Genomic DNA, 57,382 nt, shown 5'->3' with positions numbered 1-57,382 from the left:
CCGCATCGCGCGCGCCAGCGTGGACTGGTCGATCCTCGTCGTGATCGGCGCGGGCCTGGGCATTGCGCTCGCCATGGAGAAGAGCGGCGCGGCCGCCCTGATCGCGGGAGCGATCGCGAGCGTCGCTGGCGACATCGGACCTTTCTACGCGCTGGTAGTGATCTACTTCGCGACCCTGCTGTTGGCAGAGCTCCTGCACCACAACGCGGCCGTCGCCCTCACCTTCCCGATCGCCGCCGCCACGGCCGAGCTGCTCGGCGTCGACACGCGCCCCTTCGTGATGGCAGTGATCGTCGGTGGCTGCTGCGCCTTCGCCTCGCCGGTCACCTACCAGACCCACCTCATCGTGTACGGCCCGGGTGGCTACCGCTTCACCGATTTCGTGAAGGTCGGCCTGCCGCTCGACGCGCTCTGCGCGGCGACGGCATTGTTCATGATCCCTCGGGTCTGGCCCTTCTGATTCGTCGGTGGCGGTGCGCCCGGAGCAGGCACCGACCCATCACCACTAGGGCGTGTCCGCTCCCCGGCCGCCGGCCACCGCGCCCGGCGCAGCCAGCGGGGCCCGTCGCGCCCGCCATCCTTCGAACGCCGAGCGCACGTCCTCGAGGGTGAGGTAGAGCGCAGGCACCACGAAGAGGGTCAGCAGGCTGGCGATCGAGAGTCCGAACACGATCGCCGTCGCGAACGGGCCGAACACGAGCGACTTCCCCGAAAGCCCGAGCGACATCGGCAAGAGCCCAGCGATCGTGGTCACGGTCGTCAACAGGATCGGACGGAAGCGTCGCTGGGAGGCAATGCGCACCGCTTCGTCCACATCGACGCCCTGCTCTCGCTGGCGATTCACGAAGTCCATCAGCACCAGCGAATCGTTCACCACGATCCCGGCCAAGCCGACTCCGGCGTACATCACCCAGATCGACAGAGCGCCACCGGTCACGAACAGCCCGATCGTCACCCCGATGAAGGCGAAGCCGATCACGCTCATCACGACCATTGGCTGGAGGTAGGAGCGGAAGAGCGTGGCGAGGATTGCGTAGATCGCGAGCACCGCGACGCCGACCGCGCGCTGCATGTCCTCGACGGTCTGCTTCGTCGCCTCGAACTCGCCGCCGAACACCAGGTTCACGCCAGGGAACCGACTCGGCACGTCGGCGAAGCGCGCTTCGAGACGCGCGTTCACCGCGGTCGATGTCGCGTTCTCACCGTCCACGTCGGCATAGACCACCACGGCGCGGCGCGCGTCGTAGTGGTAGAGCCGCTCGTAGCCGCGCGCGACCTCCACCTGGGCGACGTCGCCGAGCTCCACGCGCTGCCCGCCCGGGGCGCGCATCTCGACGTCGAGCAGGTCGTCCATCGAGCTGCGCTGGGCGCCCTGCAGCATCACGCGGATGTCGATGTCCTCGTCGGCCTTCGGATCTTTGAAGGTCGAGGGCACCAGACCGTCGTTCGCCGCGCGGAGCGCGGTCGCCACCGTGTCGAAGCTCAAACCCTGAAGCGACGCGCGATGCTCGTCGAGCGCCACGCGCAGCTCGAGCGGCCCCTCGGGCACGTTGTCTTCGATGTTGAAGACCCCCTCGATCGACGCCAGCTCGGCCTGGATCTCGCTAGAGATGCGCTTCGCCACCTCGTAGTCGTCGGACTGAATGCGCACGGCGACGGGCTTGCCAATCGGAGGCCCGTTGCGCGGCTCGATGACGAGCAGGTTGTCGATGCGTCCCGGGTTCGCCGCGACGTAGGTGTCGAGGTGGTCGCGGACGCGACCCAGGGCGGCCTTCGGGTCCTCGCGGATCTCGGGCTCGTCGACCAGGCTGACGAAGAGCATTCCGTAGTTCACGCCATTGATGATGTTCTCATCCGCGTTCATCCCGAAGCCGACATAGGAGGTGAACTCGTCGACCTCTCGGGTCAAGCCCGACACCTCGGCTTCGATCTCTCGAATGACCTCGTTGGTCTGCTCCACGCCGTAGTCCGTCGGCGTACGCACCGTGATGAAGAGCTGATCGAAGTCCGAAGGAAAGAGATCGACGGGAACACGCGCCTGGAGACCGCAGGATGCGTAGAAGGCAGCGCAGCAGGTGGCGAGGAAGACGTAGCGGTGGCGCAGCAGGGACTGCTGGCGCCGGACGTAGACGTCGCGCAGCCGATCCATCCACCCTTCCACGGCTTCACGCAGCGCGTGACTCCCGCGCCGGATGCGCGCGCCCCACCCCTCGCCCGAGCGATCCTTCTCCGTGCCGGGATCGCGACTGCCCCAGTCGACGTAGTGCGCGGGCAGCACGATCAGCGCCTCGAAGAGCGACCCCACCAGCACCAGGATCACGGTCTTCGGCAGGATCGAGCCGAACTCACCGCTCGTTCCCTGGATCATCAGCGCGGGCAGGAAGGCAGCCAGCGTCGTCACGACGGTCGCGACCACCGGCCACATCACCTCTTCGGCGCCCTCGATGATCGCGTCATCGATGGGCTTTCCGTTCTCGATGTGCCGGTAGATGTTCTCGACGATGATGATCGCGTGATCGACGAGCATGCCCGTCACCATCACGAAGCCGACCAGCGAGATCAGATTGATCGTGATCCCGAAGAACGGGAAGAGCAGGAACGCCGAGAGGAAGGAGAAGGGAATCCCGATCGTCACGATCAGCGAATTGCGGAAGCCGACGGTGAGCCAGAGAACGAAGACGACGAGCACGACGCCCAGCATCACGTTGTCGATCATCGTGCCCATGCGATCGCGGACGATCCGCGAGGAGTCCCAGGTCACCGGCGCCTCGATGCCTGGGGGCAGGAGCGACTCGTACTCCTCCATGAACGCGCGCACCCGGTCCACCAGTGTCGTGATGTCGTCTTCCGGGTTCTTCGAGATGCCGACGATGATGGTCGGATTGCCATTGTGGCGTCCGTAGATCACCCGTCGCTCGAATCCGTCCTCGATGCGCGCGACGTCCGAGAGCCGGACGTGGTTCCCCGCAGCGTCCTTCTTCACGACCGTCGCAGCGAGCTCCTCCGGCGTGGCGAAGTTCCCGAGCCCGCGCACGGTGATCTCGCGCTCGCCCGTGTCCATCGCGCCACCCGGCACGTTCTGGTTGTTGCGACCGATCTGGGCCGAGATCTCGGCCAGCGTGAGATCCGACTGCATCGCGCGTTCGCGATCGACGTAGACGCGCAGCTCGCGCTCCCGCTCGCCGCGGAGCGTCGCCTTGCGCACGCCGGGGATGCGTTCCACGCGGCGCTCGATGTCGCGCGCGACCTCTCGTAGCGTGAACTCACCGACACCGCCCACGTCCGTCACCGCGATCATGCAGACGTTCTGCACCTCGGAAACCGAGAGCTCGGTGATGATCGTCTCTTCCGCATCCTCGGGGAGATCGGGCACGCGATCGACCGCCGCCCGGAGTTCGTTCAGGGACGATTCGTACTCGGTTTCCTCGAGCGTCTCCTTCCACTCGATCTCGATCGTCGAGAGCCCCGCCTGCGAGAAGCTGCGCAGCTCCTTGATGCCGTCGACATCCTGGATCTCGTCCTCGAGCTTCGTGGTGACGAGGCGCTCGACCTCATCGGCCGAAGCCCCCCGCCACACCGTGCCGACGATGGCGGTGTTGAAGGAGATGTCGGGAAAGAGATCGACGGGGATGCGCGTGGCGGCCTGGTACCCGGCGACGGCCACGATCACGAACAGCAGATTGACGAAGACGACCTGCTTGACCGAGAAGCGCGGCAGACTCACGACGCATCCGTGGTCGCGGACGTGGACTCGGGGGCCGCGACGGTCGCCGCCGCGTCGCTGACGACGCTGCCGTCGCGCAGCAGACGGACGCGGGTCGTCGCCACGCGTTCCCCGGAAGCCAACCCCGACTCGACTTCCAACCAGCGCAGATCGAAGGGCACCTCGCGCACTTCGACCCGCCTGCGCTCGGCGCGCAGCTCACCACTCTCCGGATCCGGCGTCAGCACGAACACGAAACGCAGACCGTATTCCTCGGCCACCGCCTCGCGCGGCACCAGCATGCGCTCGGTCTTGCCACCCAACCCGATGCGGACCCGGGCGACCATGCCCGGCAGGATGCGTCGATCCGGGTTCGGGATCTCGACCTCGACGGGGAAACGCCGACTGGTCGCGTCCGCGGCCGCTGCCACCCGCAGCACCTTCCCTTCGAAGGTCGCGTTCGGAAGCGCTTCCACGGTCACCTGCACGGTCTGGCCCGGTTGTACGTCGACGATCTGACGATCGCTCAGACCGATCGTGACTCGGGCGGCCGACAGATCGAGGAGCTCGCCGAGCACCTGGCCCACCTGGAGGACTTCGCCCCGCTCGGGCTCGAAGTCGCGGAGCACGCCCGCGAAGGGCGCGCGAATCGCCTTCTTCCCGAGCGCATCCTGGGCCTCGGCCAGGTTCGCCCGCGCCTCACGGATCGCGGCTTGTGCGACGCGCGAGCGGTTCGACGCGTCGTCCAACGCGGATTCGCTCGCGACCGAGCGCTCGGCCAGGTTGCGCTGACGCTCGAGACTGGTGCGCGCGAGCCCGAGCTCGCTTCGGGTCCGCGAAATCGCGGCCTGCGCCCGGTCCACGGCCACCTGGGCCAACAAGGGATCGACCTGGATCAGCAGCTGGTCGCCGTCGACGGCGTCGAGGTCTTCGGCCCCGAGCTCGACGACCCGACCCTGGGTCTCGGAGACCAACCGGAGGTGTCGCGCCGCCTCGACGACACCCGAGAACTCGGCTTCGGAAACGACCGCGCGGGGGGACACACGCAGCGTGTCGACGGCGATCGCGGCCAGGGCGGGTCCGGCAGCGCCCACCGCCTGCGGATCGGGCGCGGTGGCCCGCAAGAGGATCCCCGCCACGACCAGCACGGCGAAGATGCCCCACAAACGTCTGACGAGGCGCGGATCCGCGGCGCGGGAACCGGGCGTCTCGCTCGGCGAAGGGGTCATGTGGGAGGAACCTCCGGCGGGCGCGCTGGAGTGGAATCGGGATCAGGAGCGGAACCGGCGATCAAGCCGCCGACCAGGTCATCGAAACAGCGCCGCAGTGCGTCGGGCGTCGCAGCGTCGGGGTCGAAGGCAGAGCGGTAGATGAACCCGGACAACAGCGATCCGATCGCGTGGGCGGTGGTCGCCGCGTCGACGTCCGAGCGAAACCGGCCGGCCGCCTGGCCGTCGACGACGAGCGATGCGAATTCGTCGAAGCGGTCTGCGTGGAACGCTCGCAGGAAGCCGTGCAGTCGCTCGTTCAGCTCCGGATTCGCAGCCACCATGCCCCACGCCTGATAGTGGAGGGTCGCGCGCGGCCCGACCCGCTCGAGCACCCCGACCAGCCCTTCCAGCACTGCCCGCAGACGCGTCTCGGGCTCGGACTCGTCGGGCAGCCGGGCGTCGACATGGCGCACCCCGGTTTCGTAGGAATCGATGAGGGTGGCCAGGAAGAGATCTTCCTTGCTCTGGAAGAACCGGTAGAGCGTTCCCTTCGAGACGCCGGCCTCGCTGGCCACCTCTTCCATCCGGGCGGCCGAGATTCCGCTCCGGGCACCCACGCTCAGCGCCGCGTCGAGGATGCGGCGTCGCTTCGGATCGTCCGTCGGGGAAGCGACGACGGCTGTCATGGAGGGATGGGGACTGGACACAGGGTTCCCGCGGGGCGCGTCAGTACTGACTGGTCAGTTCCGCAAGGCTAGCCCGTGGCTCGCCGGGAGCAAATCGGTGCTTGTGTTGGCGGGTGTGCGATCCGATACAAAAATGTTGCCTTTTCACCACGATAAGGACACTGATTACTCTCAGGAGGATTCCCCGATCGCCCGTGCCGGAGGCAGACACGTGCCCAAACCCCAGAAACTGCTGGACTTTGATGGACCGGTGAGACAATATACCGGGCTGTTCAGCGCCCCCCCGACATCTCATCACACGCCGTCCGGCCGGACATCCGTCCACCCTTTCCTGGCTGCGCGCCAACCGGCCAACGGTTCCGCCCTATGTGCAGATCTCTTGCGTCTCACAGAGATCATCGCAGACGGGGGGCCGCCGGAATGAAACAACTCACAACGAGATCACTCCGGGCGGTATCCGACACTACGGTGCGGAACGGCACCGGCGGGTCGAGGACTTCGCAGTGACAGTGAAGGCGGAAGACCGCAAGAAAAAGAAGAAGGCCGAAGAAGGCACCCAGGCTGCGACCGGGGCTACCCGGGCCGCACCGGCCGAGGATCTGGATCCGGGCCGGGAACGACGCCCGTTGGAGTCGTACTTCCAGGAGATCGGCGGCACCCGCACGCTTCGGCGTGAGGAAGAGGTGCTGCTCGCCAAGGAACTGGAAGCGGCCACTCAGCAGCTGCGGGAAGCGCTGTACGCGATCCCGCTTTGCGCGCGACACGTCGTCGGGCGCTGGGACGAACTGCGCGCGCTCTCGCATACGGGCGCGAAGCTCTCCGAATCCGTCGGCGACGAGGAGACGGGGGAGATCGCTGCGCGCGTCGAGCGCGCGGTGAAGCGCCTGCGCACCCTGCTCGCCAATCGCGACAAGGCGCGCAAGAGCGGCCCCCAGAAAGAGCTCATCAAGATCGACGCACGGATCTCGCGTGACATGAAGTCGGCCCAGCTGTCGCTGGCCGTGCTCGCCGAGATGCGCCAGAAATGCCTCGAGCTCGCGCGCGATCTGCGCCGGGCCCGACGCGGCACGAAGCGCTTCAAGGAGCTCGAGGCCGACGCCGAGATGTCGCGGGATGATCTGCTCAAGAAGGTCGGCGCCGTCGAAGACGCGCACGATCGGATGAGCGACGAGAAGAACCGCTTCATCGAGCACAACCTGAAGCTCGTCGTGGCGATCGCCAAGGACTACCGGAACCTGGGCCTGTCCTTCCCGGACCTGATCCAGGAAGGCAACCTGGGCCTGATCCGCGCCGTCGAGAAGTTCGACCACCGCCGTGGTTTCAAGTTCTCGACCTACGCGGTCTGGTGGATCCGCCAGGCACTCGTGCGCGCGATCCAGAACCACTCGCGGACGATCCGTCTGCCCTCTCACGTGCACGACCGGCTGCAGCGCAGCCAGCGCGTGCGCGCCGAGCTCACGGGCAAGCTGGGTCGCGAGCCCACGCCGGCCGAGCTGGCGCCGGAACTCGGAACGGACGCGAGCTCTCTGGAGGCACTCGACGTGCTCAGCCGCGAGGCGATCTCGCTCGAGTCGTCGGTGGCCGGCACCGAGAAGCGGCTCGAAGACTTCGTCGCGGATCCCACGTCGTCTGCACCGGACAACGGTCTCGACGGCGAGCGCATGCGTTCGGGCGTCGGCTACCTGATCGGTGCGCTGACGTCGCGGGAGCAGCTGATCCTGCGCCTGCGCTACGGCCTGGGCGGCGAGGAAGAGCACACCCTCGAGCAGATCGGTCAGTCGCTCGGTCTGTCGCGCGAGCGCGTGCGTCAGCTCGAGGCACGCGCCCTGAAGAAGCTGCGCGAGACCCTACCCGCGCAGAATCTGCACCCGATCCTCGAGCCCTAGCGCTCGCTGGCCGGAGCCGAAGGCCAGAGTCTCTCGATAGCGGCGTCTCCACCTCGGTGGAGGCGCCGTTTTCGTTCGGCCGCCGCAGGGCACTACGCTCGCGCGTCAGGCCCAGTGCAGCCAAGCGAGGAACGCCGCTCCCGCCACCCACGTGTAGTACGAGAACACGTGGAAGGACTGGCGGCGCAGCATCGCGACGAACAGCCAGATCGCGGCGACGCCGGCGACGCCGGCTGCCGCACTCCCGACCACCAGTGGCCATACCGCCTCGGCGGCCACCTGGGTGAGCTCATCGAACTTCGTGACGGCGGCGCCCAGGATGGCGGGCACGCTCATCAAGAACGAGAACTCGGCGGCCGCCGCGGGGCGAATTCCCAGACCGAGGGACATCGCCACGGTCGACCCGCTCCGCGAGATTCCGGGAACGATCGCAAAGGCCTGGGCGCAGCCGATCCACCAGGCCGACAGCCAACCGGGTTCGGGGTGCTCGGCGCGGGGCAAGGTCCAGCGCGTGGTCCACAGGATCCCGCCCGTCACGAGCAGCGCGATGCCCGCTACGGCAGGGCGGTCGAAGAGCGCCTCGAGGAAATCACCGGCGAGGAGCACCAGGATCACCGCCGGCAACGTCGCGACCGCCAACTTTCCGCCGTACTCGAGCGCCTCGCGACGGCCGCGCAGCGCATCGACGACGAGACCGGCAACGCGACGCCGATAGAAGACGAGCACGGACACCAGGGTGGCGACGTGCACGGCCACCTCGAAGACGACCCCGGTCTCCTCGAGACCCAACAGGGCCTGACCGATCACGAGATGGCCCGAGCTCGAGACCGGGAAGAACTCGGTGAGCCCTTGGATGATGCCCAGCCAGAGCGCCTCGAGCGGCGTCACGTACGCGACCCACCCGGTGCGACGAGATTGCTCGCTCGCGACACCTCTTTCCCCCCGACGGATCGTATCCAAAGGCCTTCGCAGCCGCCCGACAACCGGGCGAATCTGCTAGACCATGCCCGGTTCGCATCGGTCGCGGGGGAATCCACCTTGATCATCGCCTGCCTCGATCTGGAAGGGGTCTTGATCCCCGAGATCTGGATCAACGTCGCCGAGCGCGCCGGCATCGACGCCCTGCGCATCACCACGCGCGACGAGCCCGACTACGACGTGCTGATGCGCAAGCGGCTCCAGATCTGCGAGGAGCACGGTCTGGGCCTGCCCGACATCCAACGCGTGATCGGTGAGCTGTCTCCCCTCGAAGGTGCACCGGCCTTCGTCGACTGGCTTCGCGAGCGCTTCCAGGTCGTCATCCTCTCGGACACCTTCTACGAGTTCGCGGCACCGCTGATGGCCCAGCTCGGCTACCCCACCCTCTTCTGCCACCGCCTGGTGGTCGACGGAACCGGACGGATCACCGACTACCGGCTTCGGCAGCAAGACCAGAAGCGGTGCGCGGTCGAGGCGTTTCACGGCCTCAACTTCAAAGTGATCGCCTCGGGCGATTCGTACAACGACACGTCGATGCTCCAGGCCGCCGACGCAGGAATCCTGTTCCGGCCCCCGGACAACGTGATCGCCGAGTTTCCCCAGTTCCCGGTGACTCGGACCTACGACGAACTCCGCGCCGAGTTCCTGCGCGGACAGGAGCGATGCGCCTCCTGAGGGCAGCCTCCTGCGTTCTGGTCGCGACCGTCGCCGCGGCCTGCGCAGACTCCGAGGAAGCACCAGCGCCCGAGTCCTTCGGAGGAGGCGACGCAAGAGCGGGCGCGGCCCACTACCGGATCTATTGCGCCACCTGCCACGGGGAAACCGGCTGCGGCGACGGCCCCCTTTCGGCCAGCCTCGACCCGAAGCCGGCGAAGCACTGCGACGGGGAGTACATGAACGCCCTGTCCGACGATCACCTGTTCACGGTGGTGAAGGAGGGTGGCCAGGCCGCCGGTAAGTCGGCGCAGATGGCGGCCTGGGGCGGCAGCCTGAGCGACGCCCAGATCATCGACGTGATCGCGTTCATGCGCTCCGTCGCCGACCCGCCGTACCAGGCTCCGTAGTCGCAACGCGCCGAGGCGCGCTTCAGCTCGGCTCGCGCTCGCCGGCAAACCGGGTGCGGTCCACCTTGAACATTCGCCGGCCGTCGGGACTCCCCGGCTGGTAGGTGATCACGAGTGCGCGGCGGAGCGCATCGGAACGGTTGGACTCGGACCCGTGCACGGTGTGCGGACTGAAGAAGATCGCGCTGCCGGCGGGCATCGCCGCGGGCACCTGGTCCTCGAGATCAAAGGCGGTGGGGTCGGTGAAGAGCGGGCCAAGGCGCCCCTCTCCTTCCCGTCCGGGCAGCAGCCCTCGCCGATGGCTGCCCCGAATCACCCGAAAGCAGCCGTTCTCCTCGTCGGCGTCATCGAGGGCGACGAGCACGTTCGGCAGCCGATCCAGCTCGGGAGCAAAGTGCGCCCAGTACGGCGAGTCCTGGTGCCAGCCGAAACCCGACCCCTCGCGCGGACGCTTCAGGTTCAGCTTGTCGGTGTAGAGGCAGACGCGCTCGTCCCCGATCAGGTCGCGCATCGGTTCGACGAGACGCGGATCATCGATCAGCCGGTTCATCGTGTCGTCGAGGTGATGGAAGGGTTCGATCACGCGGATCGTCTTGGAGCCCGGCGTGTGTTCGAGCTGCACCGTCGAGCCGCCGGCTTCGTGGTAGACGTTGCCGTCGATCGCGTACACGTCCTCGGAACGCTGCATGGCCTGTTCGGCCAGCTTCACGCACCGCTCGGCGGCCCCACGCAGTTCGTCCAGCTCTTCGGGTCCGAACAGGCGCTCGCGCACGAAGAAGCCGTCTTCGCGCCAAGCGCGGCGCTCTGCGGCGGTCAGGCGTTCCGGTGCAGTCGGCTTCTGGGGCGGACGATCGGGAATCACGGGGCTCCTCGGCACCCGGCCCGGGTGCGAAAAGGCGGAGTCTCGGATCCCGACGGGCTCCGTGCAAGGCAGCGCGATCCCGCGGGAAACGCCTCCAGACGTCGGGTTTTACGCAAGTTTCACAGCCCCCACGCTGCAGCCCGCCGAACCGGCCCCTAGGGTTCGGTCGCTCGTCAAGGAGGACCCGTGGCATCTGCAGCTGGACCGGAACTCGAGGCTCCCACACCGCTCTCGGAAGCGGAGGGTTGGTGGACCCGCCAGGATTGGCCGGCGGTCATCGTGTACTGGGGTCTCCACGCGGCAGCGCTCCTCGCGCTCTACGTCGCTTCGGGGCCCCTGGAATGGACGCTCCTCGGCGTGACCTTCTACGCGCGGTTGTTCGGCATCACCGGCGGCTACCACCGCTACTTCGCCCACAAGAGCTACCGCACCAGCCGCGCCTTCCAGTTCGTGTTGGCCCTGGTCGCCTGCTCGGCCACTCAGAAAGGGCCGCTTTGGTGGGCCGGGCATCACCGCGACCACCACAAGAACGCGGACGGCCCGGGCGACCTGCACTCGCCTCGCGACGGCCTCTACCACGCCCATCAGGGCTGGATCTTCGAAGGGCAGTGGGACGGCACTCCCCTGGACCGGATCGAAGAATTCGCGCGCTACCCGGAGCTCGTGTGGTTGAACCGGAACCACCACGTCCCGCCCTTCGCCCTTGCCATCCTGTGCTTCGCGATCGGAGGCTTCTCCGGGCTCATCTGGGGCTACGTGTTGTCGACCGTGCTGCTCTGGCACGCCACCTACACGATCAACTCGCTGGCCCACGTGTGGGGCAGCCGGCGCTACGAGACGCGCGACGACAGCCGCAACAACTTCTGGCTCGCGCTGCTCACCCTCGGCGAGGGCTGGCACAACAACCACCACCACTTCTGCGCGTCGGCCCGTCAGGGGTTCCGCTGGTGGGAGATCGACGTCACCTACTACGTCCTGCGCGGCCTCGCCGCGGTGGGTCTCGTGTGGGACATCCGCGAGCCCCCCGAGCGCATCGTGTACCCCGAGCGGAGCCCTGCGGCCGGATAGCCGTCAGAACTCTTCGAGCAAGAACACCAGGGCCCAGGTCTGCTCGCGCGACAGCGAGTCGGCCCAGGCCGGCATCATCGTCGGATTGCCCTCGCGGTCGCCACCGCGTTGGATGCGACGAAAGTAGGTGGCGCGGAGGTCGTCACCGGCCAGGAACAGCCCGAACTTCGCGCCGAACCCGCTCCAGTCCCGCGGAGGCTTCTGATCCGGGGGAAGCGGAGCGACCCCTTCGAGGCGACCGCGCGCACCGTGACAGCGGGCGCACTGGTCGCGCCAGACTGCGCGGGCCTCGTCGCGCAACGCAGCATCCCACAGGTCATGGGGCGGCACGCTCTCCGAGAGCTCGGCGTCGCGCGCCCGAGCGGTGTCGACATCGATCCCGAGCTGGGCTGCGCGGTGTGGGTACCAGGACGCGCCCAGGTGAGACGCGACCTCATCGGGCAATGCGTCGGGAACGGAAGCACAGGCACAAAACGAGACCGCCAGAACGACGGCCCGAAGACGCGAGCGGTTCACGGAGTGCATGCCGGCACAAGGTGACACAGCGCGCGCCGCCGTGCGTCGAATATACTGCGGCGGTCGACTGGGGTGAGTGGAAGGCATGCGCACGGGACTCTTGCTGGGACGCGAGCACGAGCTGCTCGATGCGGTGGCATCGGTGTCCGAGGGACCGGTCGCGATCGCCCTCTCCCGGGGTGGCGCGCCGAAGACCTACGACCACCGCGACCCGAACGAAGACGCCTGCGCGTTCGCGAGCACCGAGCACGCCGTGATGCTCGCCGTGGCCGATGGACACTGGGGCGCTGGGGGGGCCGCGTGCGTTCTGGAGCGCCTCCTGGCCGAGCACGCGAAGCGTTGGACCGCACCGAATGCCATCGCCCTGGCCGAGCGCTGGTGGGACGAGGCGCCCGAGGTGGTCGACGACCTGCAACAGCACCTGCTGCGCTCGTCGGACCCGCAGCCAATCGGGCGCACGACCTTGTCACTCTGCGTCGCGCGTCCCGAGGAAGGCTGGCTGCTCGGACTCGCGGTCGGGGACAGTCACCTGTTCCGGATCGAGGACGACCGGGCGCGCGAGCTCTGCCCCCTCCCGGCACGCTCGGACCTGCGCTTTCTCGGCGACGCCACCCTCGATCGCGATGCGCTCTCGAAGGGCATCCGTGCGGTCGTGGAACGGGACGTGTCGGGCGGCGCGCTGCTGCTCGCGACCGACGGACTCTCGGAGACCGGGATCGGCGTCCACGACCCGGTGGGCGCCGCGGCGGAGTGCGCCGTCGCGGCCGAACACGCGCCGAACGCGCTGCGCAGCCTGGAGGGCGCGCGGTGTCTGCTCGAACGTGCGATGGACGCCCACCGCACGAACGCCGCCGGCGACAACATCGCCACCGCCGCGTTCTGGTGGGGGGCCTGAGCGCTCCAACCCGCGGGTCAGGGCCGCGGGTCAGGGGGCGGGCGTGCCGGGGGCGGGCCCGCTGGACACCGCCGGCGGCGGGTCGGCGACCTCGTCGAAGCGCACCTCGCCGAGCGGGCAGTAGCTCGTGAACTCCATCCAGCCGAGGCTGCGGGCGCGTACCCAACCCACGGCGTTCACGTAGCCACTCGCCCGATCGTAGGGGCGCGGGGCCACCCGGGTGCAATTCGGCTCACTGCCGTCGCAGTGGGGATACAGGGCGTGCCCCCAGCGCTCTTCCATCGGCATGTAGCCAGCGGCGCGTCCGGTCGCGAGATCGATCTCGATCGACGCCTCGACACGCGGCGACCAGGCGCCGAGCCCCGTGCTGCGTTCGAGGATTCCCTCGAGCAACGCGGACACGACTTCACCGCTGACGACGTCGATCACCCAGCGAAACTCGCCGAAGCTGCCGGGGACCGGATCCTCCGCAGCGAGCACACCCTCCATCGCGGCACCGGAGATGCGGATCTCGACCTGCCCCGGCTCTGCGCCCGGCGACAGCCACGCCTTCACCGGCGGCCCCCAGCTGGCCTGCAGCCGGCCCGGAGCGTCGGCCGCCGAGTTCTCGAAGCGCACTTCGATCGCGCGCGGGCGCGGGTCCTCGAGGTCCACCGGCAGCGCGCGGACCCCGGCAGGCGCAAGCCACATCCCGAGTGCCGTCAGGGCACCGATCACGCACGCGGCTGCCCGACGCCCATGGCGCCTCGCCGGCGCATTTCGCGCCAGAGGTTGGGGGGGAGCGATCCGCATGTTCCGCCTAGTCAGTGGCCCCGTCGCCCTTCCACGTTACGACGCGGCGCAGCTCGAGAGCAAGCGTCTCGCAAGGCACGCGCCCAATGCGACGCGTCACGCAACCCACCGGCAACGAGAGTCAGACGCTCCTGACCATCTCCGTGACCGCGTCGGCGATCGCCAGGGATGCCGTGAGGCCCGGTGACTCGATGCCGATCAGATTGACGAACCCGGGCAAACCGCGCGCCGACTCTTCCGCGAGAACGAAATCGCGAACGCCCTCGCCCGGGCCGGACAGCTTGGGTCGGAGGCCCGCGAAAGCGGGCACGAGCCACGCATCCTCCAACGCCGGGAGGTAGCGCCGCAGCGCTCCACCGAAGGCGCCCGCTCGAGACGCGTCGACGCCGTAGTCGAGCGTGTCCACATAGTGGGCGTCGGGACCGAAGCGAACGCCGCCGGCCAGGTCGAGGGTGACGTGGACACCGAGCCCGGCGCCGGTGGGGACGGGATACAGCAGCCGCGACACGACGAGCGCATCGCGTCGCGCGAGCGCGAAGTAGTCCCCCTTACACCAATACAGGCGATAGCCCGCGGCATCGAGATCGATTCCAGCCAGCGCCGCCACGCGATCGCTGAAGAGTCCCGCGGCGTTGACGACGCAGGCTGCCGAGACGCGCTCGGTACCGTGGGCCTCCGAATGCACCTCGAGGCGGTACCCCGCCGAGACGCGTTCGATGCCGCGCACCTCCCGTTCGAGCAGCCACACCGTCCCCAGGGACTCGCTCTCCGCCACGAGCGCCGCACACAGGGCGTGGCTGTCGACGATTCCGGTCTCCGGAGATTCCAGCGCTGCGATACATGCGAGGGACGGCTCGGCACGACGCTCCGCCTCCCCAAGGAAGCGCAGACCGGGGACGCCGTTCTCGGTCCCGCGCGCGCGCAGGTCCTCCAGCACGGCATGCTCGTCGGCGTGGGTCGCGACGATCCACTTGCCGAGCTTTCGATGCGGCACACGACGCTCGGCGCAGAACGCGTACAACGCTTCGCGCCCCGACACACAGAGCCGGGCCTTCCACGATCCGGGCGGGTAGTAGATGCCCGCGTGGATGACTTCGCTGTTGCGGGACGAGGTCTCGAGTGCGAAGGCCTCGCGGCGCTCGAAACCCATTACCGCGAGACCGCGACGTGCGAGACCGGCAGCGACCGCGGCACCGACCACGCCTCCGCCGATCACGACCGCGTCGCAGTCGCGTTGCACCCGGCCCTCGGACTAGAGGTCGCGCCCGAAGGCTTCGCGGTAGCGCTCGGCCGCAACGGCCGCGTCGTACTGCAGCGCCTGGGCGCCTTCTTCCTCGACCTGCCACGAACCGAGCAGGCCGCCGAGACGACCGGCGACGTCGAGTGACTTGCCCGCGGCCAGCGCGTGCAGGAAACCGGCGCGGTAGGCGTCGCCGCAGCCGGTCGGGTCGACCACCTTCCGCGCCTTCACCGGCTCGAACTGTAGCGTCTCGTCCCCGGTGCGGATCTCGGACCCCTCGGACCCCTTCGTGATGATGACGCTCTCGCACCGCGCCTGGATCTCCGCCTCGGAGCGGCCGGTCTGCTCGAGGGTGAGCTTCCATTCGTAGTCGTTCACGAAGTAGCCGGCAGCGCCATCGATCAGCTCGAGCAGCTCTTCGGCCGAGAGGATCGGCAGGCCGTGACTCGGGTCGATGTAGGTCGGAACGCCCTGCGCCTTTAACGCGCGGGCGTGTTCGAGCATCGCCTGCTTGCCGTTCGCCGACACGATGGCGAGCTCGACGGGTTCCTTGACGTCTTCGACGCGCGCCTCGTGCGCCCGCGCCATCGCCCCTTCGTAGAACGCCCAGATCTGGCAATCCTCGCGGTCCGTCGTCACGAAGCCCTGGGCAGTGCGCACGTCGTCCAGCACCGCGACCGCGTCGCGGCGCACGCCGTGTTGATCGAGCCAGGCCGCGTAGGGACCGAAGTCGGAGCCCACCGTCGCCAGTACCAGCGGGTCCGAGCCCAACTGCCGGAGATGAAACGCGATGTTCCCGGCGACGCCGCCGTAGTGGGTCTCGAGGCTGGTGATGTTGAACGACACGTTCAGCGCATGCACCTGATCGGGCAGGATGTGGCTCGCGAAACGGTCGGGAAACACCATGATGTGATCGAGAGCCAGAGAGCCGGAGACGAGAATCGACACGAGAGTCCCTTCTGTGGAGTGGTCGGGCCGCCTGCGACGACGGGCACGGCGGTGGCGGCAGACGGAGCGTGATTCGGCGCGGCCGGACCGGCAGTCGTGTCGGTGAGATCGGCCGTCGGACACCCGGCGCGCGGCGCGACCGGCGTACGGCCGGTCGCCGCGTACGCGGCAGCGGGAGGGGTAGCGGCGCCCAGGACCGCTGTCGAGGCGGTACCATCGCGCCATGGAATCGCTGCGTGTGGCCGTGCTCCTCTCGGGGGAGGGAACCAGCCTCGAGAATCTCTTCGAGCACGTCGACGCCGGTCTGCCGGCGCGCGTCGAGGTGGTGATCGCGTCGAAGGCCAGCGCCGGGGGGTTGGCGCGGGCCGAGCGTCGCGGCGTGCCGGCTCGGGCGGTCCCCCGCCGAGACCACACGGACGTGGCGCGCTTCAACGACGCCCTGCACGCGGTGCTGGCCGAGTACGAGGTCGACCTGGTCCTGCTGCTGGGCTTCCTATCGCCCTTCGAGCTGCGCGAGCGGTTCGCGGGCCGGGTCATCAACGTCCACCCGGCCCTGATCCCGGCCTTCTCGGGCAAGGGCTTCTACGGCCATCACGTCCACGAGGCGGTGATCGAAGCCGGCGTGAAGGTGTCCGGCGCCACCGTGCATTTCGCCGACGACGCCTACGACCGGGGGCCGATCATCCTGCAGCGGGCGGTCGAAGTGGGCGAGGAGGACACGGCGGATTCGCTGGCGGCGAAGGTCCAGGCCGTCGAGCGCGCGCTGGTCCCCGAGGCCGTGCAGTTGTTCGCCGAGGGGCGGCTCACCGTCGAGGGGCGCCGGGTTCGCATCAAGGCCCGCTCCTAGCGCAGAGCCAGACCGCGCTTCGCGCCCGCGAAATCGACGTGCGGCGACGGATTTCTGCTTGCCGAAAGGCGAAAACAAGACGAAAATAAGCATCCCCGATGTCCCCCTCGGCTCCGGCGCAACACCGCGCGGGGCTCGCCCCGGCACGTCCGGGCCTGGCCCGTCTGCTGCGAGATCTCGGTCCCGCTCTCGAGCGAGGATCGCGCCACATCTCTCCGGCCCAGCCCGAGAGCGACGCTCTCACCACGGGAATTCCCGCCTTCGACGCCCTGCTCGGCAATGGCCTCGCGCCGGGCTCCCTGGCGGAACTCAGTGGTCCCCCGTCGTCGGGACGCACGTCGCTGGCCTGGGCGCTCTTGGCCCGCGCGACCCGGGCGGGCGAACTCGTCGGGCTCGTCGATCCCGGCGACGCCTTTCACCCCGCCTCCGCCGACGCTCTGGGGGTGCAACTCGAGCGCGTGCTGTGGGCGCGTCCTCCGGGCCCTCGCGAAGCCCTGCGCTGCTGCGAGCGCCTGCTCCGCGCGCGCGGCTTCGCGCTCGTGGTGCTCGATGCCACCCACACCCAACGAGAGTCCGCCCACCTCTGGCAACAGCAACCCACCGCCACCTGGCAGCGCCTCACCCGCGCCGCTTCGGCGAGCGGCTCGGCACTCCTGGTGCTCTCGCAGCAACGCATCGCAGGACGCTTCGCCGACTTCGCCCTTACCCTGCAGCCCACGAGCACCCGCTTCGGTGGTGCGCGCCCACTCTTCGAGGGGCTCGAGATCGAAGCCGTGGCGTCTCGCCAGCGTCGAGGGCCACCCGCGCGTCCCGCCCGTGTCCTGCTCTCGGTCTCCTCGACCCGCGGCACCTGAACATGCGCATCGCTTGCTTGCGCGTCGCCGACCTTCCGCTGGCCGCCGAGCAACGGGCCCACCCCGAGCGCATCGAGCCACGCTTCGCCGTGGCGACGGGAACCCAACCGCGCGCCGAGCTCATCTCGGTATCTCGCGCCGCTGCGCAGGAAGGCGTGCGACGTGGCATGAGCGTGGCCCACGCCCGGAGCGTGTGCGCTTCGCTCGAGCTGCGCGTGGCCTCTCCGGCTCTCGACCAGGCCACACGCGAAGCCTTGCTCGACGCCGCGTTCGCCTGCGCTCCCCGCGCCGAACTCGTCCCGCGCGGCAGTGGATTCTTCTCGGAAGAGGCCGTCGTCTTCGTCGATGCCTCGGGGACCGGATCCCTGTTCCGCAGCGAACGCGGTTTCGCGACGGCCCTCGCCGCGGCCGCGCGCAGGCTCGGCCTGGCCGCCGACGTGACCGTGGCTTCGTCGCGCACCGTCGCGCTGCTCGCCGCGCGTCAGCTCTCGCTGCCGACCGCCTCTTCGTCCTCCGAGGAGCCGGCCGAGCGCGTGCTGTGTCTGGTCGAAGCGCAGGAAACGAGTTTCCTGGCGCCGCTCCCCATCGACCTGCTCGACCCCGAAGACGCCGTCGCCGAAACGTTGACACAGTTCGGAGTACGTCGGATCCGCGACCTGCTACGACTGCCTCGACGCGGACTCGCCACGCGAATCGGCGCGCCTGTCTTGCGCCTGATCGCCGAGGCCCAGGGGAAGGCCACCGACCCTCCCCTGCCCGAAGCGCACGAGACCGCACTGCGCGAAGCGCTCGATCTCGAATACCCCGCCGGACGACTCGAACCCCTGCTCTTCGTCCTGCAGGGATTGCTGTCCCGTTTGATCGAACGCCTGGATGCGCGCCATCTCGGCTGCGGCGATTGGCAACTCGAGCTCGTGTTCGAGGATCAGGGTCGCGACGTCCGCCAGATCGGTGTCGCGGCCCCCACCCAGGATCTGCGGGTCCTGATGCGGCTCGTGCATCAGAGCCTCGAATCACGCCCTCCCACGGCACCCGTCGCGTCCGTCTCCCTCGAAGCGCGCGGGCTTCCCCTGTGCCGGGATCAGCTCGATCTGTTTCGGCCTGCGGGTCCCGCTCCCGCCGTGCTGGGCGAAACCCTCGCGGCCCTGCAGAGCCTGTGTGGAGAAGCCCGGGTCGGACGCCCCGTTGCCTCGGACACCCACCACCCCGATCGCTACGCGCTCGAGGAATTCGCACCCCCTAAGGCGCAAAGCGACGAGAAGAGCGCTGGCGCGTTCACTGGGGGTCTGGCCCTACGGGCTTTCCGCCCACCCCTCCGGGTGCAGGTGCAGCTACAGGCCGACACCCCCGTCCGCATCCGCAGCAGCATCGCCAACGGGCGTGTCGTGCGATGCGCGGGCCCCTGGCGTACCACGGGCGGCTGGTGGTCCCCCGAAGGACGTTTCGCCTTCGACAGCTACGACGTCGAGACCGAAGACGGCTGGGTCGTGCGCCTGCGCTTCGACCACCGGGAACGCGCGTGGCAGATCGACGCCGTCTACGACTGAAGCGGCTCGGCTGACTGGCCGTCCCAGCTTTGGCTATACACTCGTCGCCTCGCGTCCTACGTGACGATGGCCCCATTTCGGAGGACCCCCCTTTGCCGGATAGCCCGCTCCGCCCCCAGCCCGATGACCGCCTCGCCTTCTTTCGAGGCTTCCTCCAACGCCCCATGGAAGTGGGCTCCATCATTCCGAGTTCGCGGTTCCTGGAGCGGAAGATCACGGAAGCCGTGCGTGCCGACAGCGCGAAGCTGCTCGTCGAGCTCGGTCCCGGCACCGGCGGAACCACCCGCGCCCTGCTGCGCGCCATGGGACCCGAAGCGCGCCTGCTCGCCATCGAGATCAACCCGGGCTTCGTGGAAGTGCTCTCTCGCTGGCCCGACAAGCGCTTGATCGCGCACGAAGGCAGCGCCACCGACATCCGCGGCATCCTCGAGAAGCTCGAGCTTCCCGCCCCGGACGTCGTCGTCTCCGGCATTCCCTTCTCGACCATGACGCGTCCCCTGGGCCGCGACATCCTGCGCTCCGTGCACGACGCGCTCGCTCCCGATGGCGCCTTCGTCGCCTACCAGGTGCGCGACCGGGTCCACGCCCTGGGCCGCGAGGTGTTCGGCCGGGCTGCAATCAAGCGGGAGCTACGCAACGTCCCGCCGATGCGCGTCTACCGCTGGGAAAAGCAGGCGGCCTAGTCGCTCGGGTCCGCTCCCCGCTTCTGCTGGTGCGAGAGTCCCGCGCGTGAGGCGTGTCGGGCGTCTCCCCGCACCACCGCGCCACTGCCGAAGCGATCCTGGATCGCGTCGAGCGCGCGGTTCAACCGGTCGCGCTGCTCTTTGCGCGGCGACGCGAAGAGCGCGAGCTGTCCCGTGTCCGCGCTCACCAGATTCGTTGCGCCCACGCCCAACAGACGCACGGGCTCCTCGAGTGCGGCGCGCGACAAGAGGCGCGTCGCCGTCTCGGACAGGCAGGCCCCATCGTCGCTGGGTTCGGCCAGCGTGGCACGGCGGGTGAGCAACGGGTAACCGCGCGGCCCGGCGGAGACGCGCCGCGCGAGCTTCAGCTTGAGCACGACGGTGCGCGCGCGCAGCCGGTCTCGGCGCAGACGGCGCGCCACCGACTCGGCGTGGGTGATCAGCGCGGCCTCGAGCACCGACCGGTCCGAGACGTCGTCACCGAAGGTGTTCTCCTCGCTGTAGGACACGGCGTCGCGGTAGGGCTCGACCTCGGAGAGATCGCGACCGCGACCGAGGCGCGAGAGGGCCAGCCCCCAGTCCCCTAGCTGGGCTTCGAGCCTTGTCGGGTCCGCGCGCACGAGATCGCCAATCGTGCGAAAGCCCGCCGTCACCAGGCGTTGCTCGGCGACCGGCCCCACGCCCCAGATGCGACGGACGGGCAGGGGCTCGAGGAAGGCGGCGACGCCCCCTCGCTCCACTTCCAGCAAACCGTCGGGCTTCGCGAGATCGCTGGCGATCTTCGCGACCATCTTCACCGGCGCGATCCCCACCGATACGGGTAGGTCGGTCTCCTCGCGCACCGCCTGACGCAGCGCCTCTCCGACCGCGCGCGCCGGCCCCCACAGGCGCTCGGTGCCGGTGAGGTCGAGGAATGCCTCGTCCAGGGAGAGCCCCTGCACGACGGGCGTGAAGCGCCGGAAGATCTCGAAGATCCGCTTCGACTCGGCGGCGTAGCGTCCCATCGAGCCGCGCACGAACACGAGGTCCGGACAGCGCCGCTTCGCCTCCACACTCGGCATCGCCGAATGAACGCCGTAGCGACGCGCTTCGTAGCTCGCCGCGGAGACGACGCCCCGGTTGCCGTCCCCTCCGACGGCGACCGGACGACCGCGCAACTCCGGGTGGTCGCGCTGCTCGACGGATGCGTAGAAGGCATCCATATCGGCGTGGAGCACGACGCGTTCGCGGTCCATGTCCGCAGAATGGCACACCCGCGTCGCGCCGGGTTCGCCCACGCTCGAACGGGCGCACGCCGCTATGCTCCGGCGCCGCGGGCCCGGTGGGCCGACCCAGGAGGTGACATGAGCTCGGTAGCGGACGCAGCCCAGAATGCGGGAGGACCGGCGGCCGGCGTCCGCTGGGACCTCGCCGATCTCTACGCCGCGGTCGACGATCCGCGCATCGAAGCCGATCTCGAAACCGCGCTCGGGGCCGCCCGCGGCTTCGCCGAACGCTACCGCGGACGCGTCGCGCAGCTCTCGGCCGCCGAACTCGTGGAGGCGCTCGACGCCCTCGAGCAGCTGCAAGAGCCCGTCGCCCGTGCCGGCGCCTTCGCCGGGCTCGCGTTCGCCGGAGACACGACGACCCCCGCCCACGGCGCACTGCTCCAGCACGTGCAGGAGCGCGGCACCGAGATCCAGAACGAGCTGCTCTTCTTCCAGCTCGAGTGGTTGGCCGCCGACGCCGATCTCGTGGCCGAGCGCCTTGCCGACCCGGCGCTGGCCGCCCGTCGCCACCACCTCGCATCGCTGCGGCGCTACAGCGACTACGTGCTGAGCGAACCCGAAGAGCGGGTCCTCGGAGAGGCCTCGAACACCGGGAGCCAGGCATTCTCGCGGCTCTTCGACGAGATCCTCGCCGATCTCCAGTTCGAGGTGGAGATAGACGGCGAGACCCGACAGCTCTCGGAAGAGGAGACCCTCTCGCTGCTCTACGACCCGAAGCGGGCGACGCGACGCGCCGCCGCCGCGGGGCTCACGAGCGGTCTGCGCGACAACGCGCGCGTCCTCGGTTTCATCTTCAACACCCTCGTCCAGGACAAGGCCCAGGACGACCGGCGACGCGGCTATCCGGACGCCATGTCCGCACGGAACCTGTCGAACGAAGCCGCGCCCGAGAGCGTGCACGCCCTGCTCGACGCCTGCGTCGGCCGCTACGACCTGGTGGCCCGCTACTACCAACTCAAGGCGAAGCTGCTGGGGCTCGACACGCTGGCGGACTACGACCGCTACGCGCCACTCGCCGAAGCGTCCTCCGAGCGAAGCTTCGAGGATGCGCGAGCGCTGGTGCTCGACGCCTACCGCGATTTCTCACCGGCGATGGCCGATACCGCCGAGCGCTTCTTCACCGAGTCCTGGATCGACGCCGAGCTGCGGCCCGGAAAACGCGGCGGCGCCTTCTCGGCGTCGACGGTGCCTTCGGTCCACCCCTACGTGCTGCTCAACTACACGGGCAACCTGCGCGACGTGATGACGCTGGCCCACGAACTCGGACACGGCGTCCACCAGAGCCTGGCCGCACGCCAGGGACTCTTCGAGCAGGACACGCCGCTGACCACCGCGGAGACCGCCAGCGTCTTCGGCGAGATGCTCGTGTTCCGCCGCCTGATGCGCGAAGAGAACGACCCCGACGTCCGGCTGGCGCTGCTGTGCGGCAAGCTCGAGGACGCCTTCGCCACCGTGTTCCGCCAGGTCGCGATGACGCGCTTCGAGCAGGCACTCCACGCGGCGCGCCGCGAAGAAGGTGAGCTCGCCCTCGAGCGCATCAACGCGCTGTGGATGGAAGCCAACCGTCCGATGTTCGGAGATTCGGTCGAGCTCTCGGACGACTACGCGTGGTGGTGGCTCTACATCCCCCACTTCGTGCACTCGCCGTTCTATTGCTACGCGTACGCTTTCGGCGAGCTGCTGGTCCTGGCGCTCCTCCGGCGCTACGACGAGGAAGGCGCCGGCTTCGTGCCGCGCTACGAAGCCCTGCTCGCTGCCGGCGGATCGGACACGCCGGAAGCGCTGCTCGCGCAGATGAACCTCGACATCGCCGACCCGTCGTTCTGGAACGGCGGCCTCACCCTCCTCGAAGAACTCCTCGAGGAGGCCGAGGCACTGGCCGCCCAGCGCTAGCCCAAAGGGCTAGTGGTACGGATAGAACTGGAAGCGCAGGCCCGTCTGAATGAAGTGGGTCGTGAGCTCCGGCGACACCTTCGCGCGCACGCCGAGCACGCGATCGCTGTAGTCGGGTTCGAAGTGGGTCAGTCGGTACTCGGCGAACACGCCGATGCGATGATCGAGCAGGAACGAGAGTCCACCGCGCACGTCGAGTCCGAGATCGGCGTCGAGGTCCTTGAAGTTCGACCCCGGGTACGGGATCTCGAGGTGGGACACGACCAGCGACGGGCCGACGGCGGCGTAGGGTTGGATTTGTCCCATCGGAAAGGCGTCGCTGCGCAAGAGCGGCACGCGTCCCATCAACAGGAATGACGCGGGCACGACGTAGAGCTCGGCGGGCCCGAAGCGATCCTGGCCATCGGGCCGAAACCCGGAGACGTCGATGGCCGCCCCGAGGAAGGGCAGCCGCCCTTCGCCCCAGACGCCCATGCGCGCTCCGAAGACCGGGGAGTCTCGGAACTCGAGCCGGGCGCGCGGGAGGAACCCGGGGAGCTGCAGGGTCTCGCGGTCGTCCTGGGTGAACGCACCGCCGGCGTAGAGGTCGAAGAAGCCCTCGGCCGCGGTCGGACCGCTGGCGATGAGGACACACACGAGGGCGAGTGAAGCGGAGGTCGTACGCATCGATGGCGTCTCCTTCGAAGGTCCCGGGCCCCTCCAGGCCGGGACGATCCGCAGCCCGTCCTCATCGCGGATCGGGGATTCGACGCCAGACTGGGCCGGATCTTCGCCAGCGACCGCCGAATTCCGCGCTTCCGAATTGACGAAAAGCGAAAACAAGACGAAAATCGACGTCCCGTGTCCCCCCATCCCCAGGCGTGCGATTACGTCGAACTCCGCTGCCGCAGCGCCTTCTCGTTCCTGGAGGCGGCCTCCAACCCCGAAGACCTTGCCCTCGCGGCGGCCGACCAGGGGCACGAAGCCCTCGCGCTCGGCGATCGGGACGGGCTCTACGGCATCCCACGCTTCCACCAGGCCGCCTGCGAAGCCGGGGTGCGCGCGATCGTCGGCGCGGAGCTGCGCGTGGCGTCCCTGCCACCCTCCGAGGCCGCGCATCCCCGCGACCTGACCACCCTCCCCTCCACGGCGCTGCGCTTCCTCGTCGAGTCGCCGCGCGGCTACCGGAACCTCTCCCAACTGATCACCGCGGCGCACGCCCGCGGTGAGAAGGGTTTCGCGCTCGCGAGCTGGGACGAGTGCGAGGAGTTCGCTGCGGACCTGTGCGTGCTCGTGCGCGGCGACGCGGAGCTCGCAGGGGCTCCGCTCGATCGCGTGCGAGCCCTCTTCCCCGGGCGCACCTGGGTCGACGTCTCCCGACACGGTTGTCGCGAACAAGAGCGCACGAACCGCCGAGCCACCGACCTCGCCGCCACGCTCGGTGTCCCGATCGTCGCCACCGGCGACGTTCGCCACGCCACGCCGGCGGGCCGCTGGCTGACCGACGCCCTCACCTGTCTGCGTTGGAAGACGCGCCTCGACCAGGCCGGTCGCAAGCTCGCGCCCAATGCCGAGCAGCATCTCCACACCCGCGAGGCGATGGTGGAGCGCTTCGCCGATCGCCCCGAGTGGGTCCGCGCCTCCCGCGACATCGCCGAGCGCTGTGAGTTCGGCCTCGCCAACCTCGGCTATCGGTTTCCCGAGTTCCCGATCCCGCCCGGCGAAACCCAGAGTTCGTTCCTGCGGATCCTCACCGAGTACGGGGCCCGCGAACGCTATGGCCACCCGCTCCCCGAGCGCGCCCGGCGCCAGATCGAACACGAGCTGGCGATCATCGAGCGACTCGACCTCGCGGGCTACTTCCTGATCGTGCACGACATCGCGCGCTTCGCGCGAGAAGCGCCGATGCTCGCCCAGGGACGCGGCTCGGCGGCCAACAGCGCCGTGTGTTACGCGCTGGGCATCACCGCCGTCGACCCGGTCGCGATGGGCCTGCTCTTCGAGCGTTTCCTGTCGGAGGAGCGCGGCGAATGGCCCGACATCGACATCGACCTGCCCTCGGGCGACCAGCGCGAGAAGGTCATCCAGTACGTCTTCGACAAGTACGGCAGCCACGGCGCGGCGATGACGGCAGTGGTGATCACCTACCGCACACGCATGGCGGTGCGCGAGATGGGCAAGGTGCTGGGGCTGGGGGACGATGCGATCGACCGTCTCTCGAAGCTGCTCTCGAGCGTCGAGCACCCGGACGACCCCCAGACCGCCGAGGGGGCCCTGCGCGCAGCGGGTGTCGACCCGGAGTCCCCGCGCATCGCGCTGCTCCTCGAGCTCGTGGGTCAGGTGCGCGGCCTGCCGCGCCATCTGGGACAGCACTCGGGGGGTATCGTGATCGCCGCGGGGCGCCTCGATGCCGTCGTGCCGATCGAACCCGCGCGCATGGTCGACCGCCGCGTCGTCCAGTGGGACAAGGAGGACTGCGCCGACCTCGGCATCATCAAGATCGACCTGCTCGGCCTCGGCATGCTCCAGGCCCTGGAGGACAGTCTGGTCCAGCTCGAATGCCATCAAGGCATTCACGTCGACCTCGCGAAGCTGCCTCCGGACGATCCCGCCACCTACGCCATGATCCAGCGCGCCGACACCGTCGGCACCTTCCAGATCGAGAGCCGCGCCCAGATGGCCACGCTGCCGCGCATGAAGCCGGAGCGCTTCTACGACCTCGTGGTGGAGGTGGCGATCATTCGCCCTGGCCCGATCACCGGCAAGATGGTCCACCCCTATCTCAACCGACGCGCGGGCCGTGAGCCGGTGGTCTACGCCCATCCGTCGCTCGAGCCGATCCTCGAACGCACCCTGGGCGTCCCGCTCTTCCAGGAACAGCTCTTGCGGATCGCCATGGTCGCGGCGGGCTTCAGCGGCGGAGAAGCGGAAGAGCTACGGCGCGCGATGGGCTTCAAGCGCTCGGTCGAGAAGATGGAACGCATCGAGGCCCGGCTGATCGCGGGCATGACCGAGCGCGGCTTCGACGAAGCCGCACGGGAAGAGATCATCCGCGGCATCACGTCGTTCGCGCTCTACGGATTCCCCGAGTCCCATGCGGCTTCCTTCGCGCTGATCGCCTACGCGTCGTCCTACCTCAAGTGTCACCACCCGGCGGCGTTCCTGGCCGGGTTGCTCAACGCGCAGCCGATGGGCTTCTACTCGGCGGCCACCCTGGTGAAGGACGCCCAACGGCACGGCGTGACGGTGTTGCCGCTCGACGTGGCCCATTCCCGCTGGCTGGCCCGCGTCGACCCGGGCCCCGAGACCGCCGAACGGGTGCGACTCGGCTTGCGCAGCGTCTCGGGCTTGCAGGAGGCCACGGCCGAGCGGCTGGAGACCACCCGGGCCGCGCGTCCCTTCGCGAGCCTCGCCGACTTCTCGGCGCGGGTGGAGCCCAGCCGCGCCGAACTCGCGACGCTGGCGGAGCTCGGTGCCCTGGCGAGCATCGACCCCCGCTCCCCGACCCGTCGCTCGGCCCTCTGGCAGGTCTCGGGGTTGGCGCGCGAGCCGCTGCTGGCGCGCATCGATCCCGCCCCGAGTGACTCTCCCCTGCCCGACATGAGCCCCCTCGAAGAGACCCTGGCCGACTACGCCCGCAGCGGCATCACGACCGGCGATCACCTGCTCGCCCATTTGCGTCCCGAGCTCGACCGGCGCGGGGTCGTGCGGGCCGACGCTCTACGCGAGATCCCCGACGGTCGCTTCGTGCGGACCGCGGGCCACGCCATCGTGCGCCAGCGCCCGGGCACGGCGAAGGGCTTCTGCTTCCTCACCCTCGAGGACGAGACGGGCACCTCGAACGCCGTGCTCACACCCCGCTACTTCGAGCGCTTCCGCAGCGCTCTCCATTCCGCTGCCGTGGTCGAGATCGCGGGACCGATCCAGAACGTCGAGGGGGTGATCCACGTGCAGGTCCGCGAATTGCGCCCGCTGATTCCGCGCGAAGGCCTGCCCGCCTCCCACGACTATCGCTAGCGCAACTTCCGGCTCTCGCGTCGCAGCTCCTTCGGAAAGCGGGGCGCGAAGTGGCGCCGGGGCACCGGCGCGAGACGCGCCTCGAGCGCCTCGGAGACCCGATCGTCGGCGAGGCAGGTGCGCCCCTCGGCGCTCTCGACACAGCAGTACCAGGCGCCATCGCGCTTCACCGAGGCGAGCCCCAGCGCGCGCTGGCAGCGTCGGCAAGAACCACTCGAAGGAACCCGATCGGTCACCACTTTCCCCCCACACCCCGGGCCGGGATGGTGCCTCGGCCTTCGGCGGGCGCCCAGTTTCGCTTGAGCCGCTCGCCCCGCGGCCCCGGATCAGGGCGGCCGAGCCCAGCCGTCAACCGGCGTTTGAGGTAAATTGGGCGGCCGGGCCCACCCGCGACGCGGGCGGGCCTTCGTCCCATGAAAGGCCTCGCGCCTGGAAAGCCCCCGACATGTCTCATCAAACCGACGACCTGCGCATCCAAGAGCTGCGCCCCCTGCTGCCCCCCGCGATCCTGATGGAGGAGCTCCCCGCGAGCGAGGAGATCTCCGCCCTCGTCTGGCGCAGCCGCGCCGAAATCGGCCACGTGCTCTCCGGCGAGAGTGATCGCCTGATGGTCGTCGTGGGTCCCTGCTCGGTCCACGACCCGGAGGCCGCCCTCGAGTACGCCCAGAAGCTGGCGACCGTCCAGAGCGCGTTCAAGGACGAGCTCTTGTTGGTGATGCGGGTCTATTTCGAGAAGCCGCGCACCACGATCGGCTGGAAGGGCCTGATCAACGACCCGACCCTCGACGGCAGCTTCGCCATCAACGAGGGCCTGCGTCGCGCCCGGCGCTTCCTGCTCGACGTCCTCGGTCTCGGGCTGCCCACCGGCACCGAGTTCCTCGACCCGATCACGCCGCAGTTCATCGCAGACCTGATCTCCTGGGGAGCGATCGGCGCCCGCACCTCCGAGAGCCAGGTGCACCGCGAGCTCTCGTCCGGCCTGTCGATGCCCGTCGGATTCAAGAACGGCACCGGCGGCGGCGTGCAGGTGGCGATCGACGCGATCCGCTCGGCCCAGAACCCGCACCACTTCCTGTCGGTCACGAAGCAGGGCAGCGCCGCCATCGTCGCGACGAAGGGCAACCCGGAGGGTCACATCATCCTGCGCGGCGGCAGCACGGGTACGAATTTCGCGGCGGACGACGTCGCTCAGGTGGTCGCCGCCCTCGAAGGCGCCGGCCTGCCCGGCAAGGTGATGGTCGATTGCAGCCACGCGAACAGCGGCAAGGACCACACGAAGCAGCCCGCCGTGGTCAGCGACGTCGCGGGTCAGCTCGCCGACGGCGGCCAGTCGATCGTGGGTGTCATGCTCGAGAGCTTCCTCGTCGACGGCAACCAGAACCACGAGAAGGCCGACGGCCCGCTCGTCTACGGCCAGAGCATCACCGACAAGTGCATGAGCTGGGAGCGCACCGAGCCGCTCTTCACCGAGCTCGCCGAAGCCGTCCGGAAGCGACGGGGCTAGGCGCGTTGGCGAAGGTCCCCACCCAGCTGGTCTCCGGGTTCCTCGGAACCGGCAAGACGACGGCAATTCGGGCGCAGCTCGATGCGCGCCGCGACGAGAACGTCGCCGTGATCGTGAACGACTTCGGCGAGGCCAGCCTGGACGAGGCCACCCTCGCCGAGGGCGAGCCCTTCCGGATCACCAACATCCCGGGCGGCTGCGTGTGCTGCACCGCGCCCGAGGGATTCGTCGACGCGCTCGGCGCCGTACTCGAGGGGAACCCGGATCGCCTCGTGATCGAGCCCACCGGACTCGCTCGCCCCCAGGATCTGATCGACACGGTGCGGCGCTGTGAACACGCCGATCGCCTGGAGCTGTTGCCCGTCGTGGTCCTGGTCGATCCCGAGGCCTGGGACCGCGCCGAGCGCGAAGGCGACGACGAGAGTCGGAAGCTCCTGCGCGAGCAGATCCAGGCCGCCGACATCCTCGTCGCGAACCGCTGCGATCTCGCCAGCGACGAGGCGCGCGCGCGCTTCCGCGACCACGCCGAAGGCCTCTGGCCCGCACCGCTCGCGCTCCTCGAGACCGAGCACGGACAGCTCGAACCCGCACAGCTCGAGTGGCCGACCGGTGAGGGCAGCCGCGCCCCCGCCCAGGTACGCGCGCACGACCACGACCATCACCACCACGACCACGACCACGACCACGACCACGACCACGACCACGGGGACTCCACCGCGGGCCACGCCGCGCGCTCCTGGCAGTGGGGGCCGGACACCGTGTTCTCGGGTGGGCGGCTGCGCGACGCGCTCTCCGAGCTCGCCAAGGGCGCAGCGCCGATCGCGCGCTTCAAGGGCATCTTCCGCACCGAAGAAGGGACCAGCCGCCTCGAGATCGCCGGGGGCGTCCTTCACGACCGCCTCACTTCGTACCGCCGCGACAGCCGGGCCGACGCGATCGTCGAGGGCGACGCTGCGGGCCTCGATCGGGTGGCGCAGCTCCTGGCGGGTGCGCTGCTCCGCGAAGACGAACGGCGCGTCGATCCGAACCGAATCGAATGGGTGCTTCCCGATGGCCGCGTGCAGAGCATCGATCGGTCCCGCCTCGAAGCGCTGCCCGACGGCATCGACGACGTCGCCCCCCTGTTCCCGAAGCGCGCGGGCAGCGCCGCGCGCGTGCGCGCACTCTTCGACGCGCTCGAGCTTCCGCGGGAAGGTCAGGCCGTCGTCGTGGCCGGTGATGGCTTCGCCAGCGAGCCAGTCCCGACGGCCGTCCTGCTCGAAGGCGTGCTGCTCCACAGCCTGGAAGGCGACCCTCTGCCGACGAAGCAAGGGGGTCCGTTCCGGCTGTTGATCCCGGAGAGTGCGTCGGACGAGCCCGTGTCCTGCGCCAACGTGAAAGGCGTGGCGAAGGTGGTCCTCCGCGCCGACTGAATCAGTTGGTGGCGCTGCTCGCCTCGGCGCGCGGCGCGCGCATCGAGATCGCGGTCTGCACCAGGGCGACGGCCAGACCGCTCGCGAAGAGCGCGACCAGCACGCCGAAGGCGACGAGCGCGGCGGTGCTGCCTTCTTGCTGAGCGCGCAGGGTCAGGCTCACGAACAGCGAGAGCAGTGCGACGTACATGCCGCACGTGCCCAGCCATTCCACGATCACCCGGCGCGGGCTCGGTGCCGCGAACGAAGCGATCAGCCAGCCCAGCAGCAGCAGGGCGAGCCCCCCATATCCCACCATCGCAATCGGCGAAGTCAGCAACGTCGTTCGGTCTCCTGGCGTCCGGGCGCGCTCGGGCGGCCCGACTACTCCTCGAAGCTCCGCACGTGCTCGGTGACACGCGCGCAGAGTTGGTCCGGCGTGAAGCCGAAGAACTGAGCCAGATCGGCGTAGGGCGCCGAGGCCCCGAAGCGATCGATCCCGTACACGAGTCCGTTGGTACCCACGAGCCCCTGGAGGCTCTGGCCGCGTCCCGCTTCGACCGCCACCACCGGGGTGCCGTCGCGCGGGATCAGCGTCTGCCGCCACTCGGCGGGCTGCTGCTCGAAGAGCTCGAGGCACGGCAGCGACACGACCCGGGCCGGGATGTTGTCGGCGTGGAGCTTCTCCGCGGCGTCGCAGGCCAGGGACACTTCGGACCCGGTCGCGACCAGCACGACTTTCGGGTCGGCCACTGCGCGCACGACGTAGGCCCCGCGCTCGACGTCCTCCAGCTGGAAGCCCGCCGGCCGCGGGAGAGGCGGCAGCTTCTGGCGCGTCAGGGCGAGCAGGCCCGGACCCTTCCGGTGGCGAGCGATCCAGGCGTAGGCCGCCGCCGTCTCGATGCCGTCGGCCGGGCGGAACACGGGCAGGTTCGGCATCGCGCGCAGCGCGTCCAATTGCTCGATCGGCTGGTGGGTCGGACCGTCTTCGCCCAGGTAGATGCTGTCGTGGGTGAACACGAACATCGTCGGCAGCCCCATCAGCGCAGCCAGCCGCAGCGACGGACGCAGGTAGTCGCTGAAGATCAGGAAGGTGCCGCAGTAGGGCCGCAGCGTGCCGTCGAGGGCGATGCCGTTGGACACCGCACCCATCGCATGCTCGCGCACGCCGAAGTGGATGTTCGTGCCGGCGTAGAAATCGCTCCCGTCGTCGGTGACGCCGATCGTGCCCTGCCCCTTCAGGATGGGCGGCGCGTTCGACCCGGCGAGGTCCGCGGAGCCTCCGATGAGATAGGGAGCGGCTTCCGACAGCCGCGTCAGTGCGTCCTTGCCGTGGTTGCGCGTCGCGTCGGCGACGTCGTCCCGCCCTTCGGCCAGCTTCGCGTCGAGATCGGCCGGGATCGCTCCAGCGCGCGCCGCTTCCCAGGCCTTCGCCGCGTCGGGCTGGGCCTCGCGCCAGCGGGACAGCCCGGCCTCGCGCTCGGCACGCGCAGCGCGCTTCGCCGCCGCGCGCTCCTGGAAATAGGCGCGGACGTCATCGGGAACGTAGAGCTCCTGATCGGTCGGCCAGCCCGCCGACTCCTTCGCCTGCAGCACGTTGTCGGGACCGAGCGGACTGCCGTGGGCTTTCGACTGACCGGCGAACACGCTGCCGCGACCGATCACGGTGCGCAACGAGATCATGGAGGGCCGATCGGTCTCCTCTCGGGCGGCCGCGAGCGCCGCGTCGAGTCCGTCGACGTCTTCACCGTCGAGCTCCTGGACGTGCCAGCCCTGGGCTTCGAAGCGGCCGCGGACGTTCTCGGAGAACGAGAGATCGGTCCCGCCGTCGATGGTGATCTGGTTGTCGTCGTAGAGGTAGATCAGGTTGCCGAGCTTCCAGTGCCCGGCCAGGGAACCGGCCTCGGCGGAGATGCCCTCCATCAAGTCGCCATCGCCGACGATCCCGTAGACGAAGTGCTGCCCCGGCCCGTCATTGCCGGCGGCGAAGCGCGCGCGGGTGGCGCGCGCGGCGAGTGCCATGCCGACGCCGTGGGCGAAGCCCTGACCGAGGGGGCCGGTGGTCACCTCGACGCCGGCGGCCTCGCCGTACTCGGGGTGGCCCGCGGTCTTCGAACCCAGCGTGCGGAACGCAGCCAGGTCGTCGTGGGTCAGACCCACCTCGTAGAGGTGGAGCAAGGCGTAGAGGAGCATCGACGCGTGGCCGTTCGACAGGATGAAGCGGTCGCGCAGCGGCCACTCGGCGTCGTCGGGGTCGAAGCGCAGATGCGCGTCCCAGAGCTGAAACGCCGGTCGAGCGAGTCCCATCGGCGCGCCCGGGTGTCCGGAGTTCGCGCGCTGAACGGCGTCGACGGCAAGGAAGCGAATCGTGTTCTCGATTCGCTCCCGCAGCGTGGGATCGAGGGGGGTCATTCGGAGGCTCCGGAGGAGACTGGTGGGGGGCGGGCGGAGCGCCGCCAAGGGGGGTGGCCGAAGGTTACAACCGTTGGCCGAGAACGGGAAGCGCTTCGCGAAGACACCGGCAGCCGATCCGCAACTGCGTTCGAATCCTCTCGCGGTCGAGGCGAGAATCGGCTCGGCGTGTGGGCCCGCGGCGGCAGGGGCCTCCGCTAGCATCCGGCTTCGCACCGCCGGGTCCCCGAATGGGAGAACTGCGTTTGGAACGAGTCCGTGCCATCTCGGAACCCTTCGAGGGGTTCTCCACTCGACGCTTCGTCGTGTGGGCACTCCTGTATTGGGCGCTCGTCGCCACGGGCTGCGGACCTGCCGAGGGCGAAACGCCGAAGCCCCTGCCGCCCCTCCCCGCCGAGCTCCTGGACTCCGAGCGCAACACGATCGAGGTCTTCCGTCGCGTCGCGCCCTCGGTGGTGTTCGTCTCCAACGCCACCACGCCGCGTGGCGCGTTCCGCTTCAGCGCCGACGAGCTGCCCCAGGGCGCGGGGTCCGGGTTCGTCTGGGACGACCAGGGGCACATCGTCACCAACTATCACGTCGTGCACGGGGGCAATCGCTTCACCGTGACGATGGCCGACGGCACCACCTACGAAGCGGATCTGGTGGGCATCGCTCCACGGAAGGACCTCGCGGTGCTGCGGATCGAGCCCGACGCCGCGCTGCGGCCCGTCCTGGTGGGCGACTCGCAGCAGCTCGTCGTCGGTCAGAAAGTGCTCGCGATCGGCAACCCGTTCGGACTCGACTCCACCCTCACGACGGGCGTGATCAGTGCCCTCGGACGCGAGATCGAGTCGATCGCCGGCACCCGCATCGAGGACGTCATCCAGACCGACGCGTCGATCAACCCGGGGAACTCGGGGGGACCGCTCCTCGATTCGGGCGGCCGTGTGATCGGTGTGACCACCGCGATCTACAGCACCAGCGGCAGCAGTGCGGGGATCGGCTTTGCCGTGCCCGCGGCGACCGTGGCTCGACTGGTGCCGGAGCTGATCGAACACGGGCGCGTGAAGTGGGCCGGGCTCGGCGTCCGCGTCATGCCGGACCACATCGCTGCGCAATGGGGGGTGATCGGTGTGGTCGTGCGCGACGTGCTGCCCGGGTCGGCGGCCGAAGATGCGGGCATGCGCTCGATCGACGTCGACCGGCTCGGCAACGTCCGCGCACTCGACGTGATCACTCACGTCGCCGGACGTCCCGTGGTGCGCGTGGTCGACCTGATCGATGTGCTCGATGACTTCGAGCCCGGCGACAGCGTGAAGGTGCGCTTCGATCGCGATGGTCGCAGCCGGGAGGTGGAGATCGCCCTCGGCGAGCTCCAGAACTGAGACGGGCGGAGCCCGAAGGCCCCGCCCGCACGCGCGGTCCGCGCTCGTTCAGCGATTGATGCGCTGTCCCTTGCGATCGAGACGACGGTCGATCCGGTCGCCCCGGCGATCGAGCTTCGCGTCGACGCGATCTCCGCGACGGTCCAGGCGCTGATCGATGCGGTCGCCCTTCCGATCGAGGCGGGCGTCGATGCGTTCGCCCTTGCGGTCGAGCCGATCGGCCAGGCGATCCTTGCCCGCGGCAGCAGCGCGATCCGAGCGCCGGTCGAGCTTCGCGTCGATCCGATCGCCCTTGCGGTCGAGCCGGCGGTCGATCCGGTCTCCCTTGCGGTCGAGGCGCTGGTCGACGCGGTCCCCCTTGCGGTCGAGGCGGTGGTCGATGCGGTCGCCCTTGCGGTCGAGATGTCGTTCGATGCGATCCCCAGCGTCGGACTCGGCGGCCACCGGGGCCGCTGCGGCCAGCAGTCCGAACACGGCTGCGGTCAGGATGAGATGGCGGGTCATGATGAAACTCCTCTCGGCCCCGGGGTGGGGCGTCGAAGGGTTCAACCCGCCAGGGCCCGCAAGGTTGCGCGAGAGCCCGCTTCGGTCGAAAACCCGCGACCGAACGAGCACTTCCGAGCGTGCCTGCACACGGCGGTCGCGTCGTCCACGACCTCTTGCTTGGTGACCCCGATCACCGAAACGACCGTCTCGAGGGCAGAGGCTGATCCCGTGGCTGCCTCCCCCGACCCCCATCGCCCGCGGCGCTCGCGTTGGAATCTCCAGCGAAGCTGGTTCAGCGCACCGCGCACCAGCCCGGCTCGACGCGCCGAGCGCAACGCCGAGACGATCCTCCAGCTCTTCCTCGAAGCGAGCCTGCCCAGTTTCGAAGGTGACCGCCGCGCGGCCGCCCTGTTCGCGTTGGGAGCACTCGAGACGGCGGCGGATCGAGAGGGGGTACGATCGTCGTCGCGCCGGCGGCTGGCCCTGCGGCTCCTCGAGCGGCTCGCCGGCCCCCAGGACGTCCACGGGCGCTGGCGGCGTGCGCTTGCCGACTTCGAACGCACGCCCGCTGCCTGGAACCTGCGTGCGCAGGGCGCCTGCGCCCTCGAAGACTGGCTGTGCGGCACGCCCCCCCAGTCGGTGCGACACCCGGCCCCACCTCGGTCCCGCGGCTCTCATTCCCTGACGCCGATCGGTCGATAAGCCTGGGGCCCTCGGAGAGTCGGATCGCGACTCTCCATCGACCGAGGCCCGACCTTGCGGCAGGACGACCGAGACCAACCGGCGAGCCGAGCCCGCGACGCGCTGCGCGGCCTGGGGCGCGCGAGCGCCCGAGGTTGGGAGCACCTGTTGCGTGCGAAAGATCAGCTCGCGGAAGCGGTAGGCACGACCGCCGAGCGCGTGCGCCATTCCTCTACGGTGGAACGGCTCGAAGGCTCGCTGGAACTGCGGCGGGTCCTGAAGCAGGCCGAGGATGCCCAGAGCCATGGCGACTTTCCCCGCGCGTTCCTCCTGTTGCAGGCGGAGGTCGAGCGCTCGGGCGACGACTCGAAGCTCGCGACGGCTTTCTGGCAGGCGGCAGTGGCCCACGGCCAACCACAAGCCGCGGCTACGACGCTCCTGCGTGCGATCCGCAACCTGTGCTCCCAGGGCGCCCTCGAAGAGGCCGCCACCTGGTGGGCCGACCTCTCCCAGGTCGTTCCCGACGCGCGCGCCGACGCCGGCTCGCTGCTGCGCATGCTCCCCGCGCTCGAAGCCCGCGACCCCGCACTCGCGAAGCGCGCCCTGCGCCACGCCACCGATGACAAAGCCGTGGGCCTGACGCCCGGCCTGGCGATGCGCGCAGCCGACGCGGCGCACGAGACCTACCCGCAACTGGCGCTTCGCGCCGCCCGCGTCGCGCTCGCCGCACCCGACCTCGACGAGTCCAAGCGAAACCGCCTGGTGTCGCTCGTCGCCGAACTCGAGCGCGCGAGCCGCACGCCGAGCGCGGAGGCGCAGACGCCCGAGGCCCCCGAGCCTTCAGGGGACGAGACGCTGCAAGACGAGACGCCGGCCGAAGACGCCACCGAAGCGTCGGCGATTCCCGACCTCGACGAGTTCACCGAACTCGTGATCGACGAGACCCTCGAGAGCCCCGCGCTAAAGGCGCGCTTCGCCGGCATCAAGGTGATGGAGGCGGTCCCGAGCGGTCTCGAAGAGCAGGCCCTGGCCATGCGCGTCGCAGGCGACCGCTCGGCCCACCTTCCCTACGAGAAGATCCAGGCGATCGCCTCGGCCGAGATCGTCGGCGACACGCCGCCCGGGTTCCTGGTCGTCGACCTCGCCCTCAACTGGCACGACGAGGAGGCCACCGCGCTGCGTGTGGTGCGCCTGCGTCTGCTCGAGAGCGAGCTCTCCCCGCTCCTCGAGGAGGGCCGGGAAGACCGACCGCTGCGCACCTTCGTGGCGCGGCTCCTCGAACGCAGTGGGGCCCAGGCCCTACCGGACGCCGAGAGCGCGCAAGCCGAGCCGCTGCGCGTCTACGACGACCTGTTCAGCTACGAGCGCGAGGTGCTGCGGGTCGGCGACTAGCGGGTCTGGATCCGCGGGCGGTCCTCGTCGCGACCGAAGTTCTGGGCGAGCGCGAAGTCGACGACCCGGCACAGGAACTGGTCGACGTCGGGCAACGGAACGCCCTCCTTCGCCAGCAACTCGAGCTCACGCCGGTTGTCGAAGACGGTGGAGATCCGTAGGTACGGGACGTACTCGCGGAAGCGCTCGAACCCCCGTCGGCGCGCGCCCGTCGCGAACAGGCGATAGCCGAGGGAGAGCGCACCCCACCCGAGGCGTCCGACCCCACGTGCGGGCGGATCGGGCAGGACTTCGCCGCGACGGGCGATCCCGGCGAGTGTTTCGCGCAGCAACCGCTCGACGGTGATGGCCTCGTTTCCGGCGGTCAGATGAAAGCAGCGCCCCAGCGTGTCGTCGCGACGGGCCAACACACGGATCGCGCGAGCGACGAAGTCGACGGGCACGCAGTCGAGGCGCTGGGCGCCCGCCCAGGGCAGGTAGCGGACGTGTCCGCCCGCCACCATCCGCATCGGGAAGTAGATGGTGCTCCAACCGGTGGTGCGACCTCTGCGACTGTCCCCGATGATGATCGACGGCCGATAGATGCTGACCGGGAGCGTCGCGTGCGTGCGAAGCGCGCGCTCCGCCCGGGCCTTCGTGCGCTCGTAGCTGTTGCGAAACGTGTGGTCGTCGGCCGGGAGGTCGTCGGCAATGGCGTCGCCGTTCGTCATGCCCGCCACGTAGGCCGTGCTGACGTGGTGCAGCCGCCGGAAGGAACCATGGGCGCGGCAGGACTCCGCCAACTCCACGATCGACCGCAGCCCGACGACGTTCACCCGCTCGGCTTCGTCGAGGGGCAGGTCGAAGCGCGTGGTGGCCGCGCAATGAAAGATCTCCCGAACCTCGCGGACGACGCCGGCGCGTTGGGCGTCGGACCAGCCGAGGCCGGGTGCCTCGATGTCGCCCCAGACCCAGTCGACCCGCGCGCGTTCTTCGGGGCGCGGAGGGCGCCCCAGGGCACGGTCGAGGGCCTCGGCACCGCGCAGCTGGGCGGCGTCAGCGCTCTCCGCTCGAATCAGACACGCGATGCGCCGGCGATCGTGCTCCAGCAGTTCCCGAAGCAGTTCGCCACCGAGGAACCCCGTGGCTCCCGTCAGGAAAACCTCCGCCACCGTCCACCCCCCTTCGGCACGGTTCGGATCTCACGGGTCGTATACACGCTCGCGGGGGCGGATGCGACCCAGGCCCGTCAGCGCCGCTTCCAGCGCCGCAGCACGGACTGGGCCGCCCAATAGCCGCACTGGCCGTGGACGCCGCCTCCCGGCGGTGTCGCTGCGGAGCACAGGAACAAGCGCTCGTTCGGCGTCGCGTATGGATCCCAACGGGTGACGGGTCGATTGAAGAGCTGGAGTGCGTCGGCTACGCCGCCGGTCACCGCGCCCCCGATGTAGTTCGCGTTGTAGGCTTCGAAATCCGCTGGCCCCATGGTGTGACGCGCCAGGATCCGATCCCGGAAGCCGGGTGCGAAGCGCTCGACCTGCGCTTCGATCACCTCGGTGCGGTCGACCGTCGACCCGGCAGGCACGTGGCAATAGGCGTAGCCCGTATGCTGGCCCTCCGGTGCACGGCTCGCATCGCACTCACTCTGCTGACAAAGAATGAGATAGGGACGGTCGCTGTGGCGCCCGGCGTACATGTCGCGTTCGGACGCGCAGATCTCCTCGAGGGTGCCACCCACGTGCACCGTGGAGGCGCGCCGGCAGGCCTCGTCCTTCCAGGGGATCGGCCCGTCGAGCGCCCAGTCCACCTTGAACGACCCCGGGCCGTAGCGGTAGCGACCGAGCCGCTTGCGATAGCCATCGGGCAATGCGTTGCCCGCGATCGCCGACAGGGCGGCGGGCGACGTGTCGAAGAGGATGGCGCGGGTCGGCGGCAGATCGTGGAGGGCCTCCACGCGGTGATTCGTCTCGATCGTGCCGCCGAGGCTCTCGAAGTACGACGCAAGGGCCTGGGAGATTTGCTGCGAGCCTCCCTCGGCGACCGGCCAGTCCTCGACGTGGCCGGTCACGGCGAACAACACGCCGAGGGCCGCGGTGAGGGGCTGGGTCAGGGGCAAGACCGAGTGGCCGGCGCAGCCCGCGAAGAGCGCGCGTGCTCGCTCCTCCCGGAAGCAGAGGCGCGCCAGGCGATTCGCCGAGAATCCGGCGCGAAGGCCGAAGTGCAGGAAGCTGACCGGGTCGTCGGGAAACCGCAGTGGCCCCATCGCGTCCGCCAGCAGCGCGTGGGGGCGCCGGAGAAGCGGCGCGATCAGGCGTCGATACGCGGAAGCGTCGCCGCCGAGCCCGGCCGCGGTTTCCTCGAGAGAGCGCACCAACAGGACCGCGGGTCCGTCGTCGAGGGGATGCGCCACCGAGGCACTCGGCGTCTTCCAGCGCAGGCCGTGGGCTTCCAGGGGCAGCTCCCGGAAGAACGGCGACAAGATGCCCATCGGATGCACCGCCGAGCACACGTCGTGGACGAAACCGGGCAGCGTGAGCGCGCGGGTCCGCGTACCGCCGCCGATCGTGTCGCTCGATTCCAGCACGCGTACGGACGCCCCCGTTTGCGCGAGAGCGATGGCGGCCGCCAAGCCGTTCGGGCCGGAGCCCACCACGATGGCGTCGAGCTCGGGAGGGCTCACGCCGTTCCCTGGATTCGAGAAGCCGCGATGACGGCGGGCAGCGGCGGAGCGAGAGCGGTCACGGAGTCTCCTGGAGGGACCGGGCCGAGCGACCCGGTCCGCAACACTAGGGATCGCACGGCCGCACGCGCCAGGCTGGCTTCAGAGCGCCCGCAGCTCGCGCAGTGCCTCGGCGAGGCGGCCGATGCCCTCGCGGATCGCGGCTTCGTCGAGGGCGGCGTAGCCGAGGATGATGCCGGCGCGCGTGGGTCGTTGGGTGTAGAAGGGCGTCACCGGGTGGATGCCCACGTCGCGACGCGCCGCCAACTCGCGCAGGGTGCGCAGGTCTCCGGGCTTCACCCGGTCGAGCCAGGCGACCAGATGCAGGCCCGAGTTCTCGCCGACCACCTCGACGTCGCTTCCGATCTCGTCCGTGAGCGCTTCGAGGAGCGCGGCCCGGCGTGCCGCGTTGCGGACCCGCGCCCGGCGCAGGTGACGTTCGAAGAACCCCTGGTCGATGAAGTCGGCGAGCACACGCTGTTCGAGGTGCGCCGTCCCGGTGTCCGCGAACGCCTTCGCCGCGAAGAACGCCGGGCGCAGCGCCTCGGGGAGCACGAGGTATGCGATGCGCAGACTCGGGAACATCACCTTCGACGTCGTGCCGACGTAGAGCACCCGCCCCCGGCGGTCGAGGGCGCGCAACGATTCGAGGGGCCGGCCGTCGTAGCGGAACTCCCCGTCGTAGTCGTCCTCGAGGACCACGGCGTCCACGCGTTCGGCCCAATCGAGCAGGGCCAGACGTCGCCCGAGCGGCATCACCCCGCCGAGGGGAAACTGGTGCGAAGGGGTCACGCAGGCGAGACGCGCAGACGTGTCGGCGATGTCGTCGACGACGATGCCCTCGGCATCGACGCGGGCAGGGACGACCTCAGCGCCATTCATCGCGAGCGCGTTGCGAATCCCGGGGTAACCGGGCTCCTCGACGATCGCGCGGTCGCCGGGATCGAGCAGCACCCGCGCCGTGAGGTCGATCGCCTGCTGGGTCCCGTACACCACCAACACCGAGGCGGCGTCGCAGACCACACCGCGCGTGCGCGCGAGGTAGCCGGCCAGGGCTTCGCGCAGCTCGGGGGCACCGCCGGGTTCGCTGTAGGAGAGATGGCGCTCGCTGGCGCGGCGAGCGCGGCGCGCCAACAGCCGACACCAGGTCGCGTGGGGAAAGTCGTCGAAAGCGGGCTCGCCATAGCGAAAGTCGTAGCGGGGCGTCGGTCGACGGCGGCCCCAGCCGAGCCGGTTGCCGAAGAGCGCCGCCCCGCGTTCGCCGAACACCGAGAGCCGCGGCGCCGCCTGGTCGTCGTTCGGCCGCTCGCTCTGGGCGGGCGGCGGTGCGTCCGGGAGCTCGGACGCCACGAAGGTGCCCGCGCCGCGGCGGGGCACCGCGTACCCCTCGGCCACCAGCTGCTCGTAGGCCTGGAGCACGGTGTTGCGCGCCACCTGGAGCTCCTCGGCCAGCGTGCGACTCGACGGCAGCTGCGCGCCCGCGGCGAGCTGGCCGTCGAGGATGGCCTGGCGCAGCGCCCGATACGTCTGCCGATAGAGCGCCCCGTTTCCGTCCAGGGACAGCCACATGGGGTCCTCCTTCCTTCCTCGCGGCCGCTCCGGGCCCGTCGATTGGACCTATAAATCTAGTCGATTTTGGATCTTTCGTGGATCCGCACCAGGCGGGAGATTCTCGGAGTTCCATCCACCGGAGGTTCTCGACATGCGTCTCTACTCGGGCCCGCTCAGCCTGTTTACCGCCAAGGTCCGGATCGCTCTCGCGGAAAAAGGCTGCGAATACGAGCGCATCGAGGTCGGCTGGAGTGTGGCCGATCGCTACCTGCCCCATCACCCGGACGTCGCCGCCCACAACCCGAAGGCGGAAGTGCCGGTCCTCGTGGATGGCGACCTGGTGCTCTACGACTCGACCGTGTTGCTCGAGTACCTCGAGGATCGCAATCCCCACCCTCCCCTCTATCCCGCCGACGCCGCCGAGCGCGCACGCTGCCGACAGCTCGAAGCCGCTGCAGACGAGATCCTGTTCCCGCCGCTGTGGGATCTGATCGAGGGCGTCTTCTACGCGACTGCGGACGGGGGCGGCGGCGGCGAACGGGTGTCCGCGGCGCTTGCCGCCTGGGAGGCCCACTACGCGCGGCTCGACAAAGCGCTCACCGCCGGGCCCTATCTGTGTGGGGACTACAGCGTCGCGGACATCGGAACGTTCGTGATGTGCAACGCGGCCGGCACGCTGGGGGCCAGCGCTCCCTCGGACCACGCGGCGTTCCACGCCTGGGACGCGCGGATGCGCGAGCGTCCCGCCGTCGCGCAGGAGGTCTCGGAGATGGGTGCCGCGGCCGCAGCGGCCCTGGGCTCCGTCCGCTCGCAGTAGCCGCGCGACGCGTCAGAAGAGCGAGAGTCCGGCCTTGGCGAAGCGCGCCTTCTGGAAGGTCGGGCAGGCCGAGTCTTCCGGGATCTCGTCCAGCGGCTCGCGGACGAGCGCGGGCGTGATGCCGAGACGCTCGGCCGCAGGGCGCAGCTTCTCGAGATCGAAACCGTAGAGCGCGGCCGCGTTCTCGCCGAGCATCTTCTGCACCTCGCGCGGACTCACGTCGGCGAAGGCCAGTCGCATGTTCTCGCGCGAGTACGGGTAGCAGCCCTCGTAGTGGGGATAGTCGTTCCCCCACAAGATGTGATCGACACCCACGATCTCGCGCCCTTCGATGTCCTCGGGCGAGGGGAAGCTCGCGCCGTAGTAGCAGTTGCGCTTCGCGTAGAAGCTGGGCGGCTCCGAGAGCAGGTACGACGACGACATGTCGATCTCCCCCATCATGCCGGCCTTCATGCCCATGTAGATCCCGTCCATCCGGCGCAGGAGTGGCGGAGCCCAGGCACAGCCCGACTCGGTGAGGATGTACCGGAGCCGCGGGTAGCGCTCGAAGACGCCGCTCCAGATGAGCTGGCAGAAACCGCGCTGCACGAAGAAGGGCATCTCGAGCACCCAGAGCGCGTCGCCGCCGGGCTCACCCGCGTAGTTCGGACACCCCTGACCCGAGTGCTGGTTGATCACGAGGTCGTGGTCCTGGATCGCCGCCCACAAACGCTCGTAGCTCGGTGACGTCAGCTGGGCGATGTGGGTGTCGTCGAGCGCCGGCAGCGGCAGCAGGATGCCGCCGCGCAGCCCGTGCTTCGCGATCCATTCGACGTCCTCGACCGCCTCGTCGACGTCGTTCAGGTGGATCAACCCGATACCGGCGCGGCGGTCGGGCTCCTCCGCGCAGAACTCGGCGAGCCAGCGGTTGTGGGCCCGCGTGCCCGCTCGCCAGCGCCGGTACTGGTCGGGTTTCGCCGGCGGTGCCACGTGGAAGGCCTTCTCGTAGAAGGGTGGAACCGTGTTGGGGAACAGCACTTCGGCGACGACGCCGTCGGATTCGAGGTCGCGCCGGCGCTCCTCCGAATCCCAGTTCTTGGTCTTCTTGCTGCCGAGGTGCTTCTTCGAGGGGTTCCGGTAGGCGCCCCGCCATTCGTCGAACTCGGCCCGCTCGGAAGGATCCAGGTACTCGCGGTAGGCGTCGATCGACGCGCCGGCGTGGGTGTCACCCGTGATGACGACATAGGGAGCTTCTGCGGACACGCGGCCTCCGGTCGCGCCGACGCCTTCCGCGGGGAAGCGACGCCGGCTCGCCGGGCAGCATGACACGCGCAGCGGAGGGACGCTGGGGGAGGTTGCTCCGGGTCTGGGGCGACTCGGCTAGGGCCAGATGTCGGCGCGTTCGTCGGGTTCGGACACGAGCTCGCGCGGATCGCCGAAGCCCAGCAGATCCCCCGGCTCGGTGGCAAAGCCGGGCGTCAGCCGAGCCGCGCCGGGAGCCGGTACGGCGGGTGCTGCCGCGGCGGGGGTGTCCGCGGGCACGGGCCGCGGCTTGCGCTTCGCCGCCGGGCGCGGCGGTTCGACAGACGGGTCGCCCAGACTCACGTCTCCCAGATATCGCGCCGCCGCCCATCCCTTCGCCGGGTGGAGGATCCGGGCCCAGCCATCGCGGCGTTGGGAATCCATCCGCACGGGTGTTCCCCGCACGAGCCCCATCACCTTCTTGTGGTCCGAACTCGGTCCCTCCCGCACCCAGAGCACGCTCGCCGTCACCCGCGCCGGTGTGCCCCCGGCGTCCCGCTTCGACTGCGGGGCGGGCGCCGGCTTCTGCGGCGCTGCGGCGGGCAGGTCCTCGGCCTCTTCGAGCTCCTTCACCGCGCTCTCGAGCGAAGCGATGCGGGCATCACGCGCCTCCAGCTCCTGCGCGTGCCGACGACGCGCCGCCACGAGCTGGAGTCCGAGACGCTCGACCTCGCCCGGGTCCGCCAGCTCGAGGAGAGGCGGAGGGGCTGCGACCGCGGGCAGGCGCGGCGCCGTTTCATCGGGCGCGGACGGAGCCAACTCCGGCACGCGCGGAGTCACACCCGACCCACCGAGCCAGGCCGCGACGCCCACGGCAGCGACTGCGATCAACCAGGGCACGGTGCTCGGATCGCGCGGTCGGCGCGCGGGCGGTCGCGCGACGGACTTCGACGCGCGCGGCGCCGCGGGCGTGTCCTCGGCGGAAAGGAAGAGCTCGGCCAGGGTCGCGGTGGCCTCGCTCACGCGCAGACGGCGCAGATGTCCGGCCAGCCCGTCGAGCCGCGCGGTCAGGGGAGCGCCGTAGCGGACCGCAAACGCGGCTTCGATCGCCTCGGCAGCGGCCGCGTCGGGCAGGTCGGCGGCCACGACGACGTGCTGGATCGAGACGCCCGCCCCGTCCGCATAGCGAAAGAAGTAGACGGGCTGCCCGTCCTCGAGCCGACGCGTTCCGACGTCGAGCCTCGCCGTCGTTCCCGGCGGGCCGGACGTCGCGCTCATCGGAAAGCCGCGTTCGAGTTCGCTGGCACAGTCGGGCGGCGCGTCCGAGACGAAGTGGGTCCCATCCGCGAACCGGGCCTGCACCCAGTTCAGCACGGGTGTGCGCGTGACCGGCTTCGGCAAGACCGGCATCAGTCCCCCTTTCCCACGAACGCGATGCGTGGCGGGTGGGTTGGCGGGGGGATGTCTTGTCAGTGCGTCAGGGTTGCAGCAACCCTTCGCGAATCGCGTAGCGGACCAGCCCCGACACCTTCCGAATGCCGAGCTTCTCCATCAGGTTCGCCCGATGGCTGTCGACGGTGCGCACCGACACGTGCAGCGCGGCCGCGATCTCCTTGCTCGACATGCCCTCGGCGATCAGCTGCAGGATCTCGAGCTCGCGGCTCGTCAGACTGCTGCCGTTGCCCTCGGTGGCCCCGCGGCCGACGGCGATGTCGACCAGATGACCCGTGACACTCGGCGAGAGGTAGGTCTGCCCCCGGCGCGTCGCTTCGATCGCCGTCAACAGGTCCTTCGCCGAGTCACTCTTGCAGAGGTAGCCGCACGCGCCGGACTGGAACGCTTCCTCGACCGGCTTGCGTCCGTTCCGCGTCGACAGGAACAGGAAGCGCGCGTGGCTGCCATTCCCCTTCGACCGTCGGGCGACTTCCGTGCCCGGCAGTCTGGGCAGCGTCGTCTCGATCACGACCAGGTCCGGCGTGACCTGCTCCAGAGCCGCCAGGGCTTCGTGTCCGTCGGAAGCCTCCCCCACGACCTCGCATCCCGCGTTGCTCTCGATCAGGGCTCGCACCGCGTCACGGAACATGACGTGGTGATCCGCGAGAAGAACTCGAGTACCCACGATGATTCACCTTAGGTTGTGATGCGCGCTCCAAGGAGTGCTGCATCGTTGTTAGTTCGGAGGGAGAAACGTAGGTTCGCGTGACAACGAACGGTATCGGTGGAAAGACGTCTTACGGGTCAGCCATCGTCCTAGAGGAAACACTCACGCAAGTTCTCTTGCGACCACGTAGCGAATGATCTCCGCATTCGTCGCGAGGCCGGTCTTCTCGCAGATGTTCGCGCGATGGGTACTCACCGTCTTGGGGCTGATGCCCAGTCGTCGGGCGATCACGCCCACGCTGTTCCCGCTCCCGAGCAACAGGAACACCTCGAACTCACGGGTCGAGAGGCGCTGATGGGCGACCGGGTCTTCGGAACCGCCGAGAACCCGGGCGGCGAGCTGCGCGCTGACCGCAGCGCTGACGACGCGCTGTCCCGCGGCCACCTTCGTCACGGCATCGAGGATCTCCTCGGGCGACTGTTCCTTCGAAACGAACCCGGCGGCTCCCGCGTCCATGCACGAGAGGGCGTAGTCCTCTTCGCTGCGACCGCTGAAGACGAGCACCTGGGTCGGCGACTTCTCCCGGCGCAAGACCTGCAGCATCTCGAAGATGCTCGGGCCAGGGAGCGAGATCCCCGTCAGGAGGACCTCCGGGGATTCCTTGCGGCAGAGATCGATGGCCGACTGGCGATCGACTGCAGTTCCCACGATCGCGAGGTCCGGGCGATCGCCCATGACGACCTCGAGACCTTTGCGGACGACGGGGTGGTGGTCAGCGACCGCGACCCGAATCGGCGTCATGAAACTCGCTTCCAGGCATAGGGCAACCTGCGCTGCGAGGGGGACCGGCCCAGACTAAACGGATCGTGCCGGCGGTGGAATGCAAGAAGCCTTGCGTCTCGCGGACTTGGCTCAGTGCCAGTGCGGTTCGGAACCATCGCCGAGCGCTCTCGCGAGCGCGCGGCGGGTGCCCGGACTCAGGCCGTGGAAGAGCACGCCGACCCCGCCCGGCGCTCTCCAGCTCGGGGCCTGCTCCCGCACCACCGTGGCGTCCAGGGAGCAGGCTTCGCCTGCGAGGTCGAGTTCGATGCGCAGGGGCGTACCGGGCGTCACCGGCCCCTGGGTCTCGAGAAAGGCACCGGCCATGCTGAGGTCGCGCAGCCACCAGCACAGCTGGCCGCCCGAACCGGGCGAAACCGGGTCGCTCGCATGCGAAACGCGGATCGGCTCCCGGATCGGTGCACGCGACGAACGCTCCACGACGGGCGCCGAACCCGACCGCAGCAGCGCAGCGGCGATCTCCATGGCATTCACGGGCTTTGCCAGACACGCATCGGCGCCGGCCTGGGCCGCGTGCCAGAGGTCCTCGGGCGTGATGCGCTCTCCCAACAGCACCACGCGCAGGTGGTCGCGACGGCGCCGCTTCATCCGGTGCGCCAACCCGAAGCCACACTCGTCGGGCAACTCGGTCGCGATCACCACCACCTCGATCTCGGGATGGCTCTCGAGCAGCGCCATCCCCTGCGCGGCCGTGCCGGCTTCGTGAACGACCGAAGACCCCCCACCGATCTGGCTGGCCAGGAGGCGTCGGAACCCGGGCGCAGGATCGACGAGCCCCACCTGGAGCGGCTCGGGAGCGTTGGAATCGTTCGGCATCGGGTCCTCCCGAGTCACCCCGGTGGCGCGCACCGGGGACGTTGGGTCTTCCAGCGGCAGACGCTGGGGGAGGCTCAAGACCCGACCGTCAGAAACCAGGTTTTCGCGGAGGCGATCGATCCGTATTTTTACGGTGATCGATCTCCGTGGTGACCGCCGAAGCCGGTACGGACGGCTTCGCCGTGTCGTCGTCCCCGTTGTGCCCGAGTTGAGTTGCCACGGCTGTGAGCGAGGTCACGGTCGATTTCTCGCCGTCGCTTTGGCTCGGCCGCGCACCTTTCACTTCGAACGCTCCAGTCTGCAAACCCGAGCGGTCGAAACGTCCCCCCGACCGCCCCCTTGCGCCACGAGACCGCGCGAGAGATTCGCGGAGGGGTCGGCACGCGCATTGCACCTGTCCTTCGCGAGCACCCGTACGGGTGCGGGGGGATTCCGTGACGACGACCAGTCTGTACGTCTCGAGTGCGGGCGCCGATGCGCGACTCAAACAGCTCGAGATGGTGGCGAACAACCTCGCCAACGCCGACACCGATGGGTTTCGTGCCGATGCGGCGTCTTTCGGACGCGCGCTCACGGCGAACCTCGAATCGGCGGACGCCGAACGCTCCCTGGGCCTGCACGTCTTCGTGAACACCCAGGGCCCGGGCGTCCGTCATGTCTCGGGTCCGGTCACGCGCACCGGGGGCGACCTCGACGTGGCGATCGATGGACCCGGCTTCTTCTCCGTACAGACGCCGGCGGGTGTCCGCTACACGCGCGCCGGCGGCTTCCAGGTCGATCCCGCTGGCCAGCTCATCTCCACAGCGGGGCACCCGGTGCTCGGCGACGGCGGCCCCATCAACGTGGGGCCCGGCGCAGCCCGGATCGATGCCGACGGCCAGATCGTGAGTGCCACCGGCGGCGTGCTCGGACGCGTCGCGGTCGACCTCTTCGAGGACCCGAGCCAGTTGTCGAAAGCGGGCGAGAACCTCTTCGAGGCGCCACCGCTCGCCCGTCGCCAGCCGGCGGGGGTTCGAAACCTGGTGCCGGGCTCGGTCGAGACCTCGAACGTGAAGCCCATGCAGGAACTCGCTCACCTCGTCGTCCTGCAGCGTGCCTTCGACGCCTCGATGGAGGCGTTGCAGGCCGACGACGCGGCGAGCAACCGACTGATTCAGGAGATGAACCGATGAGAGCCCTCTTCACCGCCGCCACCGGCATGGAAGCCCAGCAGACCCGCATCGACACGATCGCGAACAATCTCGCAAACGTGAGTACGAGCGGATACAAGAAGCAGGTCCCGCAGTTCGAAGACCTCTTCTATGAGACGCTCGCTGCGCCGGGGGCCACCGACGCTACCGGTCAGGCACTTCCCACCGGCGCCCAGATCGGCCACGGCGTGCGCCTCGGTTCGGTCGGACGCGTGCACACCCAGGGCGACCGCATCACGACCGGTCGCGAGCTCGATCTTGCCGTCGAGGGCGATGGCTACTTCCAGATCCAGACCCCGGGCGGCGAGACCGCGTACACCCGCGACGGTGCGTTCCAGGTCGATCAGGACGGCAACCTGGTCACGCGTCTCGGCTCGCTCGTGATCCCGACCATCAACGTTCCCACCGACGCTTCGAACATCACGGTCCTCGAGGACGGAACGGTCTCTGCCCTGGTGGGCGATGCGACGTCCCCCACGACCCTGGGCCAGCTCCAGCTCGCGCGCTTCACGAACGCTCCCGGCCTGCGCGGCCTGGGATCGAATCTGTTCGCGGTCTCGGAGGCCTCGGGGAACGCCGAGCTGGGCATCCCCAACCAGAACGGTTTCGGCGGAGTCTCCCAGGGCTTCCTCGAGTCGTCGAACGTCGACATGGCCGAGGAACTGGTGCGGATGATCCTGGCCCAACGCGCTTTCGAGGTGAACAGCCGCGTGATCCAGGCGAGCGACGAGATGCTACAGCGGGCGTCGAACCTGTGATCCCCGCCCTTCGACTTCGCTTTCGGCGCGCCGCACTCGGCCTCGCCCTGACGCTCGCGGCACTTCTCGCGCCGGCGACCGGCTCCGGCGAGGCAGCGGATCCGCTGGCCGAGATGATCGACGCCTATGTGCGAAACCGCGCCGCCGGCCCCGTGACGGCCGTCGAGGTGCCGGCGCTGCCGCAGTTTGCACTGGGCGACGACGACGACTTCGACGTCTCGATCTCCTCCCGCCCCGAGCAGCCGATGTCGGGCTGGGTCCCGCTCACGGTCACGGTCGCCCGCAACGGGGAGGAGGTCCGCACCGGGGTCGTCACGGTCCGCGTGAAGGCGCCGCGTTCGATCGTGGTCGCACGTCACCGCCTCGCCCGCGGTGCGGTCGTCCGCGCGGAAGATCTCGTCACCGAACAACACAGCGAGGGACGCCTCGCGTCCGACGTCCTCCAAGACCCCCAGTTCGCGGTCGGCATGCGCCTCCGGCGATCCGTCCCCGCGAAGCACGCTTTGCGGGAGCGCGACGTGGAGATCGCGCCCGTCGTGCAGCGTGGCCAGCCCGTGAAGCTCGTCCTCGAGAGCGGTCGGCTCCGCCTCGATACCACGGGCCGGGCACTCGAGGATGGTCGCCCGGGCGAATGGATCCGGGTGCGCAGCGCCGCGTCCCGTCAGGTGATCGAAGGACGCGTGGGCCGCAATGGAATCGTCTATGTCGAATCGTAGCCGCCTCGTCGCTTCGGTCCTGTTGGCCGCGACGTGTGCGACGGGTTGCGTCGAGCATGCGCTGATCGAATCGACGCGACCGACCGAGTTTGTAGAGAGGGAGCCGGAGGCACCGCCCGCACCGAATGAGGGCTCGGTGTGGCGCGGTACTACCGCCTCCGGCTCCTTTCTCTACTTCGACCGCAAGGCGCGGGGCCAGGGGGACCTGGTGACGGTCGTCCTGACCGAGAACCTGCGCGCCGAAGGGTCCGCGAATACCAGCCTCGACCGCCAGAGCACGATCTCGTCCATCGTGAGCTCGGAAGTAGGCCTCACCGACTTCCTGGTCGAGGGCTTCGAGAAGTTCCTCGACCTCTTCGGCATCACCAACACCGCCGCCCAGACGCTGGGAGGCGAAGAGCTGGCGGTGCTCGAGAGCCAGAGTACCAAGCGCTACGAGGGCGACGGTGAAACCAACCGCGAGAGCACGTTCATCGGCGTGGTGACCTGCCGCGTGGTCGAGGAACTGCCCGGCGACCTCTTTCGCGTCTACGGACGGCGCAAGATCCTCGTCAACCACGAGCTCCAGTTCGTGACGCTCGAGGGTCTGGTGCGCCGCCGGGACATCCAGATCGACAACACGGTGGCTTCGACTCAGCTCGCGGACGTGAAGCTCACCTTCGACGGAGTCGGTGTCCTCGACGACGAACAACGACCGCCGCTCTTCGGGCGCGTCTTCAGCTGGCTCTACCCGTTCTGATGAAACGCACCACCCTGCTCTCCTCGCTCGCCCTTGCTCTCGTGTGGAGCCTGGCCCTCCCGGCTTCGGCGATCCGCGTCAAGGACATCGCGATCGTCAAAGGCATTCGCGAGAATCAGCTGATCGGCTACGGGCTCGTGGTCGGCCTGGCCGGAACCGGCGACGGCAATGCCACGACCTTCACGAACCAATCGCTGGCGAGCGTGTTGGCCGGCATGGGGATCGGCGTCGACGCCGACGCGATCAACGTGAGCAACGTCGCGGCCGTGCTGATCACGGCCCAGCTCCCCCCGTTCGCTCGCGCGGGCGCCCGGCTCGACGCGGTGATCTCCTCGCTCGGCGACGCGAGCAGCCTCGAGGGCGGCACGCTCGCGATGACGCCGCTCTACGGGGCCGACGGCGAGGTCTACGCCATCGCCCAGGGTCCGATCTCCGTCGGCGGCTTCGCCGAAGGCGGCGGCGCCGGCTCGAGCGTGCAGAAGAACCACCCGACCGTGGGTCGCCTGGTGGGCGGCGCGACCGTCGAAAGGGAGCTGCCCTTCATGATCGCCGAGAAGCGGGAGTTCGAACTCGCGCTCCACCACAACGACTTCACGACGGCCCTGCGGATGGCCAATGCCATCAACGCCGCGGTCGGTCCGGGCGTGGCCTCTGCGCCCGACCCCGGCACCGTTCACGTCCGCTTCCCCGACGACTGGGAGGCCAGTGCGGTCGACTTCATGGCGGCCGTCGAGAGTGTCGAGGTCGAGCCCGATCGGTTCGCCCGCATCGTCCTCAACGAGCGAACCGGCACCGTCGTGATGGGCGAGAACGTGACGATCTCGACCGTCGCGGTGTCCCACGGCGCCCTGTCGGTCTCGATCAGCGCGCTGAACGAGGTGTCCCAACCCGCTCCCTTCGGCCAGGGCGAGACCACCCCAGTGACCAACGAAGTGGTCGAGGCCATCGAGGACGAAGCCCGCCTCTCGGTCGTCGAAGGCCCGGTGACGATCGCCGAGCTGGTGCGCGCACTGAATGCGATGGGCGTCACGCCCCGCGATCTCATTGCGATCCTGCAGGCGATCGAAGCCTCGGGCGCGCTCTCGGCGAAGCTGGAGCTGCTGTGAAGATCTCGTCCGCCGAGATGGGCACGGGCCTCCGCTCCCTCGAAGCGATGGCGGCGGGTGGCGAGCGCCTGAGCGTCGAACGGGTCGCAGGCGAGTTCGAGGCGCTGCTGATCGGCCAGATCTGGAAGCAGGCCATGAAACCCTTGGGGGTCTCCCACGTACTTTCCGGGGGTTCCGCGGGGCGCACCTACCAGGATCTCTTCATCGACGAGCTTTCGCGTCGCAGCGCACTCACGAAGGGGCTCGGCCTGGCCGAGGAGCTTCGCGGACAGCTGCGCCCATCCGAGTTGGAGCCGGAGCCCGCGAACGATGAATGATCTGCAGACGCGCCTGCTCGTGATCCTCGACGCCGAGGAATCTCTGTACGGCCGCCTGCGTGATTCGCTGCAGGAAGAGCGCGAAGTCGTGGCACGCCTCGACGCCGCGGGCCTCGAAGAGATCGCGCGCCTCAAGGAAGAGCTCTCGGACGAAGGACGGCTGCTCGAAGAGAGCCGCCGCTGCGTGGCGGACGAACTCGCGGCCTCGCTGGGGATGCCGGCGGGCTCGCGCCTCGGCGCGATCTGTGACCGCATCGGCGCCAGCGCCGAGCCCCTCGCAGCCGCCCAGCAGCGTTTGTCGATCCTCGTGAGCGTCGTACGCGAACTGCTGGAAGCCAACGTACTTCTCGCCGGCGAGAGCCTGTCCGAAGTCCGCTCCACCCTGCGTCTGATCGGGGGGCTGGCGGCCGAGCCGGCGACCTATCAGCCCGATCGCCTCGGGACGGCGCCCGCCGAAGCCGGCCGGCTCGTCCGGCGGAGCGCCTGATGTCGAGCCTGTTCGGAATCCTGGGAGTCGCCGAACGTGGCATGTCCGTCACGTCGCTCGGCATCCGCACGGCTGGCCACAACATCGCCAACGTCAACACCGAGGGTTTCAGCCAGCAACGCCAGGTCACGGCTCCCGGGTTCCCGATCAACACCGACGCGGGTCCGCTCGGGACGGGCGTCGAACAGCTGACGATCGAGCGCATCACGGACTTCTTCGTCCAGCGCCAGCTGATGCGCGAAGGCAGTCGACTCGGCGCGAACGACACCCAGACCCAGGCTCTGCGCGAGATCGAGACGATCCTCGACGAGCAGTCCGGACCGGGCCTGTCGGCGGCGCTCAGCAGCTTCTACGACTCCTTCGACGACCTCGCGAACGCCACCACGCCCGGCGCGCCGGTCGAGCGCGCGGCCGTCGTCACCGCCGGCCAGGCGCTGGTCGACCAGTTCGGCTCGCTCGACGCCCAGCTGCGCGACGTGATGGTCGGACTCGACAACGGGATCGCGAACGCCGTGCCCGCGATCAACGAGCTGACGGCACGCATCGCCGAGCTGAACGAGCAGATCGTCGCCACCGAAGTTCGCGCCCCGGCGAACGATCTGCGCGACATGCGTGAGTTGGCCATGCGCCAGCTGTCGGAGCTCGTGGACGTGCAGTCCTACGAGAACGACGACGGCGCCGTCGCGGTCACGCTCTCGAACGGCGCAGCCCTGGTCGAGGGCACGAGCGCAAAGACACTCGTCACCACCGGAAGCCCCGGGAACCCCTTCAACCCGGGCTTCGCTTCCGTCGCCGTGCAGGACGGAGGCAACCTCTTCGATGTCACCGCCGACATCGGGAGCGGTCGGCTCGGGGGCCTGCTGCGGAGCCGCGACACCCTGGTGCCCGCGGCGATCCGCTCGCTCGACACCCTCGCCTACAACCTCGCGAACAGCGTGAACACGGTGCACCAGGGGGGTGTCGGGCTCGACGCGTCGACCGGCAACGACTTCTTCACGGCCCCCGCGGCGGTCGAGGACGCGGCCGCGAACCTCGCGCTCGACGCCACGATCCTCGCGAGCACCGACGCGATCGCGGCCGGGACGACCTCCCAGAGCCTCGACAATCGCAACGCCCAGACCCTCGCCGAGCTTCGGGGCCAGCGTTCGGCGCTGTTCCTGCCCGGCGATCCGCCGGGCCCGGCGAGCGGACCGAGCCGCTCGATCCTGGAGCACGCGGGCGCCGTGATTTCGGACATCGGACAGCAGTCCCGCACGCAGCAGCTCTCGTTCGACCAGCAGACCCGCATTCTCGAGGGCCTGCAGAGCCGGCGCGACTCGGTGTCGGGCGTGTCGATCGACGAGGAGACGACCCGCTTGATCGAGCTGCAGGCCGCGTTCCAGGCGAACGCTCGGGTGGTCTCGGTCGTCGACACCCTGATGCAAGACGTATTGGGCTTGATCTGAGGACCTCCCATGGGCACCCGCATTACGCAATCGATGCTCTACCGCATGTCGCTGGCCAACCTGGACCGTACGCGCGGCCAGCTCGCCCGCACCCAGGAACAGGCCTCGAGTGGCCTGCGCATCAATCGACCGTCCGACGATCCGCTCGGCGCGGGTACCGCCCTGACCCTGCGCGCAGCCACCGACGCGGTCGAGCAGCTGCTTCGCAACGGTTCGGCCGCGCGTGCACGGGTCGCGGCACTGGACGACGCCCTCGCGTCGACGAGTGACCTGGTGATCCGGGCCCGTGAGCTGGCGGTGCAGGGCGCGAACAGTCCGGTGGGAGACTCCACCGCCGAGATCGCCCGCGAGATCGAATCCCTGTTCGGCGCGCTCGTTGCGAACGCCAACACGCGCTACGGCGGCGGCTACATCTTCGCGGGCTACGCCGCCGAGGCGGCCCCGTTCACCACGGCCGGCGCGTTCAGCGACGCTCCCCCGACCGCCCCGACCGTGAGCTTCGTCGGGGATTCGGGCGAGATCCAGGTCGGCATCGAAGAGGGGCAGACCGTCCGCGTCACGCTGGATGGACGCCGCGTCTTCCAGGGCGACGCAGACGGAGATGGCAACCCGGACGCTGGACGGGTGGATCTCTTCCAGGTGTTCGGCGACCTGCGCAACGCGCTGGTTGCCGGTGACGAAACCGCGATCGGCGCGGCCCTTCCCGAGCTCGACACCGCGCTCCGCCAACTCGGCACCGAGCGAACCGCCGCGGGAGGCGTCCTCTCCCAACTGGATGCCGCCGAGCAACGGCTCGCGAATCAGGAAGTACGGCTGGCTTCGCGCCTCTCCGAGGTCCAGGACGCAGACCTCGCGCGCGTGGTCTCGGACCTGGTGCGGCAGGAGACCGCCCTGCAGGCGGGACTCTCCGCGATGGGCCGCCTGATGCCGCCGAACCTGCTGGACTTCCTCGCCTGATGTTGGTCCTGACCCGACGTGACGACGAATCCGTTCGGATCGGACCCGATGTCCGGATCCGCATCCTCCAGATCTCGGGCCGCCAGGTACGACTCGGCATCGAGGCGCCGGCCGACGTGCTGATCGTGCGCGAGGAGCTCTATGACCGCGCCGCGGCCGCCAACCGGGACGCCGCTCTGGCCGACCCGAGCGATGCCGGATGAGCGAGACCACCCCGAGCGCGCCCGCCCATCTCGAAGGGTCGGAAAGCGCCGAACCCGCGGAGTGCATCTCGATCGCGCACCGCCGCGCCGGAGACCTGCGCGTCGCGAAGCGCGATGTCCTGTGCTTCGACGGGATCCCCGGCTTCCCCGAGGCACGCCGCTGGGCCCTCGTCGCCCACGACGTCCCGTCCGTCTTCTCGTGGCTGGTCAGCCTCGACGATCCGAACCTCGCGCTGCCCGTCGTCGATGCGCGCGCGCTCTTCTCCGGTTATGCGCCGAAGCTGTCGCGCAGCGTGCTCGACGCCGTCGGAGCCGGCGACGCCGAAGAGGTGGTCGTCCTGGCGATCGCCAATCTGCGCCACCAGCCCGCCGTGGTGAATCTCTCGGCGCCGCTCCTCGTACACGCGGGAACCCGACGGGGCGTCCAGGCGATCCTCGAAGAGGAACTCCCGGTCGCGGCTCCGGTGCCCGACGGCGCGCCGTCGCCGGGCGACGCCGCTCAGATCGAGTCGAAACCCCAGAGGTAGAGGGGCCAGGGCAGCAGGGGATCCAGCCGACGCCGCAGCAGGCGCGGCAGCTTCGCGCGCACGCGACCGCGAACCCCTGCGCCGAACAGGAGGTCCAGCGTCTCGGGCGCATCGAGCACGACGCTCTGCCCCAGGCTCTGCAGGCGCCAGTGCTGCTTCTCGTGGATCAGCTGCACGCCGGAGCCGTTCGGAACCCAGGTGCGCCAGATCGCCGGCGCGTCGAGCACGCGTGCCAGGGCGAAGGCTCCGTCGCGCGGCTTCGCGCCGGCCTGGATCAGTCGCTCGACCGCAGGCTCGTCGCTCGGTCCGCACAGCAAGGTGTGGGCACCGCTGCCGCGGACGAGATCCGCCAGACAGGCGAGGACGGCTCCCGGTCCGCCCGCCCACTCGTGAATCACGCCGGGGAAGTCGTCGCCCCGCCCCACCGCCGCGTAGCCCGCCGGGCTCCCGGCGACGCGCGCGACGCGCAGCACACAATCCGGAGCCGCGGCCAGCTGGCGCAGCGCGCCGGCCTTACGCAGGACCCGCTGGGGCTTCGCCGCGTAGAGCGACTCGAGGGCCAGCCAGTCGCGTTCCACCGGGGCCCCCACCTCGATCGGCGAGATGCGCGGCGGCTCCGCCGCGACGATGCGTTCTGCCTCGAGCGCGAGGAATCGTTCGCGCGACACCGGGTGGAAACCCAGCCGGGCATAGAAGTCCCAGGCATCGCTCCACAGCAGCACGAGCGGCAGGCGCAGCCGTCGCGCGTCGGCGACACAGGCGTCCACGCACGCGCTCGCGAAGTGCCGTCCCCGGTACGCGGGGTCGGTGTACACGTTTCCCACCAGGCCGACCCGCAAACGACGCCCCTGGGTCTGGATCTCGACGGGATGCAGCATCGCGTGAGCCGCAGGGCGTCCCTGCTGATAGATCACGTGGTGGCGCCGCGTGCCGCTCGCCCCCATCGACAGCGGGTACTCGGAGGCCAGGCGACCGTGTTCGCCGCGGCGAAGCCCGTCGTCCAACCAGTGTTCCAACGCGGCGTGCTCCGCGTCGGTGCGCGGGGCGCGAGGACGGGGAACTTGAAGCGAGAGCGACTGCGGACGAGCGAAGAGCGGTTCCATGAGAAGCGACTGAGCAAGATCGATGCCACGCCAGAACGCCCTCCGAGTGCCGCAGGGCGGCAGTCGCGTTTCAGCGCGAAACGTTCGCAACCGGTCTGCAACTCGCAGCTTTCGATCGCGCTCGCGCAAGTCGGCGCCGAAGGGAGCGTTCCCATTCGGGGCGATCCCGCCCCGCCGATCCCTGGCACGCGCCTTGCTCTCTTCGACGGCGGCTCCGGAGGAACACGGGGAATCCGGAGTCGAGCTGACCGTGTGCCTGAGGCGCGGTGGCTCCCCCCGCGCGGAACGCACGCACCTTCGCAAGTCGCGAGGCGTGTGCGCGAAGCGAATGGCTGCCAAAGGATCGGCAGGCATCACTGTCACGGAGGAATCGAACCACCATGGGTCTTCGGATCAATACGAACCCGGCTTCGCTGAACGCTCAGCGGAACCTTTCGAACAGTACGAACATGCTCCAGCGATCGCTCGAGCGTCTCTCCTCGGGTCTCCGCATCACGCGGGCCTCGGACGACGCTGCGGGCCTCGCCATCTCCGAGCGACTGCGCGCGGACGTGCGCAGTCTCCAGCAGGCTCAGCGAAACGCCCTCGACGGCATTTCGCTCCTGCAGGTCGGTGAAGGCGCGCTGAACGAGACCAGCGGCAACCTGATTCGGATGCGTGAGCTCGCGATTCAGGCCGCCAACGGCACGCTGGGCGCAGGTGAGCGGACGACGCTGAATCAGGAGTTCTCGGCCCTGATCGACGAGATCGACCGCGTCGCGGCCGTTACCGAGTTCAACGGCACCGCGCTCCTCGACGGCACGACGACCTCGGTCTCGTTCCAGGTGGGCGCGGACAACACCGCCAACGACCGCATCTCGGTCGCCGGTGTGGACGCCACCGCGACGGGTCTCGGCGTGAATGCCCTGGCGATCACGACGTCCACCGACGCGCAGAACGCCCTGGCCACCCTCGACACGGCGATCGACTCGGTCGCCGGTCTCCGCGCCGACTTCGGTACGGCGCAGAACCGGCTCGAATCCACGATTCGATCGATCGCGGTCAGCGTCGAGAACACGGCCGCTGCCGAGTCGCGCATCCGCGACGTCGACGTGGCCTCGGAGACCGCAACCCTGACGCGGTTCCAGGTGCTCCAGCAGGCGGGCATCTCGGTGCTCGCCCAGGCCAACGTGTCTACGCAGAACGCGCTCTCGCTGCTGCAGTAGTCGGCCGAAATAGGGTGGCGCGGAGCCCGCGCCTCCCGGGCGGCGTCCCTGTCAGGCCCAGGGACGCCGCCTCGTTTTCGGGCTCGAGATCAGGCCTGATCGACCGGGGGACGACGCATGGGATTGCGGGTTGGCGGACTCGTCAGCGGCCTGGACACGAATGCCCTCATCGAAGGCCTGATGGCCTTCGAGCGGCGCCCGCTCGACCTGGTCAACACCCGGCGCGACGACCTGCGCGCCGAACGCTCCCTGTTCGTCGAACTCAACCGCCGACTCGACGCCCTGCGCGACGCGGCCGCGGCCCTCGACAACCGCAACAGCCTCCTCTCCGGTCCCGCGACCGAGGAGGAGCTCCTCGCCTTCACCGCCACCTCGTCCGACGAAACGGTGGCGACGGCCACGGCCAACTCGAACG

At 69.5% G+C, this 57,382-nt stretch carries 54 protein-coding genes and 1 pseudogene (2 of these 55 only partly in view); 31 read left to right on the top strand and 24 right to left on the bottom strand.

All coding sequences use genetic code 11. From position 1 onward, the window contains the following. Nucleotides 1–460 carry the 3' portion of an SLC13 family permease gene (locus tag AAF430_03385; protein ID MEM7409263.1) on the top strand. 1,310 nt of this gene lie to the left of the window's left edge, so only the last 460 of its 1,770 coding nucleotides appear in the window; the start codon falls outside the window, past its left edge; its stop codon occupies nt 458–460. Between the two features lie 45 nt (nt 461–505). On the opposite strand, the gene AAF430_03380 is transcribed toward AAF430_03385, so the two are convergent. Genes AAF430_03380 through AAF430_03370 form a run of 3 tightly spaced genes read right to left on the bottom strand, consistent with a single transcriptional unit; the run spans nt 506 to nt 5,600 of the window. Then, nucleotides 506–3,724: an efflux RND transporter permease subunit gene (locus tag AAF430_03380; GenBank protein ID MEM7409262.1), complete on the bottom strand. Its 3,219-nt coding sequence runs from the start codon at nt 3,722–3,724 to the stop codon at nt 506–508. After that, nucleotides 3,721–4,932, bottom strand: a complete 1,212-nt coding sequence (locus tag AAF430_03375; GenBank protein ID MEM7409261.1) for an efflux RND transporter periplasmic adaptor subunit — start codon at nt 4,930–4,932, stop codon at nt 3,721–3,723. Before AAF430_03375 ends, AAF430_03380 begins: the two co-directional genes overlap by 4 nt. Beyond that, nucleotides 4,929–5,600 (bottom strand): TetR/AcrR family transcriptional regulator, encoded by a 672-nt coding sequence (locus AAF430_03370; protein ID MEM7409260.1) that lies wholly within the window; start codon nt 5,598–5,600, stop codon nt 4,929–4,931. The genes AAF430_03375 and AAF430_03370 overlap by 4 nt, the downstream gene beginning before the upstream one ends. Nucleotides 5,601–6,103: 503 nt before the next feature. Here AAF430_03370 and AAF430_03365 point away from each other — a divergent pair. Beyond that, nucleotides 6,104–7,486 carry a sigma-70 family RNA polymerase sigma factor gene (locus AAF430_03365; GenBank protein MEM7409259.1) on the top strand — a complete coding sequence of 461 codons (1,383 nt, stop codon included), beginning with the start codon at nt 6,104–6,106 and terminating at the stop codon, nt 7,484–7,486. Between the two features lie 105 nt (nt 7,487–7,591). Here AAF430_03365 and AAF430_03360 read toward each other — a convergent pair whose 3' ends face one another. After that, nucleotides 7,592–8,374, bottom strand: a complete 783-nt coding sequence (locus AAF430_03360) for an undecaprenyl-diphosphate phosphatase (protein ID MEM7409258.1) — start codon at nt 8,372–8,374, stop codon at nt 7,592–7,594. A 150-nt stretch (nt 8,375–8,524) separates the two neighbouring features. Here AAF430_03360 and thrH point away from each other — a divergent pair, with 150 nt between their 5' ends. Further along, nucleotides 8,525–9,139 (top strand): bifunctional phosphoserine phosphatase/homoserine phosphotransferase ThrH, encoded by a 615-nt coding sequence (thrH, locus tag AAF430_03355; protein ID MEM7409257.1) that lies wholly within the window; start codon nt 8,525–8,527, stop codon nt 9,137–9,139. Then, nucleotides 9,127–9,528 carry a cytochrome c gene (locus AAF430_03350; GenBank protein ID MEM7409256.1) on the top strand — a complete coding sequence of 134 codons (402 nt, stop codon included), beginning with the start codon at nt 9,127–9,129 and terminating at the stop codon, nt 9,526–9,528. The genes thrH and AAF430_03350 overlap by 13 nt, the downstream gene beginning before the upstream one ends. A gap of 22 nt (nt 9,529–9,550) precedes the next feature. Here the strand turns inward: AAF430_03350 and AAF430_03345 are convergent, their stop codons facing one another. Further along, the gene (locus AAF430_03345) at nt 9,551–10,390 is read right to left on the bottom strand and encodes a phytanoyl-CoA dioxygenase family protein (protein MEM7409255.1); all 840 of its coding nucleotides are present in this window, start codon (nt 10,388–10,390) and stop codon (nt 9,551–9,553) included. 186 nt (nt 10,391–10,576) lie between these two features. Between AAF430_03345 and AAF430_03340 the strand changes: the two genes are divergently transcribed. Next, entirely contained in the window at nt 10,577–11,458 is an 882-nt protein-coding gene (locus AAF430_03340; protein ID MEM7409254.1) for an acyl-CoA desaturase, read from the top strand. A gap of 3 nt (nt 11,459–11,461) precedes the next feature. Here AAF430_03340 and AAF430_03335 read toward each other — a convergent pair whose 3' ends face one another. Continuing rightward, the gene (locus AAF430_03335; GenBank protein ID MEM7409253.1) at nt 11,462–11,983 is read right to left on the bottom strand and encodes a c-type cytochrome; all 522 of its coding nucleotides are present in this window, start codon (nt 11,981–11,983) and stop codon (nt 11,462–11,464) included. A 76-nt stretch (nt 11,984–12,059) separates the two neighbouring features. Here AAF430_03335 and AAF430_03330 point away from each other — a divergent pair, with 76 nt between their 5' ends. Then, nucleotides 12,060–12,869: a protein phosphatase 2C domain-containing protein gene (locus tag AAF430_03330; protein MEM7409252.1), complete on the top strand. Its 810-nt coding sequence runs from the start codon at nt 12,060–12,062 to the stop codon at nt 12,867–12,869. A gap of 30 nt (nt 12,870–12,899) precedes the next feature. Here the strand turns inward: AAF430_03330 and AAF430_03325 are convergent, their stop codons facing one another. From AAF430_03325 to AAF430_03315, 3 genes are all read right to left on the bottom strand, one after another. Then, nucleotides 12,900–13,586 carry a hypothetical protein gene (locus AAF430_03325; protein MEM7409251.1) on the bottom strand — a complete coding sequence of 229 codons (687 nt, stop codon included), beginning with the start codon at nt 13,584–13,586 and terminating at the stop codon, nt 12,900–12,902. A gap of 196 nt (nt 13,587–13,782) precedes the next feature. Beyond that, entirely contained in the window at nt 13,783–14,901 is a 1,119-nt protein-coding gene (locus AAF430_03320) for an NAD(P)/FAD-dependent oxidoreductase (protein ID MEM7409250.1), read from the bottom strand. A gap of 12 nt (nt 14,902–14,913) precedes the next feature. Then, nucleotides 14,914–15,849, bottom strand: coding sequence for a carbohydrate kinase family protein (locus AAF430_03315; GenBank protein MEM7409249.1), 936 nt, complete (start codon nt 15,847–15,849; stop codon nt 14,914–14,916). Between the two features lie 223 nt (nt 15,850–16,072). Here AAF430_03315 and purN point away from each other — a divergent pair, with 223 nt between their 5' ends. The 4 genes from purN (at nt 16,073) to AAF430_03295 (ending at nt 19,780) form a co-directional block, all read left to right on the top strand. Beyond that, nucleotides 16,073–16,696 (top strand): phosphoribosylglycinamide formyltransferase, encoded by a 624-nt coding sequence (gene purN / locus AAF430_03310; GenBank protein MEM7409248.1) that lies wholly within the window; start codon nt 16,073–16,075, stop codon nt 16,694–16,696. Nucleotides 16,697–16,794: 98 nt separating this feature from the next. Continuing rightward, nucleotides 16,795–17,550 carry a hypothetical protein gene (locus AAF430_03305; protein MEM7409247.1) on the top strand — a complete coding sequence of 252 codons (756 nt, stop codon included), beginning with the start codon at nt 16,795–16,797 and terminating at the stop codon, nt 17,548–17,550. 2 nt (nt 17,551–17,552) lie between these two features. Further along, entirely contained in the window at nt 17,553–19,097 is a 1,545-nt protein-coding gene (locus AAF430_03300; GenBank protein MEM7409246.1) for a DNA polymerase Y family protein, read from the top strand. Between the two features lie 164 nt (nt 19,098–19,261). Next, nucleotides 19,262–19,780, top strand: a complete 519-nt coding sequence (locus tag AAF430_03295) for a methyltransferase domain-containing protein (GenBank protein ID MEM7409245.1) — start codon at nt 19,262–19,264, stop codon at nt 19,778–19,780. Here AAF430_03295 and dinB read toward each other — a convergent pair. Further along, nucleotides 19,777–21,015: a DNA polymerase IV gene (gene dinB, locus AAF430_03290; protein MEM7409244.1), complete on the bottom strand. Its 1,239-nt coding sequence runs from the start codon at nt 21,013–21,015 to the stop codon at nt 19,777–19,779. The two genes, AAF430_03295 and dinB, sit on opposite strands and share 4 nt — an antisense overlap. Nucleotides 21,016–21,123: 108 nt before the next feature. Between dinB and AAF430_03285 the strand changes: the two are divergent. Then, nucleotides 21,124–22,938, top strand: a pseudogene (locus AAF430_03285) (M3 family oligoendopeptidase). Between the two features lie 12 nt (nt 22,939–22,950). On the opposite strand, the gene AAF430_03280 reads toward AAF430_03285, so the two are convergent. Continuing rightward, nucleotides 22,951–23,607, bottom strand: a complete 657-nt coding sequence (locus AAF430_03280; protein MEM7409243.1) for a hypothetical protein — start codon at nt 23,605–23,607, stop codon at nt 22,951–22,953. A 174-nt stretch (nt 23,608–23,781) separates the two neighbouring features. Between AAF430_03280 and AAF430_03275 the strand changes: the two genes are divergently transcribed. Next, complete coding sequence (locus AAF430_03275) at nt 23,782–26,937, top strand: error-prone DNA polymerase (protein ID MEM7409242.1); 3,156 nt, start codon at nt 23,782–23,784, stop codon at nt 26,935–26,937. Here AAF430_03275 and AAF430_03270 read toward each other — a convergent pair. After that, nucleotides 26,934–27,173 carry a hypothetical protein gene (locus AAF430_03270; GenBank protein ID MEM7409241.1) on the bottom strand — a complete coding sequence of 80 codons (240 nt, stop codon included), beginning with the start codon at nt 27,171–27,173 and terminating at the stop codon, nt 26,934–26,936. The two genes, AAF430_03275 and AAF430_03270, sit on opposite strands and share 4 nt — an antisense overlap. 209 nt (nt 27,174–27,382) lie before the next feature. Between AAF430_03270 and AAF430_03265 the strand changes: the two genes are divergently transcribed. After that, complete coding sequence (locus AAF430_03265) at nt 27,383–28,441, top strand: 3-deoxy-7-phosphoheptulonate synthase (protein MEM7409240.1); 1,059 nt, start codon at nt 27,383–27,385, stop codon at nt 28,439–28,441. Nucleotides 28,442–28,446: 5 nt separating this feature from the next. Next, nucleotides 28,447–29,853, top strand: a complete 1,407-nt coding sequence (locus tag AAF430_03260) for a GTP-binding protein (GenBank protein MEM7409239.1) — start codon at nt 28,447–28,449, stop codon at nt 29,851–29,853. Nucleotide 29,854: 1 nt separating this feature from the next. Here AAF430_03260 and AAF430_03255 read toward each other — a convergent pair whose 3' ends face one another. Beyond that, nucleotides 29,855–30,172 carry a hypothetical protein gene (locus AAF430_03255; protein ID MEM7409238.1) on the bottom strand — a complete coding sequence of 106 codons (318 nt, stop codon included), beginning with the start codon at nt 30,170–30,172 and terminating at the stop codon, nt 29,855–29,857. Nucleotides 30,173–30,216: 44 nt separating this feature from the next. After that, nucleotides 30,217–32,244, bottom strand: a complete 2,028-nt coding sequence (gene tkt, locus AAF430_03250) for a transketolase (protein ID MEM7409237.1) — start codon at nt 32,242–32,244, stop codon at nt 30,217–30,219. A 245-nt stretch (nt 32,245–32,489) separates the two neighbouring features. On the opposite strand from tkt, the gene AAF430_03245 reads away from it, so the two are divergent. After that, the gene (locus AAF430_03245) at nt 32,490–33,611 is read left to right on the top strand and encodes a trypsin-like peptidase domain-containing protein (protein MEM7409236.1); all 1,122 of its coding nucleotides are present in this window, start codon (nt 32,490–32,492) and stop codon (nt 33,609–33,611) included. A gap of 48 nt (nt 33,612–33,659) precedes the next feature. Here AAF430_03245 and AAF430_03240 read toward each other — a convergent pair whose 3' ends face one another. Continuing rightward, nucleotides 33,660–34,115, bottom strand: a complete 456-nt coding sequence (locus AAF430_03240) for a hypothetical protein (protein MEM7409235.1) — start codon at nt 34,113–34,115, stop codon at nt 33,660–33,662. A gap of 210 nt (nt 34,116–34,325) precedes the next feature. Between AAF430_03240 and AAF430_03235 the strand changes: the two genes are divergently transcribed. After that, on the top strand, nt 34,326–34,799 hold the full coding sequence (locus tag AAF430_03235; GenBank protein MEM7409234.1) for a hypothetical protein: 474 nt from the start codon (nt 34,326–34,328) through the stop codon (nt 34,797–34,799). Between the two features lie 147 nt (nt 34,800–34,946). Next, a complete protein-coding gene (locus AAF430_03230; protein ID MEM7409233.1) occupies nt 34,947–36,170 on the top strand; it encodes a hypothetical protein in 1,224 nt (407 codons plus the stop codon). Here the strand turns inward: AAF430_03230 and AAF430_03225 are convergent. From AAF430_03225 to AAF430_03215, 3 genes are all read right to left on the bottom strand, one after another. Beyond that, nucleotides 36,167–37,321 (bottom strand): SDR family oxidoreductase, encoded by a 1,155-nt coding sequence (locus tag AAF430_03225; GenBank protein MEM7409232.1) that lies wholly within the window; start codon nt 37,319–37,321, stop codon nt 36,167–36,169. The two genes, AAF430_03230 and AAF430_03225, sit on opposite strands and share 4 nt — an antisense overlap. A 77-nt stretch (nt 37,322–37,398) precedes the next feature. Further along, entirely contained in the window at nt 37,399–38,829 is a 1,431-nt protein-coding gene (locus AAF430_03220) for an NAD(P)/FAD-dependent oxidoreductase (protein MEM7409231.1), read from the bottom strand. Between the two features lie 141 nt (nt 38,830–38,970). After that, entirely contained in the window at nt 38,971–40,437 is a 1,467-nt protein-coding gene (locus AAF430_03215; protein MEM7409230.1) for a PLP-dependent aminotransferase family protein, read from the bottom strand. Between the two features lie 133 nt (nt 40,438–40,570). Between AAF430_03215 and AAF430_03210 the strand changes: the two genes are divergently transcribed. Further along, nucleotides 40,571–41,236, top strand: coding sequence for a glutathione S-transferase family protein (locus tag AAF430_03210; protein MEM7409229.1), 666 nt, complete (start codon nt 40,571–40,573; stop codon nt 41,234–41,236). Nucleotides 41,237–41,248: 12 nt separating this feature from the next. Here the strand turns inward: AAF430_03210 and AAF430_03205 are convergent, their stop codons facing one another. The 5 genes from AAF430_03205 to AAF430_03185 form a co-directional block, all read right to left on the bottom strand. Beyond that, nucleotides 41,249–42,478: an amidohydrolase family protein gene (locus tag AAF430_03205; protein MEM7409228.1), complete on the bottom strand. Its 1,230-nt coding sequence runs from the start codon at nt 42,476–42,478 to the stop codon at nt 41,249–41,251. Nucleotides 42,479–42,595: 117 nt separating this feature from the next. Next, nucleotides 42,596–43,867, bottom strand: coding sequence for an SH3 domain-containing protein (locus tag AAF430_03200; protein MEM7409227.1), 1,272 nt, complete (start codon nt 43,865–43,867; stop codon nt 42,596–42,598). Nucleotides 43,868–43,934: 67 nt separating this feature from the next. Further along, complete coding sequence (locus tag AAF430_03195; GenBank protein MEM7409226.1) at nt 43,935–44,576, bottom strand: response regulator transcription factor; 642 nt, start codon at nt 44,574–44,576, stop codon at nt 43,935–43,937. A gap of 144 nt (nt 44,577–44,720) precedes the next feature. Continuing rightward, on the bottom strand, nt 44,721–45,359 hold the full coding sequence (locus tag AAF430_03190) for a response regulator transcription factor (protein MEM7409225.1): 639 nt from the start codon (nt 45,357–45,359) through the stop codon (nt 44,721–44,723). 111 nt (nt 45,360–45,470) lie between these two features. Beyond that, nucleotides 45,471–46,214 (bottom strand): response regulator, encoded by a 744-nt coding sequence (locus AAF430_03185; GenBank protein ID MEM7409224.1) that lies wholly within the window; start codon nt 46,212–46,214, stop codon nt 45,471–45,473. A gap of 434 nt (nt 46,215–46,648) precedes the next feature. Here AAF430_03185 and flgF point away from each other — a divergent pair, with 434 nt between their 5' ends. The 11 genes from flgF to AAF430_03130 are packed head-to-tail and all read left to right on the top strand — an operon-like array spanning nt 46,649 to nt 54,659. Beyond that, nucleotides 46,649–47,386: a flagellar basal-body rod protein FlgF gene (flgF, locus tag AAF430_03180; GenBank protein MEM7409223.1), complete on the top strand. Its 738-nt coding sequence runs from the start codon at nt 46,649–46,651 to the stop codon at nt 47,384–47,386. After that, nucleotides 47,383–48,162, top strand: coding sequence for a flagellar basal-body rod protein FlgG (gene flgG / locus AAF430_03175; protein ID MEM7409222.1), 780 nt, complete (start codon nt 47,383–47,385; stop codon nt 48,160–48,162). The genes flgF and flgG overlap by 4 nt, the downstream gene beginning before the upstream one ends. Further along, entirely contained in the window at nt 48,159–48,878 is a 720-nt protein-coding gene (flgA, locus tag AAF430_03170) for a flagellar basal body P-ring formation chaperone FlgA (GenBank protein ID MEM7409221.1), read from the top strand. The genes flgG and flgA overlap by 4 nt, the downstream gene beginning before the upstream one ends. Beyond that, nucleotides 48,853–49,617 carry a flagellar basal body L-ring protein FlgH gene (locus AAF430_03165; GenBank protein ID MEM7409220.1) on the top strand — a complete coding sequence of 255 codons (765 nt, stop codon included), beginning with the start codon at nt 48,853–48,855 and terminating at the stop codon, nt 49,615–49,617. Before flgA ends, AAF430_03165 begins: the two co-directional genes overlap by 26 nt. Further along, on the top strand, nt 49,617–50,723 hold the full coding sequence (locus AAF430_03160; protein ID MEM7409219.1) for a flagellar basal body P-ring protein FlgI: 1,107 nt from the start codon (nt 49,617–49,619) through the stop codon (nt 50,721–50,723). The genes AAF430_03165 and AAF430_03160 overlap by 1 nt, the downstream gene beginning before the upstream one ends. After that, nucleotides 50,720–51,040, top strand: a complete 321-nt coding sequence (locus tag AAF430_03155; GenBank protein ID MEM7409218.1) for a rod-binding protein — start codon at nt 50,720–50,722, stop codon at nt 51,038–51,040. Before AAF430_03160 ends, AAF430_03155 begins: the two co-directional genes overlap by 4 nt. After that, nucleotides 51,033–51,527 (top strand): flagellar protein FlgN, encoded by a 495-nt coding sequence (locus AAF430_03150; GenBank protein ID MEM7409217.1) that lies wholly within the window; start codon nt 51,033–51,035, stop codon nt 51,525–51,527. The genes AAF430_03155 and AAF430_03150 overlap by 8 nt, the downstream gene beginning before the upstream one ends. Further along, a complete protein-coding gene (gene flgK, locus AAF430_03145; protein MEM7409216.1) occupies nt 51,527–52,972 on the top strand; it encodes a flagellar hook-associated protein FlgK in 1,446 nt (481 codons plus the stop codon). The genes AAF430_03150 and flgK overlap by 1 nt, the downstream gene beginning before the upstream one ends. Nucleotides 52,973–52,981: 9 nt before the next feature. After that, complete coding sequence (gene flgL / locus AAF430_03140; protein ID MEM7409215.1) at nt 52,982–53,929, top strand: flagellar hook-associated protein FlgL; 948 nt, start codon at nt 52,982–52,984, stop codon at nt 53,927–53,929. Continuing rightward, nucleotides 53,929–54,132 carry a carbon storage regulator CsrA gene (gene csrA, locus AAF430_03135; GenBank protein MEM7409214.1) on the top strand — a complete coding sequence of 68 codons (204 nt, stop codon included), beginning with the start codon at nt 53,929–53,931 and terminating at the stop codon, nt 54,130–54,132. Before flgL ends, csrA begins: the two co-directional genes overlap by 1 nt. After that, complete coding sequence (locus AAF430_03130) at nt 54,129–54,659, top strand: flagellar assembly protein FliW (protein ID MEM7409213.1); 531 nt, start codon at nt 54,129–54,131, stop codon at nt 54,657–54,659. The genes csrA and AAF430_03130 overlap by 4 nt, the downstream gene beginning before the upstream one ends. Here AAF430_03130 and AAF430_03125 read toward each other — a convergent pair. After that, the gene (locus AAF430_03125; GenBank protein MEM7409212.1) at nt 54,632–55,675 is read right to left on the bottom strand and encodes a GNAT family N-acetyltransferase; all 1,044 of its coding nucleotides are present in this window, start codon (nt 55,673–55,675) and stop codon (nt 54,632–54,634) included. The two genes, AAF430_03130 and AAF430_03125, sit on opposite strands and share 28 nt — an antisense overlap. Before the next feature lie 467 nt (nt 55,676–56,142). Between AAF430_03125 and AAF430_03120 the strand changes: the two genes are divergently transcribed. Then, nucleotides 56,143–56,967 carry a flagellin gene (locus tag AAF430_03120; protein MEM7409211.1) on the top strand — a complete coding sequence of 275 codons (825 nt, stop codon included), beginning with the start codon at nt 56,143–56,145 and terminating at the stop codon, nt 56,965–56,967. A 117-nt stretch (nt 56,968–57,084) separates the two neighbouring features. Beyond that, nucleotides 57,085–57,382, top strand: partial view of a flagellar filament capping protein FliD gene (fliD, locus tag AAF430_03115; GenBank protein MEM7409210.1) — the 5' end (the start) only. 1,166 nt of this gene lie beyond the right edge of the window; 298 of the gene's 1,464 nt are visible here — the first part of the coding sequence; it begins with the start codon at nt 57,085–57,087; its stop codon lies off the right edge, out of view.

Source organism: Myxococcota bacterium, assembly GCA_039030075.1.
Lineage (GTDB): Bacteria > Myxococcota_A > UBA9160 > UBA9160 > SMWR01 > JAHEJV01.
Note: the sequence above shows the minus strand (reverse complement) of the source record. Positions and strands in the feature narration are given on the sequence as shown.

Coding starts and splice junctions, on each gene's coding strand:
- flgK (MEM7409216.1), top strand. CDS start 51,527: ATGTCGAGCCTGTTCGGAATCCTGGGAGTCGCCGAACGTGGCATGTCC.
- AAF430_03130 (MEM7409213.1), top strand. CDS start 54,129: ATGAGCGAGACCACCCCGAGCGCGCCCGCCCATCTCGAAGGGTCGGAA.
- AAF430_03165 (MEM7409220.1), top strand. CDS start 48,853: ATGGAATCGTCTATGTCGAATCGTAGCCGCCTCGTCGCTTCGGTCCTG.
- AAF430_03300 (MEM7409246.1), top strand. CDS start 17,553: ATGCGCATCGCTTGCTTGCGCGTCGCCGACCTTCCGCTGGCCGCCGAG.
- AAF430_03370 (MEM7409260.1), bottom strand. CDS start 5,600: ATGACAGCCGTCGTCGCTTCCCCGACGGACGATCCGAAGCGACGCCGC.
- csrA (MEM7409214.1), top strand. CDS start 53,929: ATGTTGGTCCTGACCCGACGTGACGACGAATCCGTTCGGATCGGACCC.
- AAF430_03295 (MEM7409245.1), top strand. CDS start 19,262: ATGGAAGTGGGCTCCATCATTCCGAGTTCGCGGTTCCTGGAGCGGAAG.
- AAF430_03280 (MEM7409243.1), bottom strand. CDS start 23,607: ATGCGTACGACCTCCGCTTCACTCGCCCTCGTGTGTGTCCTCATCGCC.
- AAF430_03335 (MEM7409253.1), bottom strand. CDS start 11,983: ATGCACTCCGTGAACCGCTCGCGTCTTCGGGCCGTCGTTCTGGCGGTC.
- AAF430_03150 (MEM7409217.1), top strand. CDS start 51,033: ATGAATGATCTGCAGACGCGCCTGCTCGTGATCCTCGACGCCGAGGAA.
- AAF430_03210 (MEM7409229.1), top strand. CDS start 40,571: ATGCGTCTCTACTCGGGCCCGCTCAGCCTGTTTACCGCCAAGGTCCGG.
- AAF430_03265 (MEM7409240.1), top strand. CDS start 27,383: ATGTCTCATCAAACCGACGACCTGCGCATCCAAGAGCTGCGCCCCCTG.
- AAF430_03350 (MEM7409256.1), top strand. CDS start 9,127: ATGCGCCTCCTGAGGGCAGCCTCCTGCGTTCTGGTCGCGACCGTCGCC.
- flgG (MEM7409222.1), top strand. CDS start 47,383: ATGAGAGCCCTCTTCACCGCCGCCACCGGCATGGAAGCCCAGCAGACC.
- AAF430_03200 (MEM7409227.1), bottom strand. CDS start 43,867: ATGCCGGTCTTGCCGAAGCCGGTCACGCGCACACCCGTGCTGAACTGG.
- AAF430_03160 (MEM7409219.1), top strand. CDS start 49,617: ATGAAACGCACCACCCTGCTCTCCTCGCTCGCCCTTGCTCTCGTGTGG.
- purN (MEM7409248.1), top strand. CDS start 16,073: ATGGAATCGCTGCGTGTGGCCGTGCTCCTCTCGGGGGAGGGAACCAGC.
- flgL (MEM7409215.1), top strand. CDS start 52,982: ATGGGCACCCGCATTACGCAATCGATGCTCTACCGCATGTCGCTGGCC.
- AAF430_03215 (MEM7409230.1), bottom strand. CDS start 40,437: ATGTGGCTGTCCCTGGACGGAAACGGGGCGCTCTATCGGCAGACGTAT.
- AAF430_03330 (MEM7409252.1), top strand. CDS start 12,060: ATGCGCACGGGACTCTTGCTGGGACGCGAGCACGAGCTGCTCGATGCG.
- tkt (MEM7409237.1), bottom strand. CDS start 32,244: ATGACCCCCCTCGATCCCACGCTGCGGGAGCGAATCGAGAACACGATT.
- AAF430_03305 (MEM7409247.1), top strand. CDS start 16,795: ATGTCCCCCTCGGCTCCGGCGCAACACCGCGCGGGGCTCGCCCCGGCA.
- AAF430_03190 (MEM7409225.1), bottom strand. CDS start 45,359: ATGACGCCGATTCGGGTCGCGGTCGCTGACCACCACCCCGTCGTCCGC.
- dinB (MEM7409244.1), bottom strand. CDS start 21,015: ATGGACCGCGAACGCGTCGTGCTCCACGCCGATATGGATGCCTTCTAC.
- AAF430_03120 (MEM7409211.1), top strand. CDS start 56,143: ATGGGTCTTCGGATCAATACGAACCCGGCTTCGCTGAACGCTCAGCGG.
- AAF430_03375 (MEM7409261.1), bottom strand. CDS start 4,932: ATGACCCCTTCGCCGAGCGAGACGCCCGGTTCCCGCGCCGCGGATCCG.
- AAF430_03185 (MEM7409224.1), bottom strand. CDS start 46,214: ATGCCGAACGATTCCAACGCTCCCGAGCCGCTCCAGGTGGGGCTCGTC.
- AAF430_03240 (MEM7409235.1), bottom strand. CDS start 34,115: ATGACCCGCCATCTCATCCTGACCGCAGCCGTGTTCGGACTGCTGGCC.